Source organism: Candidatus Methylobacter oryzae (assembly GCF_003994235.2).
Classification (GTDB): Bacteria; Pseudomonadota; Gammaproteobacteria; order Methylococcales; family Methylomonadaceae; genus Methylobacter_A; species Methylobacter_A oryzae.
In genome coordinates this window covers 23,657-81,327 of the sequence record NZ_RYFG02000025.1, presented here as the reverse complement: position 1 = coordinate 81,327, position 57,671 = coordinate 23,657, and the positions used below count along the sequence as shown (strand labels likewise).

Below are 57,671 nucleotides of genomic sequence, written 5' to 3'. Positions count from 1 at the left end.
GCCTAATACTCCGCAGCAAATGCTGTTTCGCGGCCAAAACATTTTAGGCTATCGTCATTATGCGGACGATGTGGTGGATAAGTTTGTCGAACGTTGCGCAGTCAACGGCATCGACGTATTCCGTATTTTTGACGCAATGAACGACATGCGCAACATCGACCATGCCGTCAAAGCCGTACTGCGCACCGACGCTCATGCGCAAGGCACGATCTCCTACACTACCAGCCCAGTGCATACGATGGATTCATGGGTCAATCTCGGCAAGCAGATCGAAGACATGGGCGCTCATTCCATTTGTATCAAAGACATGGCCGGGCTGCTGAAGCCTTACGAAGCCTTTGAACTGGTTAAACGCCTGAAAAAAAACACCAAAATTCCGATCCATCTTCATTGCCATGCAACCACCGGCTTGAGTGTCGGCACGCTGCTTAAAGCCGCCGAAGCCGGCGTGGACAATGTCGACACGGCCATTTCATCGATGAGCATGACTTACGGCCACAGTCCCACCGAAACCATCGTCGCCAGCCTGGAAGGCACCGGCCGCGATACCGGTTTGGATCTGGTCAAAATGGAGCCCGTCGCCACTTATTTCAGGGACATACGCAAAAAATACGCGCAATACGAAGGCAGCTTGAAAGGCGTCGACAGCCGTATCCTGATTTCCCAAGTACCGGGCGGCATGCTGACCAACATGGAAAGCCAACTGAAAGAACAAGGCGCCTCGGACAAATTCGACGAAGTCTTGCACGAAATTCCCCGTGTTCGCGAAGACTTGGGCTTTATTCCGCTGGTTACGCCGACTTCGCAAATCGTCGGCACCCAAGCGGTGATCAACGTGATGAACGGCGAACGCTACAAAAACATCACTAAAGAAACTGCCGGCGTATTGAAAGGCGAATACGGCGCAACGCCCGCGCCTGTTAATAAAGCACTGCAAGACAAAGTACTGAACGGTGCGCAACCCATTACTTGCCGCCCGGCCGACCTGATCGCGCCCGAAATGGACAAGCTGGTTGCCGAAGTACAGGAAAAAGCTAAGACCGAAGGCGTAACCCTTGCCGCCAACATCGAAGAGGATGCTTTGATCAACGGCTTGTTTGCACAAGTCGGCTGGAAATTCCTGGCTAACCGCGGCAACCCAGCCGCTTTTGAAGCGGCGCCAAACCCGCAAGCTGTTGCGGCCAACGCCTCTCAAGCAACCGAGCCGGTTGCTTCCCCTGCTCAGCCGCAAACGGAAACTTATACCGTTAATGTTGATGGCAGAAACTTCAACGTTATCGTCGGCGCCAGCAATGCCGCCTTGACGATTCAACCCGCCGCCAATGCGAGCCATGCCGCGCTGATCGCCAGCAGCGGTGCTGCGGTTGAATCGCCTATGGCCGGCAATATTTTGAAGATTCTTGTCGACGTCGGTAGCATTGTTGCTGAAGGCGACGTTGTCGTCGTCATGGAAGCGATGAAAATGGAAACTGAAGTACGCTCGAAAACAGCCGGCATTGTCAGTAGCGTCAATATCAAAGAAGGCAGTGCCGTTGCCGGCGGCGATGTGTTGATTTTTTTATAATCGAAATAGAAAGCGATAATCCTTGAAGAGCGCGAAAAACCGCCTTGAACAAATTATGCTTGTTCATTGCCTTTTTCGCGCTTTTTGTGCGCTAAATGATTTGAAAAATTTAAAATAGAAGGGGCATCCCATGGAAAATCTCATTTCACTCTGGCAAAGCACCGGAATATATAATTTCAGTGCCGGCCAAGCCTTCATGATACTGGTCGGTTTTTTATTGTTGTTCCTGGCTATTAAGAAAGGCTTTGAACCCTTGCTGCTGTTGCCGATAGGCTTTGGCGCGATACTCAGCAATATTCCGGTTGCCGGCATCGCCGAAGAAGGCGGCATTCTGTATTATTTATACTACGGCATTAAACTCGGCATATTTCCGCTACTGATTTTTATGGGTGTCGGAGCTATGACCGATTTCGGCCCGATGCTGGCTAATCCAAAAACTTTGTTACTGGGTGCAGCGGCGCAGTTCGGTATCTTTGCCTCACTGTTGGGAGCGCTGGCGCTTAATGCGATACCGGGGCTGGAGTTTACTTTAAAAGATGCCGCCGCGATCGGCATTATCGGCGGCGCCGACGGCCCTACTGCAATTTATGTCGCGTCTAAACTGTCGCCTGACTTGCTGGGTGCTATTGCAGTCGCGGCTTACTCTTACATGGCTCTCGTGCCGTTGATACAGCCGCCGATCATGCGCGCGTTAACTACTGAAGATGAACGCAAAATCGAAATGCAGCAGCTACGCGTCGTAGGCAAAACCGAAAAAATCGTCTTCCCGTTAATGCTGCTCGTGATCTGCACCTTGCTGTTGCCGTCAGCGGCACCCTTGATCGGCATGTTCGCACTGGGTAACCTGATGAACGCTTGCGGTGTGGTTGAACGCTTAAGTCAAACCGCGCAAAACGAACTGATCAATATCGTGACCATTTTTCTCGGATTAGCGGTAGGCTCAAAACTCAGCGCCGAAGCTTTTTTACAATTCAAGACGCTGGGCATCCTGGGTTTGGGAGCGATTGCGTTCAGTATCGGCACGGCAGCCGGCGTGATCATGGCGAAAATCATGAATAAATTCAGCAGCACGCTGATTAATCCGTTAATCGGCGCTGCCGGTGTTTCAGCCGTACCGATGGCTGCGCGGGTAGCCAATAAACTGGGACTGGAGAGCAACCCGCATAACTTCCTGCTGATGCATGCGATGGGACCGAATGTCGCCGGAGTAATTGGTTCTGCGGTGGCGGCCGGGGTTTTATTAAGCTTGGTTAAATAAACCTGCTTTAAGAAAAGACAGGCGACCCTCCGGTCGCCTTTGTCATTTTTAGATTATTCCTGAATAAACTGTTTAAGCGGCTTCCATTTTGCGCTTTCCATCCCAAAACGATGAATTTTTTATCGCATCGGCTGTCTTTTCAAATCCCTGTTCAACAGCGGATTTTAGCTGCTCAATCAATCGCATCAATAGTGCTTCCGCATTAGCGCCAAGCTCCTTTCGAATAGCGGGCAGCGTTTCTATTTTCTGTATAGCGGGATCCGCTACCCATGCGTAAAAGTTGGCCTGCGCCTGCGCTGGTAACGCCAACACAGTATCAACAATTCTCTCGTAATAAAATTTGCCGGGATAAATGATTTTTTGCTCGACTAAATCCTGACCATTTTTCACATTGTCGTCGACTAGCCTAACAACATCATTAACGACTAACCTGGCTGGCTCAACAATCCATTTTTCGAAATATCTTATCGCTTGATCGGGACATTGATGGACTAGATCTGACGTCGTATTGATATTTTCGTGAATCAGCATTTTTTTACTGCTGATAAGGCTCCTGGCTTCGAAAACAATACCCCGAATGACCTCAATCTGCTGCTGGATTTGTGTCAGAGCAGGACTGACTACTTTCTCATCGATTCCGTTTTTAATTAGATCCCTGCACTGATGAATGGTCGATACCGTTTTTTTCAACAACGATTGCTGGGCGTATGCCAATTTCGATTCTAATTCATGAATCCGTGAATCTCGCTCAGCTAAAGATTCCTTTAACAAAACGATCGTTTTCTTATTTTCTCTCAGTTGCTCCGAAAGCGTGGCTACCTCTGCTTCCAGCTGAGTTAACTTGGCTAATTTGACCGTCTTGGAGCTATTCTTAGATGCCATACCCATTCCCCCTCTCTGATGTAATTATTTATATTTATTATTATTTTTGCTGGACAGCACGCTCATTGATAACAAACAAGCGCCCTAAAGTCAACAAAATCAGACTAAACGGCTTACATCAATTCCGCAGTCGTTTTTTACATTCGCCGAAGGGGAATGGCGATTTATAGTTTTCCGGTAGCTAGAAAAACATCAAAGCGGAGCTTTACAATTTTTAGATTATTGCGATTGCTCTTCAATTTTTTGACGTTGCTGGTCCGCCCCATCCTGAAGAATTTGCCCAACTTGCTTGGCCTGATCCAGTGCTTCCATTTGTTCTTTAAAAACACCTGTCTCGGCCGCTTTTGCCGGCGGTGGCGCGGGCGTGTCGTCTTTTTTCCCGCACCCAATTACAGATGCCAATAGCAAAACTGCAAGTACTATGTTAACTATTAATTTCATCTATGATTCTCCGCCGCTACTTTAATTAAATTGGATTAAGGCAATGTGCTCATTTCCGAAACTTTGCCGTAATCAACACCGACACTGATAATAAAACTACTTGCCTCTTCGATATTCATCGTTGATTTAATAACCTTGGATTTATCGACGATGACTGTAAATCCGGAAGTCGGATTTGGCGAGGTGGGAATAAACAATACATACTTATCTTCGTGGCGGTTCGTTACATAAGCAGTCATCCACATATCGTCTTTAGGATATTCGACATAAACCACTTCCTTGGAGATGGTACGGTCATGCGACGAGAACATATTGATGACCTTTTTAAGCACCCGGTAAAGCGTATTGATTACCGGAATTCTATCGATAACATGATCAAATGCGGCAATAACCCAAGAGCGGCCTTCATGAGCCAACTTGCGACCTATATAAACCAACAGTAAAAAACTGATCGCGAAAACCAGGATCGTATAAAGGTAGTTATCCGCATACACGTAAACCAATTGAAATAAATCGGAAACGCGGTCTTTGACGAAAATCATGATTTGCAGGATAACCACAATCGGGATAACCGCTAGGGTGCCGATCAGGAAATAGTTCAACAGTTTTTTAATCGTTTCGTTCATCTTCTTCTCCAGTGTTATAAGGATTTTGTTATTAACAAGATACCGGATGCAAATAAGAACATCGCAAATATCTTGCTGTATTTTTCGTTATTAATCCCGTTATAAAGCATTTCTTCAGTCAGCAAAAACATCACCACCGCCATCTGAACAAAGGTTACTTTATCGGCAAATGACACGGTAAAATCACTGCCGAGTAACAATAATGTGGCTAACTGGCATGAGGCTACCGTCGCATAACTGGCAGCGGCCGTCACCCGCGTTTTATCCTTGGGATAGTGCTTGCTGTAAATGATCACAGTCAGCATCGAACCGCCCAGGTTACTAACCCCATGAACCAAGCCCATTGCCATCAGGTAAAGTTTTTCAAACCTGACGACGGATTGTAGCGCCCTATCGATAGCCGGTAAAAAATTCTTTAATGCGACAAAAATCAGCAACGGGCCGACCACCAGGCTGATATTGACCTTGACCGCAGTCACCACCGTTAAAAACAGCACCACCAACGGAATGCTGTAAACGACCACATTCTTATAAAATTTGATATCGACATCTTCATAGTGCCTGACAAACTGTAAAGCGCTGATCGCGATAGAAACCGGCAGCAACACTCCCAAGGCATTGACATAGTCATAACCGAGTAACAGCAAGATAGGCGTGCCGAACAATAAAACGCCCACCCCAAAAATAGACTGAATGACAGATGTTGCAAGGACTGTGAGTAAAATATCGACCGGCATGCGTTCCTCTTTGTATTGATGTTATGTCAGCCCGTTATTATAACCGAGGCTGAAAGTAAGGGGATTATCATTCCCGGCACTGATCGAAAGATCATCTCTGTTTGCTAGCGGGGCAATTGATAAAAGACAGCTTCAATCTGCGATCAACGCTTACCCAATCTACCGTGCTCGCGCTTTTCAAGGAAGCGCAGAATCGCATAAGTCAGCCAGCCGACCACGACCAGTCCGGCTGTAAAAATACTGTAAGAGATAGGCCAAGCAATGCCTTGCGTCATCATCGAGAATTCCGACATACCGCCAATACCGGCCAATACATTGAGCGGCATAAACACCACGCTGACAACAGTCAGCCGCTTGACGACCGTGTTCTGGTTGATATTGATAAAACCCACCGAAGCATCCATCAAGAAGTTGATTTTGTCGAACAGGAACGCAGTATGCCCGTCCAGCGATTCAATATCGCGTAAAATCTGTTGGGAATACTCCAATTGGTTTTTTGCTAGAAACTTGCTGCGCATCAGAAATGACACCGCACGCCGCGTATCCATCACGTTCCGGCGAATCCGCCCGTTTAAATCCTCTTCATTGGCAATATTGATCAATATCTTAGCCGCGTCCTCATCGCTAATCTGCTTGCTAAGCACCTGATTGCCAACGCTCTCCAACGCAAGATAAATATCCTCCAATGCGTCAGCCGAATATTCGGCATTGGCGGCGTAAAGATCCAGCAGCATATCCCGTGAATCGGAAACATAATTGGGCTGACTCAGCGCGCGTAAACGCTGAAGCCGGAAAATAGGCAGCTCTTCCTTGCGAATCGAAAACAAAATATCCCGATACAGCATGAAAGCTACTGCGACATTGCGCGATACATCCTCTTTGTCCAGCAGGAAATCCGAATGCAGATGAATCTCGCCGTTTTCTTCGACGTAGAATCTAGCGCTCGACTCCAAATCGTTCAACTTATCCGGATCGGGAATCTCTATGCCGAAAATATCGCCGACCCATATCCGGTCCTCAAACGTCGGCGCAACCAGATCAATCCAGATAGGCTTAGCCTCAAGCAAGTCTTGAGGCGTATTGATCGAAATTTCATGCAGCCGGCCTTCGTGTAAATTAAACGCCTTAACCCTGGACTTTTCTGTCTTGTAGGCTTGTTTACCGAGTATTTGCAGAACGGAAGTAGGAATTTCCAGCAAAATCGATTGCTTATGATCATCCTCCAAATGCTCCCAGATCAGCAATTGATCTTCAGCCGGCAATTCTTCCAAAATACGGGCAATTTCCGAAGGAGGCAATTGATTCAGTGTATGCTGCAATTGCGCTGTATTCTCTTTGCGAACCAATACTTCGACCAAACCATGATGCGGCATGTCCTGTTTATGTACCAAATCAGAGATCAGCTTACGCTTTTGCAAGAGATCGAGTACGGCTTGATGGCTATTATGGTATTTGGCGGCAGGTTCTTTTTTCATGTCAGAATAGTGACTTAGCGCATCAGTTGGCTGAAATTAATATAATTTTATCAAAGCATGTAATTTGCCGCGATTTTTATAGCCAAAGGCCATAAGTTTCGTTTGAGCGGACAAGCCGCTCAACTCAGCTTTATACCGCCGCTTTTGGCTGCGTTACTCCGGCCGTATTGAATGATCTTCAGAAATCCGGACCAGCACTGCCGTTTGTTCGCGGATTTGAGCGGCGACCTGTTGATCCAGCCTAGTTAACCAACGCTCCGGAATCTGCCCGGCACCATATTTGGCGCCTGCCAGCATCCCGGCCAGCGCACCGGTCGTATCGGCATCGGCGCCCTGATTAACCGTCCCAATCAGGCAAGACTCAAAACTATCGGTGCTGAAAAAATAATGCAAAACCGTCTGCACGGTATCGACAATATAAGCCGAGGCTTTGCCCGGATAAGGATCATAGGCAAATTCGCCATGCTGGCTAATCAACTGCTCGGCTTCCTGTTTGCAATCCAAGCCGTTAACCAAACGCTCAACCATCCGCCCCAAGGTTAACGTCGCCGCATTCGATAACGGATGATTATGCGTAATATGGCACTGTTGCAGGCTCCATTCACCAAAAAAGTCCGGCCGGTTTAAAGTCGACAGCACGACCGGCAAATTACGCATGCAAGCACCGTTTCCTGCATTGTCTTCGCGAGGCGCCCCGAACAACTCGCCGCTATCCCGGTAGCGCAGGATGCCGCGCCGGCAGGTGTTGCCTATATCCGGCGGATTGCTTTCCAGCCACGCGACGAAATTATCGGCAACCGCCCGGATATTCCAGCCCTGGTGGTCGATAATAACCTGACCTATCGCCAGCGACATTTGCGTGTCGTCAGTCACTTGCCCCGCCTCCAGTCCGAGCCAGCCGCCGCCGATAATATCCCGATGCACGCCGTAGCGTTTTTGGATTTGTTTCGGCGTCATAAACTCGACCGTAGCGCCGAGCGCATCGCCGCAGGCAAGGCCTAAATAAGCGCCCAATGCCCTGTCCAACAGCTGTTCTTTAGACATATTGTTACCGTTCCACTTTGACTCGATAATCGCCGCCGATTACCAGATACTCGGCTTCGCCGCGCAACGCGTGATGCGGCAGCAGTTCACTAAAAAAAACCAACTTAACCATCGGCACTTCGACTTCCAGAATATACGAACCGAATTCGCTGGCAATACTGCGCCGATCGGTAAAAGAAACAATACTGTTGAAGCGGACGATTTTATGCTGCTTATCTTCGTCCCGGACAAGCCAATGATCTTCCAGCGAATTGACGCCGCGATAGAGCGTTTTATGCGTTGCGGCCGGAAACTGGAAATGCTCGATAACCCATTGGCAGTATTCGTAAAGAAGATCCAGCTGCATATAAATGCAGTTGTTGTGATAACGGCTGTTCATCTTTTCTTCGATATACATGATCCAGTCTTTACTGACAAAACTGGATATGCGTTGTTTGTGATAAGTAGGAAACAGCCCGAAACGGCTTTCGACCCAGCCTTTAAAAACAGCGCCTTGCGCGTTGTTTGAATCCAGCCCCCAGTCCTGGATTAATCGCAAATAACTGTTACGGTAACGCCGCCGTCCCGAATGATCGTCTCGAAGCCGTTGCTCGGTTTCAAAACCGAAAACGACGCACATATAATCTTGAAATATCCGCCCGCAATCGTCGAGCGTCGCTTGCCTCAGCAATTGCTCAAACAAACCCGAAGCCGATTCGCGGGTGCCGGCAATATGCAACGGCCTGGGATTTTCGTTAAAAGCGTGACTGGCCATGCAAGCAGTCGCCAAACCGATTAGATTGGTGCTGTGGCCGTGTTGGGAAATGTCGGGCATGGGTTAATAGACGTGTTCAAGCAATAAATGAAGCGATCATTACATTAAATTATCCGTTTAGCCAGATAGTGTTCGTCTATCTTTATTTAAACCAACTCAATACCCCCCAACAATCAAAACCCGGCTCCTTCCCCCGCCCTGCTTCTCAACCACCACCTTCGCGCCAATCCGCTCCACCAAAATAGGCACATGCGAAATTACGCCGACTTTCCTGCCCAGCGCTTGCAAGGTATCCAAGCTGGCGATGGCTATATCCAAGGTTTCCGGGTCCAAACTGCCGAAGCCTTCGTCGATGAACAGCGATTCGACCTGGGTTTTGTTCGACGACAACGACGCCAAACCCAAGGCCAGCGCCAACGACACCAGGAAGCTTTCGCCGCCGGACAGGCTGTGGACGCTACGCACGTCGTCGGCCATGTCGCGGTCGATGATTTGTAGCTCCAGATCGCTGCCCGGCACGCGCTGCAACGCATAGCGTTTGGCGAAGTCTTCAAGATGCCGGTTGCTGTGCGCCAGCAATGCTTCCAAAGTCAGGCTTTGCGCAAAGGTCCGAAACTTCGCGCCGTTTTTTGAACCGATCAATTCATTCAGGCTTTCCCATTGCTTCCAGCGCTCTTGCTGGCTGTCCAGCTCGGCTTTTAACAATTGCCCGGCTGCGGTTTTTTTATCGTCTTCCCGCAACAGTATGACGCACTCTTCTTTCCGGCTATGCGCAAGCTGTCTTTGCTGCTGTAATTCGGCCGACTGTTTATTCGCGTCTTCCTCGGATTTATCGACAGGATTATTTTGGTGCTTAACGCAATCGTCGGACTTAACTTTTAATAAGGCTTCAGACTCTTGCAGTGCGCGCTCCAGTTCCGCGATTCCGGCCTTCTGTTCAGCCAGCCAGTGCTCGTCTTTTTCCAGCAAGCGGTTTAATTGCTCAACATCGATCTGAAGCTTTTCCAGTGACCGGTTCAACGCAGCCGCCGCTTTATCCAGGTTGTCTAAACGTCTGCCAACCTCGGATTGCCAATGCTGGCGAGCCTGCTTATGCGTTGCCAGGTCGGTTTCAGCCTGGCTGACATGGCTGCCGGCCTGCTGGTGGGCGACTCTTGCGGAATGCAGGCCTTGATTGACGCTTTGTTCGTAACTGTCGGCGCTCACGTTCGGCAACGCCACCTCGCGCTCGGCCAACAATTTTTGCTGCTGTTCAGTCCGGCTGTTTAACTCTTCTTGTTTTAGCCGGTGCTGTTGCAGGCATTGATTTAAGGCCTGCTCGGCGAGCTTTTGGTCATGATTGATTTTTTCCAAATCTTTGCCGACAGCTTCAACCTGCTGTTCGATCAGTAAGAACTGCTGCGCTTGCTCCGAACAAACCTGCCTGAATTTTGCGCCATCGCCCTGCAAATCGGCTTGCCAATTGTCCAACTGCCGAAACGGTGCCGCCAATAAGGTAACAATCGCTTGCAGTTGCCCGCCCAAGTCCTCAACGGCTGCGGCGGCATGTTCGAGGTCGGCTTTATTCTTGGCATGTTGCTTATCCCGCGCGGCGTACTCGGCGGACAAGCTTTCCTTATTTTGTTGCTCGGCCGCGAATGAATCCTGCCCGGCTTTAAGCTGTCTTTGTAATTCCAGCGCCGCTTTTTGCTGTTGCTTGATTAACTCCAGCGCGGAATCGATCTGCTCGCCCTGGCTTTTCAGCGCCGGTAAAAGACGACTATCTGTGACCGGAAAATCCGCTTTATCGGTCATCGCTACAGCGCTCCAATCATGACCGTATTGAACCAGTTTTGTCCGCGCTTCAGACAGCTTATCGGCCAACTCTGTTTTTTGAGTCTCGCCCTGGCTGATACTGTTGGTCAGTTCGGCGATAGTTTTAATCAGCGTTTCATGCCGGCTTTCCAGCTCGGCGACCCGCGCCGACTGAGCCTCGGCCTGCTCATTGCCCAGGCTGGCATGCGTTTTCCAGGGATGCTCGAGCGCTCCGCAAACCGGACACGGCTGATCGTCCTGCAACAACGAGCGGAATTGTTCGGCGTTTTTATGTGTTATCGCCTGCATCAACTCCAAAGCCTTTCTCGCTTCGGCTAGGGCCGCGCCATTCGCGGCCTGCTCCCGGTTTAAACTTTGCAGTTGCAGCATGCCGTCTTTTGTCGCCTGCTCGACCGCTGCCAGTTTGTCCTGATCCTGCTTGATTGCCTGTTGAAGGCCCTGCGCATTGCTAGCCAGGCTCAATGCTTGCGTAATTTGCTCACGCTTGGCGTCAAGCTCGTCTTTATCACGATGCAAGTCTTCCAGGGACTGCCGGCCGTCCTGTATTTTCAATTGCGCCAGCGTTTGCTGATGCTGTTCGAGCTTTTTATCACTGTCGTCGATCGCCGATTTTAATTCCGCCAAACTGCGTTCATCGTTGGCAATCGCCAACCTTAGCCGCTCAGCATTCAGCGCCGCCTCTATTTTCCTGGCGTTCAGTGCTTGGTAGCGTTCCAACTCTCCATCCCATCGCTTCCATTCGGCAGCAATCGGTTTAATTGCCTGATTTTGCTCCAGCCAGATAGTAAGCTGTTGCAGTTTCGCGGTCTGCTCAGCCTGTCGAGTGAGTAGTGATTGCTGCTCTTTTTCGGCACTGCCCAACGCGGTAAATAGCTGGCTTTCTTCAATAGTCAGGCTTTCGACCGCTTGGCGGATCACATCAATGCGGGTATCCAACGCCCTGGCTTGAATTAACAATGGTTGCGCCTGCTGTTGCTGTTGTTCGGCTTCGGCTAATGCTTTGGCCTGCGTAGCTAACAGTTCCGTTGCGCTTTGCAGCTTTATTTCGGCGGCTGTTTGCTGGGCGCTGCTGTCTTTGGATTTTTGCTCGGCATCCCGGTGTTCGGCATTTGCCGTTTGATATTGCGCCAACAGCGGCCTTAACGGTTGCGCGGCTTCGACTTTGCGTAGCCATTGCCGGTCGGCTTCAGCCACATCCGATGCCTGCCGGCTGACGGCAAGATTGTCGCGAGCGGCTTGTTCGGCTTGTTGCAGCTTTTTCAGCTCGGCGTACCAATCGATGATTTTTTGGTTGCCGGCAATTTGTTGATCCAGCTCGGCCAACTGGCCGACAAGTTGATCCCGTTGCTGTTCGAGCTGTTGGCGGGCATCGGCATCCAGCGGGATTTGGTCCTGTATCCGACTTGCAATCCGGCTTAGCGCATCCTTTTCCTGTCTGGCCCGCTCGAATGCAGCGATGGACAGCTCGGAATACAGTTCGGTGCCGGTGATGCGTTCCAGCAAACTGGAACGTTCGTCTTTTTTGGCTTTTAAAAATGCGGCAAAATCACCTTGGGCCAGCAGCACCGAACGGCGAAACTGGTCGAAGTTAAGGTCGATCAGCTCGCTGATCGTTTCCAACGTGTTTTTCTTGCCCTGACCGATGCGCTGGTCATCGTCGATTTTAGTCAACATGACTTCTTGCGGTTGCAAGCGACCGTCCGCTTTGCCTCGAGCCTTGCTGACTTCCCAGCGCGCCCGGTAATGCTGCTTGTCCTTGCCGATAAAATCCACTTCTGCATAGGCGTTGGCAGTGCCGCGGCGCAGTATCGAACGCACGTCGTTGCTGGTCACGCGCAGGTTTTCGTCCTCGTCTTTATGGCCGACCGCAAAACCGTGGCCGTCCGGCAAGCGCGGGACTTTATCGTACAGCGCCAGACACAACGCATCCAGAATCGTGCTTTTGCCGGCGCCGGTTTGGCCGGTAATCGCAAATAACCCGGCCTGCTCCAACGGCCCGGAATTCAATAAAATCTCGAACGGCTCGGCCAGGCTTGCCAGGTTTTTTCCGCGTATCGCTAAAATTCGCATTATTCGGTTCCTTGCAGGCTTTCAAACAATTCATTAAACAACGCACTTATCGCTTCGGGTGCGTCCTGGTCGTATTTATTTTGATAACAGCGCTGGAACACATCCAGCGGTTGCAGTTCTTCCAGGCGTTCTTCGATTTTCAGGTCGGCCAGGCTTTTTTCGCTGCCGCTGTAGGCGGTGGAGATTTTTAACAGGCGCACCGGCAGCTTGGCGATCACTTCTTCAATCTGCTGACGCAAGCCGGGCTCCGGTTTTTCCAACCTGATCCTCAATTCAAGCAGCGGCCGTTGTTCAACCGGCAGGTCGTCGAGGGCCAGGCTTTGCAAGTGCCCGATCACATCCGGCAATACCGCAAAATCCTTGCTGTTGGGAATTCTTAATAATTGCACGCTACGCGGAATTTTAATGGCAACAGTTTCAAGCGCTTGGCCCGCTTTGACATCGACCTGGACGACCTGATGCGGATAATCGCTTTCATCGAACGACAATGGAATCGGCGAGCCGCTGTAACGGATATGTTCGTTTGCGCCGACTCGTTGCGCCAAATGCAAATGGCCCAATGCCACATAAGCGATGTCATCGGGAAATAACTCGACCGGCAGCGCGTGTTGGTTGCCACCCAGGATTTTGCGCTCGCTCAGCTCGGATACCGCGCCGTTGACCATATAACAATGACCAGTCAATATCAGGCTTTCACCGTTGCCGGCTTTTTGTTGCAGTTGCTCGAACAATTCCGCATACAGCGTTTTCATGCCGGAGATTAACGGATCGTCTTTCTGTTGATTGGCCGGCAAATCGGCATTGCGCAGAAACGGCATCGCCCCGCACCAGGCTTTGATCTCGCCCGCCGCGTTGGTCAGCGGCACCAGCAGCCGTTGCCAATCGATATTGCCGTCACCGTCGCGCGACAAGCCGCCGACCACGATAACGCCGAGCGCATTGAGGATAGGCGACGGCGCATCGAGCCGGGACGCGGAATCGTGATTGCCACCGACTAAAACAATATCCAGATTCGGCAGCCGGGTTCTGGCTTTAACCAAAAACTCGTAAAGTTGAGATTGCGCGGCCGAGGACGGGTTGGCCGAATCGAAAATATCGCCGGCAATAATCAGTGCGTCGGCTTGTTTGGCGTGCATTTCGTCCAGCAGCCAGTCCAGAAAGTGCTGGTGTTCCAGTTGCCTGGATACGCCATGGAGTTGGTGGCCTAGATGCCAGTCTGCGGTGTGGAATATTCTTAGCATGGCCAGCTCCCTACAAGCATTTTATTCACCAAGTCTTCTATTTTTTCCAGCGATTGAATGAAGACGCGGAAACTGGGATCTTTTGTTGCGACAAGGTCTATATTTTTGCGCTTTAGAAAAGCTCGACTGAGTTCATCATAACAACGGTAGGTTTTTGCAGTACCCGGCAATAAATGAGACAAAGCCCCGAAACACCCTGTAATTTTAGGTTTACTGAGTATTTTTTTATTGTGGTAAGCATAAAGCCAGCATTCCAGGGAATGAACGCTGATACAGAAAATGATCTTTTCCGAATGACGTTGATAAAAACCCGCTTCGCCGCTATTGACAATGGCCGCCAATTTAGCAATAACATTGGCAATTAGAACTTCCGACGTTAATGGCTGGTTATCATCACCAACCTGAGCAACGTCAAAACCTATTTCGCTAGATACATCGGTATCAATTTGAACAACAATAAATTTGTTATTCAAAACATCGTCTCGAAACCGTGTCGCACTTAAATACGCAAGCAGCATTTGCCAACCGCCAAAATCCTTTTGCTTCCGGTCGGTTTCATCGAAAGGCGGCTGTAAATGCGTTATTTCTTCGTCATCTAAATTCTTAAAATAACCGCACAGAATATTTTCAATGGTGATCTGGTCGGTCACACCCTCACAAGCCAATCCAAACAACATAAAATTTAAAATCCTTTCGGCAAGCCGCCCAAATAACCTCTTAAAAAGGCTTCCGATAGTTTTAAGTCTTCATTCGTCGAGGAACGCGGTTTGTCTTCCAAAGTGATGCGTTTATAGCGGGTATGGCCTTGTTTATTGCGGGATAACACCAATAACCGCTGCTCATCGTCGCCTAAGTCAATGCCGTCTAAAATGGCAGGGTTATGGGTGGTTACGAAAACTTGTTTATCGTATTTTTTTGCTAAACGGGTTAATTCTTTAATCAGCTTGGTGCAGAGCTTGGGATTCAGCGAGGTATCGATATTGTCGATGGCGAATATTTTCGGGGTATCGTCGGATACCATCAATGCGATATAAAACAGCACAAACAGGAAGCCTTCGTTGGCGCTACGCTGGTCGAAAACTTGGGTTAAATAACGGTCGGTTATGGTTACTTTATCTTCAATCGAAGACAAATCCTTGGGAATATCGAGTTCAGCATACCAATCGAAAAGTTGCAGGCTGGCATGTATGTCTTGCCGTTGTTCCGGCGATTTACTTTGAATAACTTTTAATAGCTTTAGCAAGCCTTCGCCGTTAATACCTAAAGGTTCAATTTGGCCTTCTTTGTAAAAGTTTCTGAGCGCGGTGTTTTCGGGAGAGTAAATAATAAAACTTTCAAATTTACTTTCGCTATTTAAAACTTCCTTATAGTGTTCAAGGTAGTTTTTGGCTTCGTCTTCGTTACCTTCAAAAAATTTAGCAGCAGAATGCACAATGCTCATCTTTATAAACCCCCAAGTAGTTGGGGTTATAGCTAGCATTTGATGTGGCAAAGATTTTTTACTATTTTTTGATGGATCTTCCTCCATTTCCTTTAATATTTTCCATCTCATAATTAAGTCAGATAATTCGGCTTCCAATCTAGTCCATTTTGCATAAGCTTCATCTTCATGATTTAGCGTATATTTTAGTAACCTGCCAATATTTTCAAAACCCACACCGATCTTTATAGGTTCTTGCAGATTATCTTCACTAAACGCCGACCGCATCAGTTGCGGCTCAGTCACCCTAATCCCTCTCGATACCAAGAATTCATTATCTAATTTATCGGCTGCCGCAGCAGCAACCAGACCAATCGCCTCCAACAAATTACTTTTCCCGCAACCATTTTCACCAATAAGCACATTAAAACGCCCGACATCTAAAGTCAGATCGTGTAGGGATTTATAATTATTTATGTGCAGTTTACGAATCATGTTGCGCCGATTTTACTGATTGATTTAATAACTGAATCATAACATAGCTCGAAAACCATTAACGTAAATGGCTGCGAGACAAGTCAAACTGACCTGAACATATGCGCAGTAGCAGGGCATTCGCTATCTCAATGTGTTGAGAGCTCGTTTTCTCAACAAGTTTATTTATTATCCATCAACCACACCCCATCCCAGCCACTCTGTTCTTGCGCCTTTCGGCACTGCTTGGCATAAGCTTGGCATAGCGAATCATCAGGCCAATTATTGAATGCTGCTTCGGCATCTATCCATATGCCTGCGCGGCACAAATCCAACGCTTGCCGGTAAGCAGTCATATCCGGGGATGCGCTTGTACCGGCTTGGCCTTGCAACTCAAATACCTTTACCGGCGCACTGCGCCCGGCCACTTTGACCATGCCGATTTCCCGGCCAATAAAGTTATTGCTGCCGCCGGCTTGCAGCCAGGTTGCTTCCGAAACCATAATCGCCGTACCGAACAGCTTGTTCGCGCTTTCCAGTCGCGAGGCCAAATTGGCCGCATCGCCCAGAATCGAATAGTCGAAACGTATTTTGCTGCCCATATTGCCGACCACGACCTCGCCGGTATGCAGACCGATACGCGCTTTCAACACTCCGCCCGCCTGGGCTGCGAAGTCGTCGGCGCGCTCAGCCAGGCGCTGTTGGCAACGCAAAGCGGCTCGACAGGCACAGACGGCATGATCGGCTTGATCCAATGGCGCATTCCAGAAAGCGACGATGCCGTCGCCTTGATATTTATCCAGCGTGCCGCCTTCGTCGAGGATGATGTTGGTCATCTCCGTCAGGTAATCGTTAAGCAGGGCGGTCAATGGCTCCGGTTCCATGCGCTCGGCCAAATCGGTGAATCCTTCCAGGTCGGAGAACAAGATGCTCAGCGTTTTGCGCTCACCGCCCAGTTGCAGCCGCGAAGGATCAACCATGATTTGTTCGACAACTTTACTGCTGACATATTGTGTCAATGCGTTGGTGACCAGTTGTTTTTGCTTTGAAAGCTCCTGGCTTTCCAATGCGCGCACGACGGTCAAGCGCAGCATTTCCGGTTCCCAGGGTTTGGAGATGTATTTGTAGATTTGTGCGTCATTAATGCAACGCATCAGCGAGTCGGTGTCCGCATAGCCGGTCAGCAAAATACGGATGGCTTCGGGTTGTTGCTCCAGCGCATATTTAAGCACTTGGTCGCCGCTGATTTCCGGCATGCGCTGATCGCAAACGATCAAATCGACCGTTTGCTCAGCGAGAATTTTTATCGCTTCGGCCCCTGATGTAGCTTTTAAGGTGCGATACCCTTTACGAAACGACCGGTGCAAGCTGTCAACGATGTCAACTTCGTCGTCAACAAAAAGCAGGGTATATGTACTCATAGTGATGGGGATTTATGTGACTGTTCGGGGCGTGCTGCAATCTGCCTGATAGGCACGCCCCAAGCGTTCAGGAAAGCCCCAGAACGTCCTGCATGTCGTACAAACCGCTCTCTTTGTCGGCCAGCCAAACCGCGGCCCGAACCGCGCCATTGGCGAACGTCATACGGCTGGTGGCTTTGTGGGTGATTTCGACGCGTTCGCCTTCATCGGCAAACATGACGGTATGCTCGCCGACGATGTCTCCGGCACGTATCGTCGAGAAACCGATGGTTTTGCGGTCGCGCTCGCCGGTGTTGCCTTCGCGGCCGTAGATCGCGCAGTCCTTCAGTTCACGGCCTAAGGCGTTGGCGACGACTTCGCCCATACGCAACGCGGTGCCGGACGGAGCATCGATCTTATGACGGTGATGGGCTTCGATCACTTCAATATCGGTGTAATCTCCCATGACTTTGGCAGTCATCTCCAGCAATTTCAACGACAGGTTAACGCCGATGCTCATGTTCGGTGCCATTACAATGGCTACGTCTTTTGCCGCGTCGCTGATCCGGGCTTTTTGCTCGTCGCTGTAACCGGTGGTGCCGATAACGATTTTTTTTCCGGCCTCGCGGCAAATCTCGATGAAATCCATCGATGCGCCGGGACGTGTAAAATCGATCAGCACGTCGAATTGGTCGACAACAGCTGCCAAACTATCAACAACTTTGACGCCCGTCACGCTAATGCCGGCCAATTCACCTGCGTCCCGCCCGATTGAAAGGCTATCCGGACGAGACACCGCGACGGTCAATTCGGCCTGTTTAGCCAGTACCGCGGCTTTTATCAAACAAAGGCCCATGCGGCCGGACGCCCCTACTACAGCAATACGCATCATGATTTATCCTGTTAATTTATCGAAAAAGCTTTTTACGCCGTCAGTCCATGAAGTTTCTTGAGGACTATGATGCTTGCCGCTGCCGGATAACGATTCACTGAGCTGCTCAACCAGGGCTTTTTGTTCTTTGGTCAGGTGTACCGGTGTCTCAACCTGTACTTTGCACATCAAGTCGCCGACCGGCCCGCCTCTGACCGGCTTAACACCTTTGCCGCGCAATCTGAATAATTTTCCGGTTTGTGTCTCAGCCGGGATTTTTAACAATACTTTACCGTTCAAAGTCGGCACTTCCAGTTCGCCGCCTAAACAAGCGGTAGGGAAGCTGATCGGCACTTCGCAATATAAGTTTGCGCCGTCGCGGGTAAAAATTTGGTGGTCCTTGACTTGAACCTGGACGTAAAGATCGCCTGACGGTCCGCCGTTCTCCCCGGCTTCGCCTTCTCCGGCCAAACGTATGCGGTCGCCGGTATCGACGCCTGCCGGAATTTTTGCGGACAAGGTTTTGTTCTCTTGAACCCGGCCCTGACCGTAGCACACGCCGCAAGGATCCTTGATCTGCTTGCCGGTTCCGCGGCAAGTAGGACAAGTTTGCTGAACGGAAAAGAAACCTTGCTGCATCCTGACTTGTCCGTGACCGTGACAAGTGGAACAGATAATAGGACTGGAGCCTTTTTTAGCGCCGGAACCACTACATTCGCCGCAAGTAACCAATACCGGCACTCGGATCTTGGCGTCGGTGCCGAATACAGCTTCTTCAAGCGTTAATTCCAAATTGTAGCGCAAGTCCGATCCGCGTTGAACGCTGCTGCGCTGCTGTCTTCCGCCTCCGAAAATATCGCCGAAAATGTCGCTGAAGCTTTCACCCGCTCCAAAACCTCCGAAACCGCCGGCACCACGGCCACCGCCCATTGAACCATCAACACCGGCATGGCCGAATTGGTCGTAAGCGGCGCGCTTTTTAGGGTCCGACAAAACTTCGTAAGCTTCTTTAACCTTTTTAAACTTGGCTTCCGCTTCCGTCGGATTATCTTTATTCCTGTCCGGATGAAACTTCATTGCTTTACTGCGATAGCTTTTCTTAATCTCTGCATCACTGGCGTTTCTGTCTACACCGAGAAGCTTGTAATAATCTTCTTTTGCCATGGTTTAATATTCTACTGTTTGGATTTTGGTGATTATCTTCGTCTGACTTTGTCCGACATACTCCGGGAAGAGGATAAGAGCCTGGTTACTAAACCGCAAAAAGAACACGAAGGGGACACGAAGTTTTTTTCTTCGCGAGCTTCGTGTTCTTTGTGGTTTTATGCTTGAGTTAATGTAGCAGGAATGGTTCCCTGCTACATTCGACTTACATTTTATTTCTTATCGTCATCCTTAACTTCTTCGAACTCGGCGTCAACAACGCCGTCGTCCGCTGAAGCATGATGCTCTGAAGAAGCGTGAGCTTCGGATGCGCCACCTTCAGCCCCGCCTTTTTGTGCATAAACACGTTCGGCCAGTTTACCTGATAACTCGGTTAAGTCATGCGTTTTAGCTTCGATAGCTTCTTTATCGTCACCTTTAACCACGGCTTTCAATGCTTCAATCGCTTGCTCAATGCTGGATTTTTCATCGGCGCTGACTTGGTCGCCCAGTTCTTTCAGTGATTTTTCAGTCGCATGAATCATACCGTCAGCGTGGTTACGCGCCGCTACCAGCTGAGTCAGTTTACGGTCTTCGTCCGCGTGCGCTTCAGCGTCTTTAATCATCCGTTCAACTTCGTCATCCGATAAACCGCTGGATGCTTTAATAACGATAGATTGTTTTTTACCGGTCGCCTTGTCTTTGGCCGATACGTTCAAGATGCCGTTCGCGTCGATGTCGAACGCAACTTCAATTTGCGGCACGCCGCGCGGTGCAGGTGGAATATCGGCCAAATCGAAACGTCCCAGCGATTTGTTCGCCGACGCGACTTCACGCTCGCCTTGCAATACGTGCACGGTTACCGCAGTTTGGTTGTCATCCGCGGTAGAGAACACTTGCGATGCATTGGTTGGGATCGTGGTGTTTTTCTCGATCAGCTTGGTCATCACGCCGCCCATGGTTTCGATACCCAATGATAATGGGATAACGTCCAACAACAGTACGTCTTTAACTTCGCCGCCCAAAACGCCCGCTTGGATCGCCGCCCCCAAAGCTACCGCTTCATCCGGGTTAACGTCTTTGCGTGGTTCTTTACCGAAAATGGATTTCACCATTTCCTGTACTTTCGGCATACGGGTTTGACCGCCGACCAAAATTACGTCGTTAATGTCCGATGCTTTCAACTTCGCATCTTTCAATGCCATTTCGCATGGGCCTTTGGTACGGTTGATCAGCTCTTCAACCAGCGATTCCAGTTTGGCGCGAGTCAATTTAACGTTTAAGTGCTTAGGACCTGATGCATCCGCGGTAATGTAAGGCAGGTTCACATCGGTTTGCTGGCTTGAAGACAATTCGATCTTGGCTTTTTCCGCCGCTTCTTTTAAACGTTGCAACGCTAACGGATCGTTATGCAGGTCAACGCCGCTTTCTTTTTTAAATTCCGACGCCAGATATTCGATAACTCTTGAGTCGAAATCTTCACCACCCAGGAAAGTATCGCCGTTAGTCGATAACACTTCAAATTGATGCTCGCCTTCGATTTCAGCAATTTCAATAATTGAAATATCGAACGTACCGCCACCTAAGTCGTATACAGCAATTTTGGTGTCGCCTTTCGGTTTGTCCATACCGAAAGCCAATGCCGATGCAGTCGGTTCGTTGATAATACGTTTAACTTCAAGACCGGCAATACGGCCGGCATCTTTAGTCGCTTGACGTTGCGAATCGTTAAAATAAGCCGGCACGGTAATAACCGCTTCGGTGACTTCTTCTCCTAAATACGCTTCAGCGTCCTTTTTCAGTTTCATCAAAACGCGGGCCGAAACTTCAGGTGCAGCCATTTTTTTGCCATGCACTTCTACCCAGGCATCGCCGTTTTCGGCTTCGACGATTTTATACGGCACCATTTTGATGTCTTTTTGCACGACATCGTCTTTAAAGCGGCGGCCGATCAAACGCTTGATCGCAAATAAGGTGTTTTTGGGATTGGTAACGGCTTGACGTTTTGCCGACTGCCCAACCAATACTTCGTCGTCACTGGTAAAAGCAATAATAGACGGCGTAGTACGCGCGCCTTCACTGTTTTCAATAACTCTTGCGACGCCGTTTTCCAAAACCGCGACGCACGAGTTTGTTGTTCCTAAATCTATGCCGATTATTTTAGCCATTGAATTCTCCGGGCTTGTATTTATTTAAAAGTAAAAGTTGTTACAGATATAAGGCTGCTTTATTTGATTTCAAGCCTGTTCATCAATGTTAGGAGTATCTGTCGGCTTCTTTTCCGGCGCCTTGGCAACCAGAACCATTGCGGGACGAAGTAAACGCCCGTTCAACATATAACCTTTTTGGAAAACATTAACGACCGTATTCGGCACAGCGCCTTCTACGGCTTGCATAGCCATCGCCTGATGCTGTTCAGCATTAAACGGTTGGCCTATCGGGTCAATTGTTTCAATTTTGAATTTTGCAAATACTGATTCGAACTGCTTGATCGTCAGTTCGCTACCTTCACGGAACTTTTTCACTTCCTCACTATCGCCTGTTGCAGCCTGTAAGCCCAGCAGCAAACTGTCTAATACCGGCAGCAATTCTTTCGCGAAATTAGTCAATGCAAACTTGTGAGCATCTTCCAGGTCTTTTTGCGTTCTTCTTTTCAGGTTTTCCATTTCCGCCTGTGCGCGAACCGCTTTATCCCAGTTCTCCTGGGCTTTTTGCTCAGTCTGGGCCAGTGCTTGCTGCAGTTCCTCAACGGTAGGCTCGTGCTCAACTAATTCTGTGTGCGGTTGCTCTGTAACCGTTTCGTTTTCAGTTTTAACCTGAGATTCAGGCGCTTCCTGATCAGTACTCATTATTTATAGCTCCATAACGTTTAAAATTAATATCCATGCCCGACGGCACTAGAAAGACATCATTTATAGTGGGGTCGTTGATTTCGGATTCAAGGCGGCGCCCAACAATTTTGCCGTCACATCGACAAAAGGGATGATTTTTTCATAAGCCATACGGGTCGGTCCGATAACGCCCAATACGCCGACCACTTCATCGCTGACCGAATACGATGAGGTCACCAGGCTGCAATGATCGAAAGCTCGATAACCGGATTCTTCGCCGATAAATATCTGTACGCCGTCGGCTTTCATGCATTGATCCAGCAAATGGATAACGCCCTGCTTCTGGCTGAATGCTTCAAACAGGTTTTTTAGCCGTTCCATGTCCGACAATTCCGAAAAACCCATTAAGTTGGTTTCGCCGGTCAGCACATAATCATCTTTTTTATTGTCTTGGTCGAATGCCAGTTGCGCCATTTTTACCGCATCCAGCATGCCCTGATTCATGCGCTCCTGATCGTCCTGCAACTCTTTTAGCAGCGCTTTACGCACCTCATCGAGGCTGCGGCCGGAATAAATCGAATTGAGGTAATTAGCGGCCTGTTGTAATTCGGCTGGGCTGAATATTTTAGAGGTATGGATGATTCTGTTATGAACTTCCTGCTCATTGGTAACAAAAATAACCAAAACACGGGTATGTGATAACGATAGAAACTCAATATGCCGTAAACAAACCACCTCTCTTTTCGGAAGGGTTACAACCCCGGCCATCTGCGTTAACTCCGATAGCAGGCGGGAGGCGGTGCCGATCACATTATTAGGATCTTCGTTGACCGACAAGCTTTGATGCAGCAAAGTTAAATCTTTCGACTCCAACGGTTTAACCGTCAACAAGGAATCAACGAATAAACGATAACCGCTGACTGTAGGCACTCGTCCGGCCGACGTATGCGGCGAATGCACCAAGCCCAGGTCTTCCAGGTCGGCCATGACGTTGCGAATGGTTGCCGGACTTAAATTTAAATCCGAATCTTTTGATAAAGCCCGGGAACCTACCGGTTGACCATCACTGATATAACGTTCGACCAGCGTTTTTAACAGCTGTAGCGACCGCTCATTTAAAACCTGCGTATTACTACTCACACCAACCTCTGCGACTAAAATTAGCACTCCATCAAGACGAGTGCCAGCGCGGCAAATTATCAGCTCGTTACGCTGTTGTCAATAAGCCCAAGAGGTTGATTATTTTCTTGTATATCGAATGACTATTTCCAGAAAACCATGCATCTTACGCAACAGCCCTCTATAATTAACTCGCCGAAACATCACGGCTGAATACTGATTGCGTAAAACCACAATTAAGTTGTTGAATGCGATTTTAAGCGCTTCGCTTCATTCAGATCAGGCTTTGATCCAGTGATATGCCAAAGCAAATATAAGCAACTGCAGAAATGCCAAGCCCCAGAAATAAAGCCCGAAAAGAACAATTTTAACGTGTATGGGCTGCTGGGAGGCTTTGCGCCTGATCATAACGATACCGCCCAAAGTCGCCATCAATGCGATGGCGGCTCCGATCAACGCAATATTCACCGTTAATCCCTTACAGGAGGAGGCGCCAACACGACTCTTGAGCCGTTGCTTTCCGGAGGACTGACAACACCGGCCGCTTCCATGTCTTCGATCATCGTTGCGGCGCGGTTGTAACCGACTTTAAAGCGTCTTTGCACGCTGGATATAGAAGCTTTACGGGTCTCAGTGACAAATTGCACGGCCTCGTCGTACAAGGCATCGGTTTCTGAGCCGTTACCGCCACCGCCGCCACTCATGCTATAGCCGTCGCTGGAATCGGAAGAATCCCGGGTGATATCTTCCAAATAATTGGGCGGCGCGGTTTGTTTTAAAAACTCAACCACGCGATGCACTTCATGATCATCGACAAATGCGCCGTGGGCGCGCATCGGAATACTGGTGCCCGAGGGTAAGAACAGCATATCGCCATTACCTAGCAAAGCCTCCGCTCCGCCTTGGTCGAGAATCGTGCGCGAGTCGATACGCGAAGATACTTGGAACGAAATCCGGGTTGGCACGTTAGCTTTAATCAAACCGGTCAATACGTCGACCGATGGGCGTTGCGTGGCTAATATTAAATGGATACCGGCCGCCCTCGCCTTTTGCGCCAAGCGCGCAATCAACTCTTCAACTTTTTTGCCGACAATCATCATCATATCGGCTAGTTCGTCGATTACAATGACGATGCTGGGCAGAGTGGTTAAAGAGGGATACTCTTCCCCTTCCTCCAGCGGATTGATCATTTGGAACATCGGATCGCGAATGGTCTCGCCTCTTGCCGTTGCGTCTTCTATTAACTGATTAAAACCGGCTAAGTTCCTGACGCCCATTTTGGACATTAATTTATAGCGCCTTTCCATTTCCGCAACCGCCCAGCGTAGCGCATTGCTGGCTTCTTTCATATCGGTTACGACAGGGGTTAGCAAATGCGGAATACCTTCATAAACCGACAATTCCAGCATCTTCGGGTCAATCATGATCAAGCGCACCTGCTCCGGCGTGGCTTTATAAAGCAGGCTGAGAATCATCGTATTGATCGCGACCGATTTACCGGAACCCGTGGTACCGGCAACCAACGCATGGGGCATTTTGCCAAGATCGGCAACCATCGGCGTACCGGCAATGTCCTTGCCCATCGCCAACGTCAGCAACGATTTTGATTTTTCAAACGGCGACGACACCAATAACTCGCGTAAAGTCACCATCTCCCGCTCGCGGTTAGGAATTTCAAGACCAACCACCGACTTGCCGGGGATAATTTCAACGATACGAACGCTGGTAACCGACAAAGCCCTGGCCAGGTCTTTAGACAAGGTACTGATACGGCTGACTTTAACTCCAGCCGCAGGCTGTAATTCAAAACGGGTAATAACCGGACCGGGATGAAAACCGACTACAGAGACGACGACATTAAAATCAGCCAGAATATCTTCCACTAAGCGCGACATTTCTTCGAGGTCGGATTGAGAATATCCTATAACGCGAGTGTCTCTATGATCCAATAGCTCCAGGGAAGGCAAAACGCCTTTACTGGCGTCATATTTAACGGCCGGCTGTTTTTTGGCGGGAATCGTGTTTTTTGCTATTTTTTCAACTGGCTTTTCGATATTCGTCGGTATGACTTTAGCGAGGATTTTCTTCTTAGGCTCGGGTCTTGCGGGTTTATTAACTAATGCTTGGGCGCGCTTGGCTGAATGATCCTGTAATAGCCCTAAAATGGTGGTGCAAAAAAAACGACAAATAAATACGGTATATTTACCGATAACATCGATCAGCGCGACCCATGACAAACCGGTAACTAGAGTGACTCCAGCCAGTAAAACCACTAACAAAAGCAGTGTTGCCCCTGAATTGCCTAACATAACCAGCAAGGCATTGCCGGTTTCCTGGCCTAAAATGCCCCCGGTGTTGCTGGGTAGCTCGATCCCTATTCTCAACAGATATAAATTTAATAATGCAGAGCCTGAAACAATGGTTGCGATAGACCCTACCCATTGCAGCGCAATGACCGTTTTTTCACGATCTTGCCTGCCTTGAGTGTAAATCAGGTAACCTTGCCAAAAAATAATAACCGGAAACAGGTAAGCGACCAGGCCGAAGCAACTGAGCATGAAATCCGCAATCCATGCGCCAAGAACACCGCAAGCATTGGAGACCGTCTGCACTGATCCGCTGTGCGTCCAACCTGCATCTTCATTACTAAAAGTGACCAACGAAATTAAAAAAAATAATCCGCTTGCGATAAAGCCCAATAAGGCGACTTCACGCAAACCGCGAAAGGGTCTTTCTTCCATCACAGCAGCCATGTTCAACAACTCGTCATATAAATTACCAAGAAAACATGATTATAGATCAAGAATGCAATGTTTTACATTAGTAATCCCCCGAATAACCCCCAGTGTTCACAGTTCTTCCAATGTTCTCCAACCATACGGATAAAAACAGTTTACGAAACACGCTTTCATCTTCATAATTAATTTTTTGCCTCCCCCTCTTGCAAAGGTTCTTTAATGAGTAATCCAAAACATTGCCGTCTTTTAATTCTAGGCTCCGGACCCGCTGGTTATACGGCCGCGATTTATGCCGCACGCGCCAATATGAATCCGGTTATTATTACCGGTATGCAACAAGGCGGTCAGTTGACTACAACGACCGAAGTGGATAATTGGCCCGGTGATATTGAAGGCCTGCAAGGGCCGGCGCTAATGGAAAGGATGCTCAAACATGCCGAACGCTTCAACACCGAGATCATTTTCGACCATATCCATACCGCCGATCTGTCCGCCCGCCCTTTCACGTTAACCGGCGATTCCGGCACCTATACTTGCGATGCGCTTATTATTGCGACCGGCGCTTCAGCTCGGTATCTAGGCATGGAGTCCGAAGAAGCGTTCAAAGGCAAAGGCGTCTCCGCTTGCGCCACTTGCGACGGTTTTTTCTACAGAAATAAACCGGTTGCAGTCATTGGCGGCGGCAATACGGCTGTTGAAGAAGCGCTCTATTTAGCCAATATCGCCTCAAAGGTTATTGTTGTGCATCGCAGGGACAAGTTCCGTTCCGAGAAAATCTTGTCCGACAAGCTGATTGAGAAATCGCAAAACGGCAATGTCAGTATCGAATGGAATTCCCAGTTGGACGAAGTGCTGGGCGACGATATGGGCGTTACCGGCCTTAGAATTAAAAATGTCCAGGATGGTTCGACCAAAGAACTGGATGTGCATGGCGTATTTATAGCGATTGGCCACACGCCCAATACCGGTATTTTCGAAGGCCAACTGGAGATGGAGCACGGCTATATTAAAGTTAAAAGCGGCATTCACGGAAACGCCACCGCAACCAGCGTTGAAGGTGTATTTGCCGCCGGCGACGTAATGGACTCTGTTTATAAGCAAGCCATTACATCTGCCGGCGCGGGCTGCATGGCAGCGTTGGACGCGGAAAAATTCCTTGATGAATTAGTCGGCTAAGCTGCATCCGGATCTCCTTTCAGCTCGGCATCTTGAAATTTAAGCCATGCGACTGACGGTTCTTGACCCCGGAAACCCAGAGCAAGATTTCCCGTTAGTGAGTCAAGCGCTCCGCGAACCGGACGGTTTGCTCGCTATCGGGGGGTGCCTATCCCCAAAACGTTTGCTGAATGCTTATCGGCATGGCATCTTTCCCTGGTATAACCACGACGAGCCTATTTTATGGTGGTCGCCTGACCCGCGCCTGGTTTTATTTCCCGATAAGCTGATCATTTCCAGTAGTTTACGAAAAACCTTACGCAAAAATATTTTTTCAGTAACTTTTGACCGCGCCTTTAATCAAGTCATTACCGCCTGCGCAGCTCCTCGTAAAGATAGTGCAGGCACATGGATTACTGAAGAAATTAAGACTGCATATAATCAATTGCATCAAGCCGGATTTGCTCACTCTATTGAAGCTTGGGATGGCGATGAACTGGTTGGGGGATTATACGGGGTGACATTGGGCCAGGTTTTTTTAGGCGAATCGATGTTTCATACCAGAACCGACGCCTCCAAAGTGGCTTTTGCCGTTTTGGTTCAACAACTTAAATATTGGGACTATCAATTAATAGACTGTCAGGTGCACACCAAGCATCTGGCAAGCTTTGGCGCTGAAGAAATTGATCGGGATTATTTTGTAAAGCTACTCGACCAATATTGCGACAGCCCTGCCAAGCCATCCGCTTGGCAGTCTCAATAAACATTATCTTGATCGGCACCGCCGCCTTTTTTTCCGCTAGCGGCACGCTGCATACGATAAACGGTAACGCCTATATTGGCTTGCTGGGCAAAATATTTGAACGTATTAAACTCTTCTGCCGTTAACGGTTGATTATTAATTGCCCGATCGGCATAAATCAATCCGATAGGCGTTTTATTGGAAAAAATCGGCATAAGAAAACACTCATTTTTTCCAACCACATGAATATCCCGAAGAGTGTACAACTTAGCATTAACCGAAGGTTTAGCCCAGAATGGCTGTCCGCTGGAAAACGCATGAAAAAATAGATTAGCCGGCGTATCTAAAATATCGAAGAGAATCTTATGCTCATACGATTCTTTACGCCATCCCAAAGACATCCTTTCTTTAAGGGTTTGTTTATCCGCACCTAACAGGGAAAAAATCGTTCGATCCATGCCTATGCCTCGATGAATCCCTTCAAGCACAGTTTCCAGCAATAAATTAATGTCAATCCGGTCACTTATTATTGACATAATATCCTGCGAAATTTGCAGTTGCAGCTGTTTTTTATCAACAACCGGCGTCACTTCTTCCATCTTGAACGCTTGAGTTAAACGGCTTTGAATGATCATCGCCGCATCGGTGGCTCCAAATTGACAAGCGATATCGGATGCGGTGGCGGTATTATTTTGAAGCTTCTCTTTTATAACTCTTCTACTCTGTTTGGTAAGGGTCTCAATTTTGCTGACACAAACTTCATATTTTCTTGAACCGACCCCGTCCTTCAATGCATCGGTTATTTCATAACCTAAATGGACCAATTCCACCCTGGGATTTTTGGAAAGCGGGCCCGATTTAATCGATTCCTCCACTAGACTGCCTAATTTCCAGGCCTTACTCAAGGAAGCGCCCAGCTCTGTCAATTTAAAACCCAACACTTTTTTCTCGGCGTCTTCTCGACTGAAATTTTCTTTATTTATCAGTGTCTGAATGCGATCTCCCTGCTCACCGCAAAAACACCAAAAAGAAATACTGCCAATATGATTAAGCAGCGTAGCAATAAAAACCTCTTCCGGCGATTTATCGTTCAGCGCAATCGCTATCGACTTCGCATGTACTGCCGCATGAATGGCTTGGGCTATTTCTTCATTGGCCTGCTCCTTATTAGTCGACGAGAGAATGGCCTCAAAAAAAGAGCATACCAACGTTAATTCCCGAATAACCTCGGAACCAATCATAATAATGGCACGGGATACGGTAACCATTTTCTGACGAGATGGATTGTAATGAGGCGTGTTACTGATTTTTAATAATTTAACCGTAAGATTCGGGTCCTGCAAAATAACGGAAGCCAACTCCATAGCACCTTTTCTGTCATCGTTTAAGATATCGTGAATACAGAGGGCGGTATTCGAAAATATAGGCATTTCCTCATTGCAGAGCACATGCGTCCATCCATTAAGCGTCAGCGGTTCCGCTATAATTTTGGGAGGGATTATTTGCATGTCCATTGCAATCATATTGAGTTCCAGAGGATCGTTCTTCGATGTCATTTGTTTTTATATTAATATCTTAATGCCCGCCCAGGCGGGCAACATCTACTCAGTCATACCGGCAAAGACGCAATTGGCTATTTTCTACCGATTAAAGATCATGAGTTCAATTCCATTTAATAGTCATATAGTTATGGGTTCACGGATTGTTGTTTTAGATAAGTTTTTAGAAAATCCTTCCAAGTAACGATACCTAAGATAGCCCCGTCATTGCCGATAACGGGCATGCAGGATATATCCGCATCCAACATTCTTTGCACGGCAACATTGCAATCAGTTTCAGGCGTTACAGTATCAAGCTGACGGGTCATGACCTGATGAGCGCGTTTTCTTAATGTTTCTTGATCGCGTAAAGTTTCGGCAGCTGTATGAATATAAGGACTCAGCGCCCGCAACAAGTCCCGGTCGGAGATAATCCCCGCAAAAGTGTTATCCGATTCATCTTCAACCAACAAATGGTGAAAATAGACATGATCAAAGATCTCTTTGATCTCCAATAGCTCAGTATCCATATTAACTGTAACCGGATTGGTAGTCATAATATCGGCGATAATCATAATCGGAACCCCTGCTTACAATCGGTCATTTTACAATAACGAAGTCAGTAACTATAGCTGCAAAATAGATATTACCTAGGCTTTACAAAGTAAAAAATGCTTGGAATGATGCCTGCATAATTTCTAAACCCATCACCAATATCTGACTAAATTTGGCCGTTTTAACTTTACTACAACACAACACATGGGTTTTCTATGTTTTTACTAAAGTTTTTAGGTTAAAATAGAAAGCTTTCGAAGCTGGACGAGTGAGCAGCGATGGTGACCATAAATAAGCACCTCACTCGGCTTTGAGCTACTTGCATGTATCCGACGCATTTCATCCACTCCGTTGGCTACCGCCACCGCGGTCTTAGGTTGTGTGACTGCGGTTACGGTATGTAGCCTACGCCCCGGTACGATTCCTCAACAAGCTTTACTTTATGAGTTTATTGAGAGTGGTCACCACAAAAGTTTTTTATGCCCAACTTTAGAGTGAAAACATGACAGATTTATCGCATTACAGAAACATTGGTATCTTCGCCCACGTTGATGCCGGTAAAACAACGACTACCGAACGGATTTTGAAACTCACCGGTAAAATCCACAAAATCGGCGAAGTTCATGAAGGCGAGTCAACCATGGACTTTATGGAACAGGAAGCGGAACGAGGCATCACCATCCAATCGGCCGCTACCACTTGTTTCTGGAAAGACCACCGCTTCAACATCATCGATACTCCAGGCCACGTTGACTTTACTATTGAAGTTTACCGTTCACTGAAAGTTCTGGACGGCGGTGTCGGCGTGTTCTGCGGTTCAGGCGGCGTGGAGCCCCAATCCGAAACCAACTGGCGCTATGCCAACGATTCCAAAGTCGCCCGTCTTATTTACGTCAACAAGTTGGATAGATTAGGCGCCGATTTTTACCGCGTCGTCAAACAAGTCGAAGACGTGTTGGGTGCGGTACCGGTCGTGATGACCCTGCCTATCGGCCGCGAAGACCAATTCTCCGGCGTGGTTGACCTGTTAACCCGCAAAGCTTGGATTTGGGATAACTCCGGCGACCCGATGAAATACGAAATTCAAGACGTGCCTGCCGATATGGAAGCGGATGTCGAAGAATGGCGCGCGAAGCTGATTGACCAGGTCGTCGATCAGGACGACGACATCATGGAAAAATATCTGGAAGGCGAAGAGCCCACCATTGACCAGCTCAAGAGCTGCCTCCGCAAGGGCACCATTAAAATGGATTTCTTCCCGACCTATTGCGGTTCTTCGTTCAAAAACAAAGGCGTGCAATTGGTACTGGATGGCGTTATCGATTATCTGCCCAGCCCGACTGAAGTCAATCCACAACCGGAAGTCGACCTGGAAGGCAACCCGACCGGCGAACACGCGATTGTCGATGCCGACCGTCCAGTGCGTGCATTGGTCTTTAAAATTATGGACGACCGCTTTGGCGCTTTGAATTTCATCCGGATCTATTCAGGTCGCCTGAAAAAAGGCGATACCTTGTTGAATACCTATACCGGCAAAACCGAACGTGTCGGCCGTATGGTGGAAATGCACGCCGATACCCGTTCCGAAATCGAGACTGCACAAGCCGGCGATATCGTTGCGCTGATCGGCTTGAAAAACGTTCAGACCGGTCATACTTTGTGCGATCCTGACAAACCGGCCACTCTGGAGCCGATGGTATTCCCTGATCCCGTTATCTCTATCGCCATTTCGCCTAAGGATAAAAGCAGCAACGAGAAAATGGGCATTGCCTTGGGCAAGATGATACAGGAAGACCCTTCATTCCGCGTTGAAACCGACGAGGAAAGCGGCGAAACCATCATCAAAGGCATGGGCGAGTTGCACCTGGATATCAAAGTGGACATCCTGAAACGTACTCATGGCGTTGAAGTGAACGTCGGCAAGCCACAGGTGGCTTACCGCGAAACCATCACCAAACGCGTTGAAGACGAATACACGCACAAAAAACAATCCGGCGGTTCAGGCCAATACGGCAAGATCAACTACATCATCGAGCCGGGCGAGCCAGGCAGCGGTTTTGTGTTCGAATCGACTGTAACCGGTGGTAACGTACCGCGCGAATACTGGCCGGCAGTTGAAAAAGGCTTCAAAGCCAGTATCGACAAAGGCGTGTTGGCAGGTTTCCCATGCCTGGATTTCAAAGTAAACCTGACCGACGGCGCTTTCCATGCGGTTGACTCGTCAGCTATCGCTTTTGAAATCGCTGCTCGCGCAGCGTATCGTCAGTCCATTCCCAAGGCGGCTCCGCAATTATTGGAACCGATTATGAAAGTAGACGTGTTCTCGCCTGAAGCGAACGTTGGTGACGTGATCGGTGACTTAAACCGCCGTCGCGGCATGATTAAGTCTCAAGATGCCGGTATTACCGGGGTGCGTATCAAAGCTGACGTACCGCTGAGCGATATGTTCGGTTATATCGGCGACTTGCGCACCATGACTTCCGGCCGCGGCCAGTTCTCCATGGAATTCTCGCACTACATGCCGTGCCCGAAAAACGTAGCGGACGAAGTTATCAAAGAAGTAAACGAGCGCGAAAAAAAGAAATAAGCTGTAAATCCGGCCGGGCAGCTCATCTGCCCGGCCACACTTCTTCCCTACTCCGACGGCACTCCTAAAACTTAGAGCTTTTGAAGCTCATAGTCCTTCTTTAGCCTTTAAATGATACGTACCCTTAGGCTAATGAATTGAATCTACAATACCATCTAACTCTTTTTGGATATTACCGATTTGATCGTGAGTAACACCTATTTGAATAGCCTTATTAATATAAGACTGAGCTTGCTTTAATTTTTTAACATCGGGTTTAGATCTTTTAAGGTCGTGAATAATAATTTTCAATAAATTTAAAGTGATCGTTTGGTTATTCGGCATTTTTTCGATAGCATCTTCAAAAACCGCTAACGCCTCTTTGATCCGGCCTTCTTTAAATAAGCTAACCCCTTCGTTATTAATATCAATTAACTCCTGCTTTATCCGATTGGTCAAATTCTTGGCATAATTTTCGTCAATAAACGTGCTGCACATTTTATCTATTTCAGCGATAAAACTTTTATCATCGATATTGGTTTTAATTAAATCCTCAAGGATTTCGTCGACAGTATTATTAGCCCCGCTTAAATAACTGAGCTTTGCCATTTCCAGGCGCAGCTCCCTGGATATTTGCTTGCCAAATTGGTCATTTAATTTGAAAGCTTTTTCATAACACCTCTCCGCCATTGCGCCGTTATGTTTTGCGTTCTGAATCTCGATTTCCAAAATAGCAGCTCTAAGCCTTGAATCGGGATCATTAAAAAAAGACTTATTCATCTCATTTAATATCTTCATTGCGTCATTGGCGGAATTAGACTTTAAGTGAGCCCTGGCTAGTCCTGAAAAATCATTGGACGATCCATGTACAGAATACTTGCCTAAATTAACGGCAGCTTTATAAGCTTTTTTTGCGATCTCAATATTTTCAACTTTATCGGCCAACGAAGCTAAGCGTTGCTGTCTTAAAATAGTTTGAGGAGAAATATCTATTGCTTGGTTAAGCACAGCTAATGCTTCTTCATCATCGCCTAAAGCTTCATACGACTTTGCCAACCAATCATAAGCTTCCAGCATCATAGGGTATTGATCAATAAATTGCTTAAGCGATTCAACGGACTGCTCATAATCGCTCTCTAAAAAGGCAATAATGATTAAGCCCAACTTAGCCCAAGGTAGATCTCTTTCTGCCAAAATTTCTTCATAAATTCTTTTGGCTGTTTTAAAGTCCCTGATGATAAGGGCTAATTCGGCATGTATCTTTAATACCTGCAAGTGTGTTTTTTTATTGCCCTGCTGGAGTAGTTTTTCGCAGTTTTGTATTGCCTGATAAACATTGCCGCTATCTATTTCCCGCTCAATACTGGCAAGATATTCTTTACGCGCAATACAGCGTTCGATTCGGGTTGAAAGTTGTAAGCGGTTAAAGGGCTTTATCAGATAATCATCAGGCTTGCAATCGAGAGCACTGAGCACCATGTTCTTGCTTTGCTCAACGGTAATCATGATAAAAATAGCGCCGGAAGGCAGTAACTTATAATACTTTGCTTCTTCCAGAACCTGCTGGCCGTTTTTACCATCGCCAAGCTGATAATCGCAAAGAACGATATCGAATTGACGGCGTCTCATCTCAACTATTCCGTTAATGCCGGTTCCGGCTTCAACAATATGCCGTGCATCTAACGAATATAATATGTGTTTAATAGTCTCTCGTATGATCGATTGATCCTCGATCACCAGAATCCTTTTTGAATCAAAGCTCATTTTCATAATGACCCGATATTATCCTTAAATTGGCGTATAAAAAATTTTATAATTGTGAGCTTTATTGCAAAAAAATAGATTAATTATACGTTTAGCCTCTTCGAAAAGAAGAAGCCTAATCAGGACAAAGGCCCGCATGGCTATTTATGCGGACTGTTAATACGAAGTGAATTCAACCCATTAAAAACGACCGATTTTTCTAACATATCAAGAATCAGAAGCAATGGAAAGGCCGGAAAGAATTGCAGTTGGGCCACTTTCTTGCGGAAAAGTTTTTAGCAGTCGATGATTAAAAACATGAAAACCGTACTACAGGATTATCCAGTTAACAGTGCAAGATGAGCTTGATAGTTATGGAGCGATCGTCGCACCATATTCTACGGTATCGGTAAAATAACGCTGATCGTACAATGACTTAAAAAACTGTTATTTTCTCCCCGATAGAAAAGGTACAAAAACAACCGGCTCTAACTTTTCAACTTCATAGCCGTTTTCTGTACGCGTGACTCTCTGTAGCCGTTGGCTGCTGCCTTTACCGATTGGAATAACCATCACACCACCCACAGCCATTTGCTCCAACAACATTTCCGGTATTTCCGGCGGCGCGGCCGCAACCAGAACACCATCATAGGGCGCATGCTCCTGCCATCCCCAACCGCCATCACTGTGCAGGTAACTGACATTCTTGAGTTTTAAACTCCACAGACGATCCTTGGCTTTTTTCTGTAACGGCGCGATTCTTTCAACGGAATAGACGTGATCGACTAACTGCGCCAGAACTGCCGTCTGATAACCGCAGCCGGTACCTATTTCCAGCACATTTGTTAACCGTCCCGACGATGACAGCAACAACTCCGTCATTTTTGCAACAATATAGGGTTGAGAAATCGTTTGGTTATAGCCAATCGGTAACGCCGTATCTTCATAAGCCCTACTGGCCAAAGCCTCATCCATAAAGATATGTCTGGGCGTATTACGCATGACATCCAAAACCTTATTATTGCTGATGCCCTGCTCCATTAACCGCTTGATCATGCGCTCACGAGTGCGCAAAGAGGTCATGCCTATACCTTGCAGGCTTTGAATCATAAAATATTCTCCCTGGGCAACCATGCCTTTAAATCGTTGATTCGTTCATATCTAGTCAAATCCAGTTGCAATGGCGTAACCGACACAAAACCTGTATTAATCGCATGAAAGTCAGTTCCGGGGCCTGCATCCTGTTCAGCCCCCGGCGGTCCGACCCAATAGATAATACGTCCGCGGGGATCTTCTCCCTTAATAACCGGCTCCGATTTATGCCGCTGCCCTAGCCGGGTTGACTGGTAGCCTTTTAAATCTTTAATAGGCACATCCGGCACATTGACATTAAGAATAGAATCTTGCGATAAAGGGTTATTAATTAATTGCCGCAACAATGTCACCGCAACATGGGCAGCGGTTTCAAAATGAACGGGATTACTGCCGACCAGCGAAATAGCGACAGCAGGCAAGCCCAAAAAACGCCCTTCGGACGCCGCCGCAACAGTTCCTGAATAAAGCACATCATCGCCTAAATTGGAGCCGTGATTAATCCCCGCAAAAACCATATCCGGCTCATTCTTCAACAAACCGGTTATTGCCAAATGCACGCAGTCGGTCGGCGTACCGTCAACTTTAATAAAACCATTGTCTGCTTTATAAGCGCGTAACGGCATCTCCAGCGTTAAAGAATTACTTGCAGCACTACGGTTTCTATCCGGAGCCACTACCGATATATCGGCATGCAGACTCAATGCATTGGCTAATGCGTTAAGTCCTTCAGCCAAGTACCCATCGTCATTACTTAACAAAATATGCATTATCAATCGCCCTGAAGCGGATTAAGCTATAAAATCAGCCATATTAGCAACAATACACAACAAAATCAGCTTTCGTGGCAAAAAAAAACCTTACTCCTGAAGACAGCAATTTATTCCGTATCAGTATCGGCAAAGTGCGCCCTGTAAAAAGCGATAAGGTACTGTTAACAGAAGAAAAAAAGCCCAAACCATTCCCTAAGTCGCAAGCCGTTAACGTAGATGAACACTTAAGCACTCTAGTTGAGCTTGATGTCGAAAAAGTAAGTCTTGAAGACTCATTGAGCTTTACGGCTCCGGGCCTACAACATAATGTATTAAGAAAGCTGCGCAAAGGGCATTTTGGTCTGGATGCGGAAATCGACCTGCATGGACTTAACAGCAATGAGGCAAAACAGCAACTGCTGCATTTCCTGCACGACTGCGTACGAGACGGTTGCCGCTGCGTGCATATCGTCCACGGCAAAGGTTACCGTTCGGCCGATAACCATCCCGTACTAAAAAATAATCTCAACGTATGGTTGAGACAGCACAAAGACGTCCAGGCCTTTTGCTCCGCACCTCCTAAAGATGGCGGGACCGGAGCGGTTTTTGTATTGCTCCAGCTTACTGAAAAATATGATACGTAGGAGTCCCGCCTTATTTATACCAAAGGGCATAAGTTTCGTTGAGCAGGCAAGCTGCTCAACTCAGCTTTATACCCGACGCTTCATATCGGCAGGACGGAGAAGGCGTCTAATTCTTCAACAGCGGCAGCCGTTCGGCGGATCAGCTCCAGGTTACAGTCCAAACGCATCATGCCGCCTACGGCGAGCGTAACCACCATCGCTTCGAAAGCGTAAGTAAGATGGGCGCGATAACGTTGTACTAAAAGGCTGTTATCAACGTCTGTTATGCCGTTATCGGCCAACGTTCGGGCATATTTGACCAGCAATTCCGCTTCATGAAGCTTTCGCATTTCAGGGTTAAGCGCAGTGGCCAGAAAATACGCCACATCGCTAACGCCTTCGCCGATACGAACCAGTTGCCAGTCCAGGAAACCGACCATCGACCTGTTTTTGTTCCAGAATAAATTACCAGGATGACAATCGTGATGAACCAGCGTTTTCGGTGCATCGGAAAGAAAGCGCATCGCAGCCCGACGATGCCGAGCATAGTGAATTGCAGGATTATGAAGAACCGAAGATATATGGGTTCCGGCCAACCGTAAGCCGCGCTTCATCAACGGTACCGCCAAAGCCGTTCCCAGCGCATCTTCCAAAAGCCGGATTGGCCCTGCCAACCAGCGATAATTGGGGTCGCGGTGCGCATTATTCCAAAAGCGTGCATGGCTACAGGCAAGTTGCTCTATCACCAACCCCGCTTGCTCAAGCGTCAACGTATCGTTAGCGGAACTGGGAACGCCGGCAAATTCCGCAACATCGGCAAGCACCAATGTCGAACCGCGCCCGAACCGGCTCTGCGCGGCCAAGCAGACCGGCTTGCTCAGGGGCACAGCTTCCGCCAATTCGTTATAAAAACGCACCTCGGTCTGTAGCAGTCGGGGTAAAGTCGTAATCATCCTGGCCCGCCATGACAACGACGGCAATTTTACGAACCAGCGGCTCGGCAGAGTACTCGGGCCATTATGTTCGACAGCAACACAAACCCGCGTGGTCGTGCCAATATCGACATCAACAACATCGACTCTGGCAACTTTGGTGTTGGCATCGTGCTTATCAACAATTTGCTGAGCCCAGGCAACCGTTAAGTCGCTGGGTCGACGTACGAGAATAGTCTGCTTCATTATTGTTATATCTGAATTTTTGTCGCTATCCGGAACTGATCCGGGATGTAACGGCTAGTAGTGCGGAGGCACTTCCTCAACCTTTTCCCCGCCGCTGCCTTCAATGGACAAACCTTTAATGCGCTCGTTGAGCATTTTGCAGGTAGCTTCGAGACGCTCTATTTGTTGCTGTTGCCCGGCGACTATTTTGTTCAATTCTTGCAGCAAATCTTCCTGATAAGCGGCTTTTATTTCCAACTCGATGATGCGTTCGTCATTCATAGACGGCTTAGATAACTCTTGAAAATTGTTGTTGCTTTTGCGCCAGGTATTTGTCGAATACCATGCAGATGTTGCGGATCAGCAAGCGGCCTGCGGATAACACCTTGATACCTTCCGACGACAGCATCAGCAAACCGTCGGCCTGCATTGGCGCTAATGCCTCAAGTTCGTTGGCGAAGTAATTACTAAAGTTAATGCCGAATTGCTGTTCGACAGCGGCAAAGCTCAAATCGAAATGGCAAATCAGCTGGGTGATCACCGCGCGGCGCAGTTTGTCGTCATCGTCCAGCTCGACGCCTTTAAATACCGGCAATTGTCCTTGACCGATCAGTTGCTCGTATTCGTCCAACTCTTTGACATTCTGGATATAAGCATCGCCTACCCGGCCGATTGAAGTGATTCCCAAGCCGACCAGATCGCAATCCGAATGCGTCGAATAGCCTTGGAAATTGCGGTACAAATGCCCCTCGCGCTGGGCGACGGCGAGTTCGTCGTCGGGTTTGGCAAAATGATCCATACCGATATAGACATAACCGGCTTCGGTCAGCCGTTGACCGACCATCTGCAAAATAGCCAGCTTGACGTCGGGCGTCGGCATATCGGCATCGTTAATCTGGCGTTGGGTTTTAAACCGCGCCGGCATGTGCGCGTAGTTAAAAATCGAAAAGCGATCCGGTTCTACCGCCAGGATTTTATCCAAGGTCTTCGCGAAAGTATCTACTGTTTGCAACGGCAAGCCGTAGATCAAATCGATATTGGTCGAGCGGAAACCTTCGACTCTGGCCGCTTCTAAAACACTGAAAGTCTGCTCTTCGCTTTGCAGGCGGTTGACGGCTTTTTGTACGGCCGGATCGAAATCCTGCAAACCCAAACTGATCCGGTTAAAGCCCAGTTCGCGTAGTTGCTCGATGGTTTGGTCGTTGGTTTCGCGGGGATCGACCTCGATTGAATATTCGCCCTTGTCGTCGTCCCGTAAATGAAAATGCTGACGGGTTACGGCCATCAACATTTTCATTTGCTCGTAATTTAAAAACGTCGGCGTGCCGCCGCCCCAATGCAATTGGTTGACAATCCGGTTGGAATCGAACAAATCGCCTTGCATCGCGATTTCCTTGCACAAATTCGCCAGATACGGTTCGGCATGCTTGCGATTTTTGGTAACGATTTTATTGCAGGCGCAATAAAAACAAACGGTATCGCAAAACGGGATATGGAAATACAGCGACAGCGGTCCACCTGCGGCATTGGATTTTGCTATATGTTGTCGGTATTCCTGATCGCCAAAGCCTTCGTGCAGCTCCAGAGCTGTTGGATAAGAGGTGTAACGCGGCCCGGCCTTATCGTAGCGATTGATCAGGTCCAAATCGAATTTTATAGATTGATCCATCATTTTATTTGGCTATTGATGACTATTTTATGAGGGCCTTTATCCGCCAACGATACCGGTTCAATAGTACCGATCAAGTCGCCGGGCTGCTGCATTGCATCGCCGGATTTGGAAACGCGGGCCAGCAATTTAACTTGCTCGAAATTCGATAATTTCATGTTCGGCATCATCGCCATCGCGTCGGTCAAACCGACGGTTAACGGCAATTCGGAAACTTGTTTACGCACGATAGCCAACGGCATTTTCGGACCGGATAAGGCTTGGGCGTAGATAAAAACCGTATCGTTAGGGGCGGCGGATGTTTGCAACTCGGGCGCAAGGCTCACTTGGACATCGATACTTACGAGTGCCTCAGTAGGTTGGATTCCGGCACGTCCCGTTTCAACCGATTGAGCAGCACCTTCCGGTATCTGGGCCGCAAGTTTCGCCAACAAACCTTGTATTTCTTTCTGAGCATCCGAACCAGCAGGCAATTGCGCTTCAAGCTTTTTCCACAAATCCATCGCTGCGGCAAAATCGCCTGTTTGCGCCTTTGCCATACCTCCCAGCCATAGGCCGCTCACGTTATTGGGCTCCATCGCCAACGCTTTAAACACCAACTCTGTAGGTAAGCCGGCCATTTGCTCATTGTTGGCATAAGCTAAAGCATCGGCATAAAGCAGCATAATTTCCGGCTTATCGCCGATTAACTTGTACGCATGTTCAAAAGCATCGACCGCTTTAGGATACTGCTGCAAGTATTTATAAGATCGGCCTAACATAGTCCAGCCCAGCGCATCGTCCGGCTGTTCTTGCAGGCGCTCGGCCAGCCCGCCAACCATATTTCTGATTTGTTCCATTTCAGGCATTGCCTGATTAGCCGCAACAGGTTGATCGGCCTGGCTTAATAGCTGATAGTTGCCCAACGCCCAATAGAACGATCCTGCCATCAACGGGATCGCAAAAATCAGCACGGACGCCATCCAGCGGCCTGATGATTGCGAAGCTTCCGCTCCTGCTAACGCCCCTCGCCTACGTCCTGTAGGCGATGTTTTTACTTGGCTCCGTGTATCGAGATCATCGCTTAAAGCCAGTTCAAGCTCGGCTAGTTGTTCATTATAAAGTTCCTGGCTTAACGCACCGGCTTGCAGTTGTTCTTTCAGCTCGGCCAACCGCTGCCGGGCAATGGCGATGTTGCGCTGATCCTGGTCGGCTGGCGCAATAGAATGCTTGCGCCACAACGGCGGCAGCACGATCAGGAACGCGATCATAATCATTACGCTGGCAATCAGCAAAAATAGCATATTCAAGACTAATCACCTTTTTCCAGTAAGCTGCGGATTTTTTGCTGCTTTTCAGCAGTCATTTCAACCGTTGCGGCAGTCTTTTTTCGGCGCGCAAACAAAAACACTGCGATCAAGCCGATTAGCAGAAACACCACCGGGCCAATCCACAGCAGGCCGGTTTTGAGCTTAAACGGCGGGTTGTATAAAACGAAATCGCCGTATCGATCGGTCATGAATTGGGCTATGTCTTGCTTCGATTTGCCTTGTTGCAGCATTTCGTAAACTTGCCTGCGTAAATCTGCGGCCAGTTCCGCATTGGAATCGGCGATAGTCTGGTTTTGACAGACCAGGCAGCGCAATTCCGAAGTCAGGTTTTCGTAAGCTTCTTGTTGCTCAGGATTGGCAAACTCGCGGTATTCGACACCGGCGCAAGCGATGCCGGACAGCACCAATAATAAAATAATCGATAAACGCTTCATTAATTTTCAGCCTGTAACTTGGCGATCAAAGGCAGGAAAGTTTGCTGCACATCTTCTGGCGTGACGGGACCGGTATGCTTGTAGCGGATCACGCCTCGTTTATCGACAACAAAAGTTTCCGGCACGCCGTAAACGCCCCAATCGATGCCGATGCGGCCATCCTGGTCCATGATGCTGACGTCGTAAGGATTGCCCAATTGCGCGAGCCAACCTTTGGCGGCTTCCGGGTCGTCCTTGTAATTCAGGCCGACGATAATCGCGGCTTTTTGCAGGGCCAGTTGATTCAGTACCGGATGTTCGGAACGGCACGAAGTACACCACGACGCCCAAACGTTGAACAGCCAGACTTTGCCTTTTAAGTCGGTTGGGGATAATTTTTCTGTCGGAGCTTGAAGCTTCGGCGCGGAGAATGCCGGAGCCGGTTTGTCGATCAACGGCGACGGGATTTCATTCGGATGAAGATTTAAACCCAGCGCCAGAAATACCGCGAGGACGATAAATAATAGTAACGGGAGGATGTACTTAAGCATTAACCGGCACCTTTGCAGATGTTATTTTATATCGTCTATCGCAAGCAGCAATTAAACCACCCGCCGCCATGAACAGCGCGCCGAGCCAAATCCAGCGGATGAACGACTTGTAATAAATCCTGAGGCTCCATGCGCCTTTGTCACCCAGCGGCTCGCCTATCGCAACGAACAAATCCCGGAACAATCCGGCATCGATAGCCGCTTCGGTCATCGGCATTTTTTGCACCCGGTAAACACGTTTTTGCGGCTCCAGCTTGGCGACCTGCTTGCCGCCGTAACTGACGGTCACAAACGCCTGCTCCGCAACATAGTTAGGGCCTTTAGTTTGTTTTACGCCGTGAAATTCAAAAATATAGCCGGACATGTCCAGCTTGTCGTCGGGCGCCATGCGCACGTCTTTTTCGATGCTGTAAACCGAAGTCAGGGTGATGCCGACCACGAATACCGCTATGCCTAAATGCGCCACGGTCATGCCGTAAAAACCGGCCGGCACGGTTTGCAGTCGTTGCCATGAAAATCCTTGCACACCCATACGGTCGATAAAAGACAGCGCAGTTATTGCAACCGTCCACAATGCCAGAGTTAAGCCTAATACCGCGCCCCAGGAATAAAACGGCATCAGTAGAGGAATCAATAAACCGCCACCGATGCAGGCCAAGATAATCCAGCGCACCCGCAACACAATCGCGTTGATATTGTCTCTTTTCCAGCGCAGCAATACGCCCAAGCCCACGGCAATTGCCAACGGCGCGGTCAGCGGAATGAATACCGCGTTGAAATACGGCGGGCCGACTGAGATCTTGCCCAAGCCCAATGCATCGATAACCAACGGATACAAAGTGCCGAGCAAAATGCTGGAAGCGGTTACCACTAAAAGCACATTGTTCAGCAGGATGACCGACTCTTTGGACACCAGTTCAAAGGTCGCGCTGCTTTTCACGTAAGGCGCTCTTATCGCATACAGCAGTAACGAGCCGCCGACCACGACGCCCAGAAACACCAGGATGAACAAGCCGCGTGCCGGGTCGCTGGCAAATGCATGCACCGAAGTCAACACGCCGGAACGCACCAGGAAGGTGCCCAGCAAGCTTAACGAAAACGCAAAAATCGCCAGCAATACCGTCCAGGTTTTGAATACGCCGCGTTTTTCGGTCGCGGCTAATGAGTGAATCAGTGCAGTGCCTACCAGCCACGGCATGAATGAAGCGTTTTCAACCGGATCCCAAAACCACCAGCCGCCCCAGCCCAATTCGTAATATGCCCACCAGCTGCCCAGCGCAATACCCAGCGTCAGAAACATCCAGGCGATGTTAGTCCAAGGTCTCGACCAGCGCGCCCAAGCTGCATCCAGCCGGCCTTCAAGCAGAGCGGCAATCGCAAAAGCAAACGCTACCGAAAAACCGACGTAACCCATATACAGCATCGGCGGATGGATCGCCAAGCCCGGATCTTGCAGCAAAGGATTTAAGTCACGTCCTTCCAACGGAGCAGGAAACAGACGATCAAACGGATTGGAAGTCAGCAATAAAAACAGGATGAAGCCGATAGCGACCAGTCCCATCACACCTAAAACACGAGCAACGGTAGCATCGGGAATATTGCGGCTGAACAATGCGACCAAGCCGGTCCAGCAGGATAAGATCAGCGCCCAAAGCAGTAACGAGCCTTCGTGCGCGCCCCAGACCCCGGAAATCAAATATAAAACCGGCAATGCGGTGTTGGAGTTACTGGCGACATAAGCCACGGAAAAATCGTGGGTTAAAAACGCATAAGTCAAACAACCGTATGCAATCGCCATGAACAACAGTTGCCCAAACGCCGCGCGCCTTGCCAGCGCAATCCAACCGGATATGGCTCGGGATGCGCCGATAGTCGGCACTATCCCTAAAATAACGGCCATACACAAGGCCAGAATCAGCGCAAAGTGTCCGAGTTCTGCAATCATGAGCATTGGCCTATGCAATTATTTTGATGCGTTATTAGTCTATTTAAATTCATCAGTAAGTTCACAAAAAAGCATGATAATTTTCAAAAAGATACTTTGCTTTAGGTCATATTTTTCGTTTCTTTCGAGCTTTTCTTCAAGATGAAGCGTCAAATAGCCGTACAGTCGTGGAGCATAACGTTAATCAAGATCCCCCCATTGCTTAAACTGCTCTTGTAAATCAGGGTCATCTTTAAAAGCAAGATAGAATAGATATTCGGAAGCCAAATCTAACTCATTAGACCAAACAACGGTGCTATGTTCCACCTTGAAATCCTTGAAATTAGATTCGTCTTTTAACGCAGAAAAAATCGGCCTTGGGTCGTGAAACACCGTTTCTTTTAAGTTTGCTATGCCTTTTCTACCATTATTAAACGTGACGTTAAGACAGTAATTACCGGAATACCGCGCTTCATTTACAGCTAACATGGTTCAAACCTCTTTATACTAATGGCTCAATTTTATGGTAATTTCCTGTTTCCTTAATACTCTTCCAGTTGTCCAGTAAATCTGCTTGATGCTCTTGAGCCCATTCAACGACCAGACTCATTGCTCTCGGCGGCAGTTTTCCTTCAATCAACCCTAAGTTTTCGATAGAGATTGAAGCTTTAAATTCATTGTATTCAGCATGAAAGTAAGGCGGATTATGCTCATTGAAATACATGTAAATTACAATCCCAAGAAACCTGCTTATTTCCGGCATGAAGTTTTCTCTGTTTATTACTGTCCTGCAACTGGCGGCTGTTTCTTCAAACTGCCCTTTACTTCCGGCGGCATGTAATTTTCATCATGCTTGGCCAGCACTTCTTCGGCAATAAAAACGCCCTGTTCATTCAACTTGCCGTGCGCAACGATGCCTTGGCCTTCCCTGAACAGGTCGGGCAGGATACCTGTATACTCAACCGTTACGTCCTTGCTGAAATCGGTTAGCTTGAAGCGCACCATCATGCCGTCATTCGGCCTTTCCACGGAACCTTTAATGACCATGCCGCCCAAGCGGAACAATGCGTCTTTCGGCGCCTTACCTTCCACGACATCGGTCGTGGAAAAAAAGTACATCAAATTTTCATTGAACGACTTAAGCGCGAACCCGGTGGCTAGAGCAGCGCCGAGCACCATTAAGCCGATCAATATCAATCTCTGTTTTCTGGCTGGTTTCATGATTTACTGCCGTTTTTGCTTGAGTGTCAAAGAACGTAGAAGCTGCCTGCGTTGCAAGACGGGAATAATAATATTGGCAAGCAGCACAATTAAGGTCAGGCCGTAAGAGGTCCAGACATAAAAGGCGTAGCCGCCCATCGCGAAGAATTCTTGCATTGTCATTATTTGGATTCCGAAATCATATTTTTAACCCATTGCGCATTGCGTTCGCGCAGCAACAATTCGGTGCGCGCCCGCTGCAACATTGCGATCAGGTAATAAAATTTAAACGCTATCGCCATCAGTAACAGCGGTATCAGCATGCTGACATGGATCGACGGTTTATCCATTTTTGTGACTGTCGGCCCTTGATGCAAGGTGTTCCACCATTCGACCGAATAATGGATGATAGGAATATTGACCACGCCGACCAACGCTAAAATAGCTACGGCCCTGGACGCGGTGCGCTTGTCGTCTATCGCACCGTAAAGCCCGATTACGCCGAGATATAAAAACAGCAATATCAATTCGGACGTTAATCGCGCATCCCAAACCCACCAAGTACCCCACATCGGTTTGCCCCACAACGAGCCTGTCACCAACGCGATAAACGTAAAACTGGCGCCGACCGGCGCGCTGCTGATCGCAACGATTTCCGCCAGTTTGATGCGCCAAACCAAGCCGATTCCGCCTGCAACCGCCATGACCATATAAATGAATAGCGACATCCAAGCGCTCGGCACATGAATATAAATAATGCGATAACTATCACCCTGTTGATAATCGGCTGGCGCCAAATAGAGGCCGCCGTATAAACCGGCAGCAGTTAACAGCAGGAAAATAACCACCAGCCACGGCATTAGACGTTGTGTAAACGCATAAAAATGCGGCGGGGACGCCATGCGGTGAAAGAACCGAACTACAGGATCAGGAATTAAAAACATAGTAAGTAAGGTACAAGGAAAGTCTATTTTAGGCTTTGCAGTAGGAAGGAATCCAACTGCGTTCAATCATATATTCAGGCAATTCATTAAAATCAAAAGCAATGCCGTCTTTAATCATCTGCTCAACGTCAAACAATTGTCCGACTTCAGGAATGTCGCTAAAAAACATCGTATAAAAAGGCTTAACCAGCCATTTTGAAACTTTGATGCCTATAGGGCCGACAAAGTTCCTGCGCTGTCCGACATGCGCCACTTCATCAATGGTGATCTCATCCAGCAACTCTTTTAAACGGTCGCGCACTTCCGGCTCGTCGGCCAACACATCATCGAACAGGCTGTGTAAATGACAATAAAAAGTCACTCCCATCAGCTCGGTGACGAAAGCAGGCGTATCCATTAAAACGCCGGGGAGTTTAGGGAACTGTTCGTAAATTTTTTCCTTAACCGGTCCTAACGGAACCCATTCGACTTTATTTAAACCGCAAGTGCGTAGCATTTCATCGAACAGCCGCACATGGCAAAATTCTTCGGCCAAATGCACGCGGCTGATTTTATCTTCGACGGTATGCGAATGAGCCATATCGGGTACCGCATCCCAAGCGCCTTTAATGCCTACCCATTCATGCCGTGCAAATTTGTAGATGCCGGTCAGCATCAGAGTCATTCGGTCCAATGACTCTGGGTCATCTTGCATCTCGATGTAATTACGGTAAAAAGCTTCGGGATCGATTAAGGGCTTACGCAATGTAACCGGGTTATCCTGAAAATATCTCAGCCGCTCGCGCTTTTTAGATAAATCCTTGTCGTCTTCGAACAATTCTCCACCATGCTGTTGGGAGAACTCCCAGTAATCATCGAAATTTTCTTTTCTTTGTTGAGGAGTAGCGGGGGCAAAAACAGACAAATATCTAGCTGAGGCCATAATCATTTACTCCATGTCGACAATAGGGCCGATTATTCTACGAGATATTATCAATTTATACTCATTTTTAATGCCGCGGCTACCGGCAAAGGCGCTAACACCAAAGCCATCAATAAAATGGAAATCAAAATATTGATTTGCGCATCGACGGGCAATCCGCCGCTCGCCATTTGCACCGCATTGCCGGCAAAAATCAGCACCGGCACATACAACGGTAAAACCAGCAGCGATAGGATCATGCCGCCCCGGCGCAATCCTACAGTGAGTGCGACCCCAATCGCACCGATTAAACTCAATACCGGCGTTCCCAATAATAGAGTCAGCAGCAAGATCCCCAACGCATGATTGGGCATGCCTAAAAAAACCGCCAGCAACGGAGCGACAATCAACAACGGCAAGCCGGTCACCAACCAATGGGCGATAATTTTAGCCAACACCAAAACCGTGGTTGGATGAGGACTTAACAGGATCTGTTCTATCGAACCGTCGTCAAAATCGGAACGAAACAAGCTGTCCAGCGACAACATCGCGGCCAGCAACGCGGAAACCCAGATAATACCGGGCGCAATGGCCTGCAATAAATGCGGTTGCGCACCGATGCCTAACGGAAACAGCGTTATCACCAGGATAAAAAACAACAGCGGATTGGCTATCTCCGAACGGCGCCGCAGAGCCAAAACCAAATCGCGCCGAATAACGGCGAAAAATGCGCGAGATAAAGACATCAGGATAGATTAATGGTCAAGACATCGACATTATGCAAGGCGATGTCATGATGGGAAGTCAGCACGATCATTCCGCCGTTGGCGCAATGTTCGATCATTAAAGTTTCGATTAACGCAATGCCCTGCCTATCTAATGAGGTAAAAGGCTCATCCAGAATCCACAACACATTTTCGGTAATCAACAATCTGGCTAAAGACAGCCGTCTTTTCTGGCCGGCCGATAAGGCCTGAACGAGAACGTCATCATAGCCGGACAGATGAACCTTGGATAAAGCCTGATCGATCGAATAGCGACCGGGGCTGTTTAAAGCCAGCGACATTTTTAAATTTTCCAGCACGGTCAATTCTTTTTTAATGCCGTCCAAGTGGCCGACATAAGCCATTTGCGCATAAAACGAACTGTCTTTTATCGCGTCGCCACACCAGCGAATCGCACCGGCATCGGGCTCCCGAAATCCGCACAGAATGCGCAATAACGACGTTTTGCCGCTGCCGTTTTTGCCTTCCAACAATAGAACCTGCCCGGAAAGCAGCTCGAAAGCCAGCTGTTCAAACAGCACCCGGTCGTCGCGTATACAGCTTAAACCAGCCCCTTCAAAGGAATGTGTCGATTTTGTTTGCATTGCCTTCAAAGTACCAATCAAGCAGTCAGCAAGCGCTGCCGCACGGTTTCATAAAGCAGCACGCCGGTAGCAACCGACAAATTAAGACTTTCCACCCGTCCCTGCATCGGTAACTTAACCAATATATCGCATTGCTCTCTAGTCAGCCGTCTTAAACCTTTACCCTCCGCGCCGACCACTAAAGCCAGCGGCATCGTAAAATCGGTTTGATAGGCCGTCTGCGTTGCTTCGCCCGCCGCACCCATGACCCAGATACCTTGGTCCTTAAGCCAGCGCAAAGTCCGGGACAAATTGGTTACCTGATAAACCGGCACTGTTTCGGCAGCGCCGCTAGCCACTTTGCAGACGGTCGGGGTAATTCCTGTGGCATTGTCTTTGGTGACAATCACGCCATCCACGCCGGTAGCATCGGCGGTTCTAAGGCAGGCACCAAAATTATGCGGATCTTGGACATTATCCAATACCAGGAATAACGGCATACCCGGCAGCGTTGCTATAGCGTCTTTTAAGTCGCTTTCCGATAATTCCTCAGGCATCTCCACTTCGATAACAATACCTTGGTGATTATTCCCTTCCGCAAACCGGTCCAATTTTTTCCTGTCGGTTTTTTCGGGTTCGATGCCCAAATCCAATAAATCTTCGACCAGCTGAGTTAAACGCTTGTCTTGTCTTTGGCTGTCAGTCCAGGCTTTATGGATTTTTTTAGGGGAATAATCTAAAGCCGACTGTACCGAATGTATCCCATATATCTTACTTAACTTCATTTTTTACGGCGTCTCTTTTTAGATTTTTTCATAGCGGCCTGTTTTTTCGCCAGTTCAAAGTCGATCTTCTTTTCGTCCAGGTCGACACGGACGACCCTGACGTTGACGCTATCGCCCAGACGGTAATTAATGCCGGTACGCTCGCCTCTCAATTGATGACTGGTCGCATCAAAATGAAAATAGTCTTGCGCAAGGTTGGTGACATGAACCAAGCCTTCGACATAAATATCCGCCAATTCAACAAAAAAACCGAATGACGTAACCGCTGAAATAATGCCAGGGAATTCCTCTCCGACCTTATCCGTCATATATTCGCATTTGAGCCAGCTGACTACGTCTCTGGTGGCATCGTCGGCGCGCCGCTCATTGGCGGAACATTGTTCACCCAAAACCACCATCTCAGGGAGTCCATAGAAAAAGCTTTCCGCCGTCTTACCCTGTAAGCAATGCCTGATCGCACGGTGAACCAGTAAATCGGGATAACGCCGGATAGGGGAAGTAAAGTGCGCGTAAGCTTCCAACGCCAGACCGAAATGGCCTTTTAACTCAGGACTGTAGACAGCTTGCGACATAGAACGCAACAACACGGTCTGGATCAAATGAGCGTCGGGCCTGTCTTTAATCGAATCGATCAAATGCATGTAATCAAGCGGCGTCGGTTTAGCGCCTCCGCCTAAGCTCAAACCCAGCTCACCAAGAAAGGTTTTCAGGCTAAGCAGCTTGTCGGCGCTGGGACCGTCGTGTATTCGCAGTAGCTTGGGCATTTTTTTGTTGTTTAAAAAACGTGCCGCCGCCATGTTCGCGGTAATCATGAACTCTTCAATCAACTTGTGCGCGTCGTTACGCACCACCGGAACAATCTTTTCAATTTTACGCTCCGGTCCGAAAATGATTCGGGTTTCCTGGGTATCGAAATCCATCGCGCCGCGCTGTTCACGACTCACTCGCATAACCTTGTAAAGCGCGTACAGCTCCTGTAAATGCGGCATCAATGCTTTATATTTTTTGGCTAATCCCTTATCTCCATCAACCAGCATTTTAGCAACTTCGGTGTACGTCAGCCTGGCATGGGAGCTCATCACCGCATCGAAAAAACGCGACCGTATCACGCGTCCCTGCTCGTTAATAAGCAGCTCGCACACCATGCATAAACGGTCTACATTAGGATTAAGCGAACACAGGCCATTAGACAAGATTTCCGGCAACATCGGTATGACCCGCTCCGGAAAATAGACGGACGTACTGCGCTTTTGCGCTTCTTTGTCCAATTCCGAATTAATCTGCACGTAATGCGAAACATCGGCAATCGCAACCAGCAACTTCCAGCCTTTTGGCGTCTTCTGGCAATAAACGGCATCGTCAAAATCGCGAGCATCTTCGCTGTCAATAGTGACTAGCGGAATGCCCCGTAAATCGGTCCGATTTTCTTTTGCCGACTCGGGCACCTCGTTTTTAAGCGGTTTTATTTCGTCCAGAAGCGCATCGGACCATTGATTAGGCAGCTCATAGGAACGAATCGCCATTTCGATTTCCATTCCCGGCGCCATGTGCTCACCCATGACTTCAATGATGCGGCCAATAGGCTGATGAAGCTTAGTCGGTTGTTCAACAATTTCCGCAACAACAATCTGTCCTTTTTTTGCCTTGCCTGCGCCGCCTTTTTCAATCAGTATGGTTTGCGCTATATTTTTGTTATCCGGAACAACGTAAGTAAAGCCGTCTTCCTTATAGAGCCGCCCAACAACCTGATGAGTATTTCTCTGTAGAATTTCAACAACCGCCCCTTCTCTTCGGCCTTTTCTATCGATTCCGGCAATACGGACCAGGGCACGGTCATTATGCAGCAGCGGATTCATTTCCCGCGGCGATAAGAACAAATCGTCCGAACCATTGTCCGGCTTAAGGAAACCGAAACCATCGGCATGACCGATAATGCGGCCGGCAATTAAGTCCTCATTGTTAACTAGGCAATATCTCTTGCCCCGATTGAACAGTAATTGGCCGTCTCTTTCCATAGCTCGCAGACGGCGGCGTAAGGCTTCCAGTTGGTCTTCGGTTTCAAGGGAAAATGCTTCTGCGATTTCTTCGCGGCGCAAAGGTTTGCCAGTATGTTCGATTAATTGCAGAATTAATTCGCGACTGGGAATAGGGTTCTCATATTTCTCAGCTTCGCGCTGAGCATATGGGTCTTTTGCTGAATTAAAATCAACGTCTTTTCTAGACTTCAATGTCATTTAAGTAATCCAATAAAGGGAGATGGATGTAGCAAGCCTATCTTATATAGACTTAGTATATCGATTAGAGTTCAAAGAGAAAAGTTTTTGACTCTTATGCAAAAACATTTCCGTTAGCTCAAGTTAACACTATCACGTAACTCGAAATTATTTTAAATTTAAGAAAAATTTCGCGCGTAATTGACAAACCAAGAGAGGATGGGTATAGTGCGCGCTCACTCAAGCTTTTACAGCTAACCTCTGCCGAGGTGGTGAAATTGGTAGACACGCCAGCTTCAGGTGCTGGTGGGGGCAACCCCGTGGAGGTTCAAGTCCTCTCCTCGGCACCATTTAATTATATCCCTTTCTTGTTGATTTTTCCCGTTTTTTAGTAAAGCCAAACGCATCAGGATTTTTCGCGACAGCTAAAATGTATCCGTCAGATTTTAGCAGCAGAAAATGACCTGCCCATTATTGCCTGCAGCAGCCCCGCCCACCCGGCACGCCAGCGTTCTCGCGATGACTCGCAGCTTCCTGCTCACGCTAAGTACCTACGCCCTTGCAGGCAACGCGACGCCGGAAACCCACCATCTTCGCTCCGCTACGCTTCGTTTCCACGATTTTCAGCGTGCGCGGCAATCACCAAACCGGCTGAATATATTCTTGGTAGCGATAAAGATACTATTTCTTGCGAAGAAATTATTTCAACGCTTAATCAGTCGGCAGATCATTTTCAAAACCGGAGAGCCTCTGCGGGGCCTCATTCTAAAAGCCTTTATTAACTTGCCCGCATTCATGCCGCAGCACTCAGTCCGCTCAGCACCTGATCCGGCATTGCCAAACCACAAGGATACGGCAACTGAGGTTGCCCGATGCAGTCTTACAGCATTTTATCCATCCATCGAGCAATATAGCTTACACAAGGAGCAGTTTTCCATCTTCCCATCCAGGGCCGCTACGGCTAGGTTAAGAAAAAATGCAGCCATCGGCAACCGGAGTCGGATAGGCGGCAACAATATCCATCCAAGCGGCAATCCCTTGCAGCTTTTCAGCGCCAACTTTATGACGCCAGCCAAATCAAATACCACAAAATAACTATAACATATTAATAATAAGTGCTTTTATTAAAAATGGCATGCGCTTCGCTTGAATTGTGGAAAATAGCCCCTAATCCAAGAGGAAGCAATCATGGTCAATAAATCAGCAAATTTAGCGATTATCACCAATAACACCTTTGAAGCAACGAAGGCGATTAACCTCGATAATTACGATATCAGCAGCGCTTTACAAACGACTCTGGAATTCAATGAATTGATCGCAATTTTCAGCAGCAAGATTTCCCATAAAATCCCTCACAGCGCTTACGTTTATATCAACAAAGAATTCGACCTCGAAGTCAGAAGCGGCGTTTTTACCCGTCACTCCTGCAACTATGCCTTGAAGGTTGAACAACAACAATTAGGCGAGTTACGGCTAATGCGTAACCACAGATTCAGCGATACAGATCTCCAACTTTTGGAAACGCTACTTTGCTGTTTAATTTATCCGTTGAAAAATGCAACCTTATTTCATCAAGCATTAAAAATGGCGTATACGGATCCACTTACCCAAACCCACAACAGAACTTCGTTTAACGATGCCATTAAACGGGAAATGAGTCTGGCCGTACGCAACAATAAGAGTTTATCAATGATTTTCTTTGACATTGACCATTTTAAATCCATCAATGACGGACACGGCCATGAGTGCGGAGATGTCGCGTTAAAGCTGAGTGCAAAATGGATTAAAGAAAATCTAAGAGAAAGCGATATTATTTTTCGTTATGGCGGCGAGGAATTTGTGATCCTGTTAAGCGATACCGACGCCAATGGCGCAGAATTGCTGGCCGAACGAATTCGTTCTTCAATCGAAAGCCATACGATAGCCTATGGCATGGAAACCATCAAAATCACAGCTAGCCTGGGCACCAGCACCTTACGCGACAATGACACTGCGGAGTCTTTTATCCAGCGTGCGGATAAAGCCATGTATACAGCCAAGAACAAAGGCAGAAACCAAGTTGTCGCGGGCAGATAAAGCTGAGTTAAACCGCGTGTCTGTTCAAACGAAATTTATGCCCTTTGGACATAAGCCAATGATAATTGCCGGATCGCACCAAGCTCCAGTCATTCAGCGCAATCCGACCCGGACTCTATTTTTTTCTGGACTTATGCGTCTTAAACTCGGGCTTGGCGACAATGGCCGGTTTTTCGCCTTCCATGCCTGCAAATTCGAATAATAATTCCAATTCTTTATCGGTTAGCTCATAGAACGAATGAGCTTTCAATCGCTCCGGCAAAACGACAGGTCCGTAACGCACTCGCATTAAGCGGCTAACGACAAGTTCCTGCGATTCCCACAAACGCCTCACCAACCTATTACGGCCTTCGACTACTGTAACGTTGTACCATTTGTTGGCACCTTCACCGCCAGAAAACCAAATATCGTCGAATTTGGCTTTGCCGTCTTCAAGCTCCACACCTTGCTTAAGCTTTTCGATAGTGGCTTCCGAAACCTCGCCCAAAATACGTACCGCATATTCGCGTTCGACTTGCGTTGACGGATGCATCAAGCGATTAGCCAACTCGCCATTATTCGTCACCAGCAACAAACCCGACGTGTTAATATCCAAGCGGCCAACAGCTATCCAGCGGCTGACAGCCAACTTAGGTAATTGGGTGAATACCACCGGACGCCCCTCCGGATCACGGCGCGTAACCACTTCACCGACCGGCTTGTGGTAAAGCAGCACCCGGGTAGGTTGCTCGACAAATTTCTCCCAATGAACAACCCGATCATTGATCTGTAAATAATCGCCTTCTTTTAACCGCTCACCCAAGCCGACAGGCTTACCGTTGATCTTTAAACGGCCTTCATCGATCCAGCGCTCAATTTCCCTTCGGGAGCCAATGCCGCCACGCGCCAATACCTTCTGGATACGCTCGCCCTCGACTGACTGGTTAGCGTTAATTTTTTTCGGCGTTTTAACCGCCTTGCTCTCAGTCTGCTGCTTCGGGGATTTGTTCGGCTGCTTCGCCGGATTGCTCAATAACTTTGGCGACCGGTTCGGTTGTTTCTTTCTCTTCACTCTTTGCCTGCGTGGGTTGTTGCGTAGTATCTAACGACAAATCAAGCTGTTGGATCTCTTGTAATGTCGGTAGCTCATTTAACGATGTAATGTTGAAATAATCCAGAAATTGTTTGGTTGTACCGTATAAAGCCGGCCTGCCCGGCACTTCTTTGTGCGCCACCACGCGAATCCACTCACGCTCAAGCAGCGTATGAATAATACCGGAGCTGACGCCGACACCGCGAATATCTTCAATATCTCCGCGCGTTGCCGGCTGCCGGTAAGCAATAATAGCCAAAGTCTCCAATAAGGCGCGGGAGTATTTTGGCGGCTTTTCTTCGAATAGCCGCGACACCCAGCGCGACAATTCCCGCCTCACCTGGAAACGATAACCGCTGGCAACCTGCTTTAGTTCCACCGACCTAAACCGATAATCTTCGATAATCGCCTCAATTGCCACCTGTATGTCTTGTATCTCCGGCTGCTCAATTTCAGGAAAAACCTGCTGCACTTGCTTGCAGGTCATGGGCCGGTTTGCGGCAAACAGGATTGCTTCAACTACACGTTTAATTTCCACGTTAATTTCAGGCTGTTCAGTTACAGGAGGCGGTGGCGAAGACTTGACCTTGGATACCCGTTTAGGCGTCGGCGCCGGCACCGGCGACTCTGACCCGTAATTCGGCAAAGGGTTCTGATTGGATAATATCGATGAGTCGTTCTTTGCTGAGTTCGAGGATGGCCAGAAACGAGACAACAACTCCGTGTCGACCTTCTTTTCGGATAAATAACTGCGAGAAAAGGAGACTATCCGCTCCTTTAAGGTTTTCCAGAATGGTTGACATGCGCTCACGGACAGATAAGGGCTCTTTGGTAATTTGATGGTGACTGATCTGCTCAGCTCTTTTAAGTACATCCTGGAATGCCAACAGTATTTCTTTTAGCTGGACATTCGGTAATTGTTTTTCAAAATCTTTTAAGGCCGAGACATCGACACCGATCCGAAATACATCACGTTCAACTCGAGGCAGCAGGTCAATCTCTTCGGCTGCATTTTTAATCAACTCATATTCCTGCAGCCTGCGAATCAATGTCGCGCGCGGATCTTCCTCGTCCTCTTCAACATCGGGCTGCCTTGGTAACAGCATTCTTGATTTAATTTCCGCTAATAACGCGGCCATGACCAGATATTCCGCCGCCAGCTCCAGATTTAACTGCTCCATTATTTGGATGTAAGCAATATATTGATGGGTAATCTGCGCTATCGGTATATTAACAATATCCAGATTCTGCTTTCGTATCAAATACAGCAATAAATCCAGCGGTCCTTCAAAAGTTTCGAGCAACACTTCCAGCGCGTCAGGCGGAATATAAAGATCATCGGGCAGCTTATCGAACGGCGCGCCATTCACTATTGCGAATGAATGCATGGGTGAGCGAGGCAGATAGTCGCCGGGAACCATTTCCAAGGCATGAACAGCAGATCCCGATAATTGACCTAAATCGTCAGCCGCGTCTTGACTCATGTTCTCGATCATTCTCAAGCTCCGCGAATAGATAAAGTAAGCTGAAATTCGACAATCAACGAAAAAATCAATCTATAACCCGGCAATTAAAAAAAACACTTTCTGAACAACGAACATCGGATAAGCCAAAATCATCCCTAAAACATTAGTGTATAAAAGCGCCAATAAAATAATAAACCCGAACCGCTCCAAACGGTTGTATTGCCACGCCCAATAACTTGGCAAAATACCGGTTAAAATACGGCTGCCGTCCAGCGGCGGAATAGGTAACAGGTTGACCAACGCCAACACCAGATTAATCGAAATCCCGGCAATTCCGGTATAAATCAGCGGCAATGAGATAGCCTCGGCCTGCATACCGATCGTTACGCCTATCCGAGCCACTAACGCCCAACCGACAGCCATCAATAAATTTGAGACGGGACCGGCCAATGCGACTATCGCCATATCATGCCGTGGATTTTTAAAATTTCGCGCATCGACAGGAACGGGCTTTGCCCAACCGAAAATAAACCCCGTACCGGTAATCAGCAATAGCCCCGGCAGAATAATCGTTCCAAGCAAATCAATATGCTTAACCGGGTTTAAAGTCAACCTACCCAGTGACGAGGCCGTGCTATCGCCATATTTTTTTGCAACCCAACCATGCGCCACTTCATGCACGGTAATCGCAAAAATGACCGGCAATATCCAGACCGCTATACGTTGCAACAGTGTCAATTCATTCATCATGACTGCATCCTCATCAACCCAACATTGGAGCAAGCCCCTTACCCTGCCTGACGATCTCTGCACCGCTATTGGAAAACTCGATAATAGTCGTTTGCTCGAATTCGATAATGCCTGCGTCAATCACCAAATCCAATTCATGCTCAAGTTTATTGCGAATCTCGTAAGGGTCGGTCAATGCCTCATCCTCTCCCGGTAACATCAAGGTAGAGCTGAACAGGGGCTCACCCAATTCCCGAACCAGCAATTGAGCGACAGGGTGATCGGGAATTCGTATACCCACCGTTTTTTTCTTGGGATGCTGCAAACGGCGAGGCACTTCACGGGTAGCGTCCAAAATGAACGTAAAAGGCCCCGGCGTTAAGGCCTTAATCAGACGAAAAGCATCGTTACCGATTTTGGTAAACATAGAGACTTGGGCCAGGTCTTTACACACTAAAGTAAAATTGTGCTTATCATCCAACTGCCTGACACGGCGGATTTTATCAAGCGCCTGCTTATCGCCGATATGACAGGCAATCGCATAAGAAGAGTCGGTTGGATAAACAATAACCCCTCCTTTACGAAGCACCTCCACCGCACGGTGTATCAAACGCAGCTGCGGACTTTCCGGATGTATTTCAAAAAATTGAGCCATTTATCAACGCTACGAAAAAATTGGGATATAAGGAATTATACCGTACATCCACATAAGCTTGCAGTCGAAAACCGAACAGGCATTGAACAGCACAAAGGAACCCGGCAAGACAAATGTTTTACATGCGCTATATGGATGTGCAATTGCTTGAGGCGATTGGAATCAATAATCAGACCTTGCTCAAAAACTATAAAATATGTTTTCTAATACACATGTGCGGATAAAATGAATAGAAACAAAAATGCCAATGCACTTAATGAAGATGAATTAGAGCAGGAATAAAGTATTTTGCTAAACAAGAAAACAGACTTAAATGGCCCCGGATAATCGGAACGTTGATTATAGCTATCTGCATAATATATGGAGATGCGGCCCAATGGTTATTAGTCGTGTTTATAGCCGCTTATATTTACATCGCCACAACGAATTATTTGAAATTAATTTCCTCAAAGAATTCTTGAGTCACTGATCCCGGCATTTTCAGCAACCCACTCTCCAACACTTGTAGTTGCATTAAACATGCACTGACAACGCATAAGCCTACGACTAAAAATCTTCAGACATAAAAAAACCGACTCAAGGCCGGCCT

Annotated in this window: 54 protein-coding genes and 1 tRNA gene (1 of these 55 cut by a window edge); 9 read left to right on the top strand and 46 right to left on the bottom strand. The window is 48.1% G+C overall.

Features of this window, described 5'->3' with window-relative positions:
* Both oadA and EKO24_RS05195 read left to right on the top strand, forming a co-directional pair.
* Nucleotides 1-1,564: the 3' portion of a sodium-extruding oxaloacetate decarboxylase subunit alpha gene (oadA, locus tag EKO24_RS05200; protein WP_127026813.1), read on the top strand. It extends 233 nt beyond the left edge of the window; the window shows 1,564 of its 1,797 coding nt (coding positions 234-1,797); its start codon lies off the left edge, out of view; it ends in the stop codon at nucleotides 1,562-1,564.
* Nucleotides 1,565-1,694: 130 nt separating this feature from the next.
* Nucleotides 1,695-2,822, top strand: coding sequence for a sodium ion-translocating decarboxylase subunit beta (locus EKO24_RS05195; protein WP_127026812.1), 1,128 nt, complete (start codon nucleotides 1,695-1,697; stop codon nucleotides 2,820-2,822).
* Between the two features lie 72 nt (nucleotides 2,823-2,894).
* Here the strand turns inward: EKO24_RS05195 and EKO24_RS05190 are convergent, their stop codons facing one another.
* The 19 genes from EKO24_RS05190 to EKO24_RS05100 all read right to left on the bottom strand — a co-directional run bounded on the left by EKO24_RS05190 (nucleotide 2,895) and on the right by EKO24_RS05100 (nucleotide 25,918).
* Entirely contained in the window at nucleotides 2,895-3,704 is an 810-nt protein-coding gene (locus EKO24_RS05190; protein WP_127026887.1) for a hypothetical protein, read from the bottom strand.
* Between the two features lie 219 nt (nucleotides 3,705-3,923).
* On the bottom strand, nucleotides 3,924-4,145 hold the full coding sequence (locus EKO24_RS05185; RefSeq protein WP_127026811.1) for a hypothetical protein: 222 nt from the start codon (nucleotides 4,143-4,145) through the stop codon (nucleotides 3,924-3,926).
* Nucleotides 4,146-4,180: 35 nt separating this feature from the next.
* The gene (locus EKO24_RS05180) at nucleotides 4,181-4,771 is read right to left on the bottom strand and encodes a DUF502 domain-containing protein (protein WP_127026810.1); all 591 of its coding nucleotides are present in this window, start codon (nucleotides 4,769-4,771) and stop codon (nucleotides 4,181-4,183) included.
* Nucleotides 4,772-4,785: 14 nt separating this feature from the next.
* Nucleotides 4,786-5,508: a TSUP family transporter gene (locus tag EKO24_RS05175; RefSeq protein WP_127026809.1), complete on the bottom strand. Its 723-nt coding sequence runs from the start codon at nucleotides 5,506-5,508 to the stop codon at nucleotides 4,786-4,788.
* 143 nt (nucleotides 5,509-5,651) lie between these two features.
* Nucleotides 5,652-6,983: a magnesium and cobalt transport protein CorA gene (locus tag EKO24_RS05170; RefSeq protein ID WP_143733179.1), complete on the bottom strand. Its 1,332-nt coding sequence runs from the start codon at nucleotides 6,981-6,983 to the stop codon at nucleotides 5,652-5,654.
* A gap of 153 nt (nucleotides 6,984-7,136) precedes the next feature.
* On the bottom strand, nucleotides 7,137-8,027 hold the full coding sequence (gene draG / locus EKO24_RS05165) for an ADP-ribosyl-[dinitrogen reductase] hydrolase (RefSeq protein WP_127026807.1): 891 nt from the start codon (nucleotides 8,025-8,027) through the stop codon (nucleotides 7,137-7,139).
* 4 nt (nucleotides 8,028-8,031) lie between these two features.
* Nucleotides 8,032-8,841 carry an NAD(+)--dinitrogen-reductase ADP-D-ribosyltransferase gene (locus EKO24_RS05160; RefSeq protein ID WP_127026806.1) on the bottom strand — a complete coding sequence of 270 codons (810 nt, stop codon included), beginning with the start codon at nucleotides 8,839-8,841 and terminating at the stop codon, nucleotides 8,032-8,034.
* Nucleotides 8,842-8,937: 96 nt separating this feature from the next.
* On the bottom strand, nucleotides 8,938-12,666 hold the full coding sequence (locus EKO24_RS05155; RefSeq protein WP_127026805.1) for an AAA family ATPase: 3,729 nt from the start codon (nucleotides 12,664-12,666) through the stop codon (nucleotides 8,938-8,940).
* Complete coding sequence (locus EKO24_RS05150) at nucleotides 12,666-13,907, bottom strand: exonuclease SbcCD subunit D C-terminal domain-containing protein (RefSeq protein ID WP_127026804.1); 1,242 nt, start codon at nucleotides 13,905-13,907, stop codon at nucleotides 12,666-12,668. Before EKO24_RS05150 ends, EKO24_RS05155 begins: the two co-directional genes overlap by 1 nt.
* On the bottom strand, nucleotides 13,901-14,584 hold the full coding sequence (locus tag EKO24_RS05145; protein WP_127026803.1) for a hypothetical protein: 684 nt from the start codon (nucleotides 14,582-14,584) through the stop codon (nucleotides 13,901-13,903). The genes EKO24_RS05150 and EKO24_RS05145 overlap by 7 nt, the downstream gene beginning before the upstream one ends.
* A gap of 5 nt (nucleotides 14,585-14,589) precedes the next feature.
* A complete protein-coding gene (locus EKO24_RS05140) occupies nucleotides 14,590-15,822 on the bottom strand; it encodes an AAA family ATPase (protein ID WP_127026802.1) in 1,233 nt (410 codons plus the stop codon).
* 161 nt (nucleotides 15,823-15,983) lie between these two features.
* On the bottom strand, nucleotides 15,984-17,222 hold the full coding sequence (locus EKO24_RS05135) for an adenylate/guanylate cyclase domain-containing protein (protein ID WP_127026801.1): 1,239 nt from the start codon (nucleotides 17,220-17,222) through the stop codon (nucleotides 15,984-15,986).
* Between the two features lie 67 nt (nucleotides 17,223-17,289).
* The gene (gene dapB / locus EKO24_RS05130) at nucleotides 17,290-18,093 is read right to left on the bottom strand and encodes a 4-hydroxy-tetrahydrodipicolinate reductase (RefSeq protein WP_127026800.1); all 804 of its coding nucleotides are present in this window, start codon (nucleotides 18,091-18,093) and stop codon (nucleotides 17,290-17,292) included.
* Between the two features lie 3 nt (nucleotides 18,094-18,096).
* Nucleotides 18,097-19,236 carry a molecular chaperone DnaJ gene (dnaJ, locus tag EKO24_RS05125; RefSeq protein WP_127026799.1) on the bottom strand — a complete coding sequence of 380 codons (1,140 nt, stop codon included), beginning with the start codon at nucleotides 19,234-19,236 and terminating at the stop codon, nucleotides 18,097-18,099.
* Between the two features lie 212 nt (nucleotides 19,237-19,448).
* On the bottom strand, nucleotides 19,449-21,383 hold the full coding sequence (dnaK, locus tag EKO24_RS05120; protein ID WP_127026798.1) for a molecular chaperone DnaK: 1,935 nt from the start codon (nucleotides 21,381-21,383) through the stop codon (nucleotides 19,449-19,451).
* 69 nt (nucleotides 21,384-21,452) lie between these two features.
* Nucleotides 21,453-22,064 (bottom strand): nucleotide exchange factor GrpE, encoded by a 612-nt coding sequence (grpE, locus tag EKO24_RS05115; protein ID WP_127026797.1) that lies wholly within the window; start codon nucleotides 22,062-22,064, stop codon nucleotides 21,453-21,455.
* Between the two features lie 63 nt (nucleotides 22,065-22,127).
* Complete coding sequence (gene hrcA, locus EKO24_RS05110) at nucleotides 22,128-23,186, bottom strand: heat-inducible transcriptional repressor HrcA (RefSeq protein WP_127026796.1); 1,059 nt, start codon at nucleotides 23,184-23,186, stop codon at nucleotides 22,128-22,130.
* 258 nt (nucleotides 23,187-23,444) lie between these two features.
* Complete coding sequence (locus tag EKO24_RS05105) at nucleotides 23,445-23,633, bottom strand: hypothetical protein (protein WP_127026795.1); 189 nt, start codon at nucleotides 23,631-23,633, stop codon at nucleotides 23,445-23,447.
* Between the two features lie 2 nt (nucleotides 23,634-23,635).
* Entirely contained in the window at nucleotides 23,636-25,918 is a 2,283-nt protein-coding gene (locus EKO24_RS05100) for a DNA translocase FtsK (protein ID WP_127026794.1), read from the bottom strand.
* A gap of 204 nt (nucleotides 25,919-26,122) precedes the next feature.
* Here EKO24_RS05100 and trxB point away from each other — a divergent pair, with 204 nt between their 5' ends.
* Both trxB and aat read left to right on the top strand, forming a co-directional pair.
* Nucleotides 26,123-27,079: a thioredoxin-disulfide reductase gene (trxB, locus tag EKO24_RS05095; RefSeq protein ID WP_127026793.1), complete on the top strand. Its 957-nt coding sequence runs from the start codon at nucleotides 26,123-26,125 to the stop codon at nucleotides 27,077-27,079.
* A gap of 46 nt (nucleotides 27,080-27,125) precedes the next feature.
* Nucleotides 27,126-27,821 (top strand): leucyl/phenylalanyl-tRNA--protein transferase, encoded by a 696-nt coding sequence (aat, locus tag EKO24_RS05090; RefSeq protein WP_127026792.1) that lies wholly within the window; start codon nucleotides 27,126-27,128, stop codon nucleotides 27,819-27,821.
* Here the strand turns inward: aat and EKO24_RS05085 are convergent.
* Both EKO24_RS05085 and EKO24_RS05080 read right to left on the bottom strand, forming a co-directional pair.
* Nucleotides 27,815-29,356, bottom strand: a complete 1,542-nt coding sequence (locus EKO24_RS05085) for an HDOD domain-containing protein (RefSeq protein WP_127026791.1) — start codon at nucleotides 29,354-29,356, stop codon at nucleotides 27,815-27,817. The genes aat and EKO24_RS05085 overlap by 7 nt on opposite strands.
* A gap of 131 nt (nucleotides 29,357-29,487) precedes the next feature.
* Nucleotides 29,488-29,913, bottom strand: coding sequence for a CBS domain-containing protein (locus EKO24_RS05080; RefSeq protein WP_127026790.1), 426 nt, complete (start codon nucleotides 29,911-29,913; stop codon nucleotides 29,488-29,490).
* Nucleotides 29,914-30,395: 482 nt separating this feature from the next.
* Between EKO24_RS05080 and fusA the strand changes: the two genes are divergently transcribed.
* The gene (fusA, locus tag EKO24_RS05075; RefSeq protein WP_127026789.1) at nucleotides 30,396-32,480 is read left to right on the top strand and encodes an elongation factor G; all 2,085 of its coding nucleotides are present in this window, start codon (nucleotides 30,396-30,398) and stop codon (nucleotides 32,478-32,480) included.
* A 129-nt stretch (nucleotides 32,481-32,609) separates the two neighbouring features.
* On the opposite strand, the gene EKO24_RS05070 is transcribed toward fusA, so the two are convergent.
* The 3 genes from EKO24_RS05070 to surE form a co-directional block, all read right to left on the bottom strand.
* Nucleotides 32,610-34,229: a tetratricopeptide repeat-containing response regulator gene (locus tag EKO24_RS05070; RefSeq protein ID WP_127026788.1), complete on the bottom strand. Its 1,620-nt coding sequence runs from the start codon at nucleotides 34,227-34,229 to the stop codon at nucleotides 32,610-32,612.
* A gap of 420 nt (nucleotides 34,230-34,649) precedes the next feature.
* A complete protein-coding gene (locus tag EKO24_RS05065) occupies nucleotides 34,650-35,312 on the bottom strand; it encodes a protein-L-isoaspartate(D-aspartate) O-methyltransferase (protein ID WP_127026787.1) in 663 nt (220 codons plus the stop codon).
* Nucleotides 35,309-36,064 (bottom strand): 5'/3'-nucleotidase SurE, encoded by a 756-nt coding sequence (gene surE / locus EKO24_RS05060; protein WP_127026786.1) that lies wholly within the window; start codon nucleotides 36,062-36,064, stop codon nucleotides 35,309-35,311. The genes EKO24_RS05065 and surE overlap by 4 nt, the downstream gene beginning before the upstream one ends.
* A 74-nt stretch (nucleotides 36,065-36,138) precedes the next feature.
* Between surE and EKO24_RS05055 the strand changes: the two genes are divergently transcribed.
* Nucleotides 36,139-36,690 carry a Smr/MutS family protein gene (locus tag EKO24_RS05055; protein WP_127026785.1) on the top strand — a complete coding sequence of 184 codons (552 nt, stop codon included), beginning with the start codon at nucleotides 36,139-36,141 and terminating at the stop codon, nucleotides 36,688-36,690.
* A gap of 80 nt (nucleotides 36,691-36,770) precedes the next feature.
* Here EKO24_RS05055 and EKO24_RS05050 read toward each other — a convergent pair whose 3' ends face one another.
* From EKO24_RS05050 to rnr, 17 genes are all read right to left on the bottom strand, one after another.
* Entirely contained in the window at nucleotides 36,771-37,847 is a 1,077-nt protein-coding gene (locus EKO24_RS05050) for an aminoglycoside phosphotransferase family protein (protein WP_127026784.1), read from the bottom strand.
* A 54-nt stretch (nucleotides 37,848-37,901) separates the two neighbouring features.
* Nucleotides 37,902-38,108, bottom strand: a complete 207-nt coding sequence (locus EKO24_RS05045) for a SlyX family protein (RefSeq protein WP_127026783.1) — start codon at nucleotides 38,106-38,108, stop codon at nucleotides 37,902-37,904.
* A gap of 7 nt (nucleotides 38,109-38,115) precedes the next feature.
* Nucleotides 38,116-39,495 (bottom strand): oxygen-independent coproporphyrinogen III oxidase, encoded by a 1,380-nt coding sequence (gene hemN / locus EKO24_RS05040; RefSeq protein WP_196239995.1) that lies wholly within the window; start codon nucleotides 39,493-39,495, stop codon nucleotides 38,116-38,118.
* Entirely contained in the window at nucleotides 39,495-40,784 is a 1,290-nt protein-coding gene (gene ccmI / locus EKO24_RS05035) for a c-type cytochrome biogenesis protein CcmI (RefSeq protein WP_421743900.1), read from the bottom strand. Before ccmI ends, hemN begins: the two co-directional genes overlap by 1 nt.
* Nucleotides 40,785-40,786: 2 nt before the next feature.
* A complete protein-coding gene (locus tag EKO24_RS05030; RefSeq protein ID WP_127026781.1) occupies nucleotides 40,787-41,239 on the bottom strand; it encodes a cytochrome c-type biogenesis protein in 453 nt (150 codons plus the stop codon).
* Complete coding sequence (locus EKO24_RS05025; protein ID WP_127026780.1) at nucleotides 41,239-41,769, bottom strand: DsbE family thiol:disulfide interchange protein; 531 nt, start codon at nucleotides 41,767-41,769, stop codon at nucleotides 41,239-41,241. Before EKO24_RS05025 ends, EKO24_RS05030 begins: the two co-directional genes overlap by 1 nt.
* Nucleotides 41,762-43,714, bottom strand: a complete 1,953-nt coding sequence (locus tag EKO24_RS05020; RefSeq protein ID WP_127026779.1) for a heme lyase CcmF/NrfE family subunit — start codon at nucleotides 43,712-43,714, stop codon at nucleotides 41,762-41,764. The genes EKO24_RS05025 and EKO24_RS05020 overlap by 8 nt, the downstream gene beginning before the upstream one ends.
* Before the next feature lie 180 nt (nucleotides 43,715-43,894).
* Nucleotides 43,895-44,182: a DUF2442 domain-containing protein gene (locus EKO24_RS05015; protein WP_127026778.1), complete on the bottom strand. Its 288-nt coding sequence runs from the start codon at nucleotides 44,180-44,182 to the stop codon at nucleotides 43,895-43,897.
* Nucleotides 44,183-44,195: 13 nt separating this feature from the next.
* Nucleotides 44,196-44,456: a DUF4160 domain-containing protein gene (locus EKO24_RS05010; protein ID WP_127026777.1), complete on the bottom strand. Its 261-nt coding sequence runs from the start codon at nucleotides 44,454-44,456 to the stop codon at nucleotides 44,196-44,198.
* A 17-nt stretch (nucleotides 44,457-44,473) separates the two neighbouring features.
* A complete protein-coding gene (ccmE, locus tag EKO24_RS05005; protein WP_127026776.1) occupies nucleotides 44,474-44,914 on the bottom strand; it encodes a cytochrome c maturation protein CcmE in 441 nt (146 codons plus the stop codon).
* Nucleotides 44,915-44,917: 3 nt separating this feature from the next.
* The gene (gene ccmD / locus EKO24_RS05000) at nucleotides 44,918-45,076 is read right to left on the bottom strand and encodes a heme exporter protein CcmD (protein WP_127026775.1); all 159 of its coding nucleotides are present in this window, start codon (nucleotides 45,074-45,076) and stop codon (nucleotides 44,918-44,920) included.
* On the bottom strand, nucleotides 45,076-45,837 hold the full coding sequence (locus EKO24_RS04995; RefSeq protein ID WP_127026774.1) for a heme ABC transporter permease: 762 nt from the start codon (nucleotides 45,835-45,837) through the stop codon (nucleotides 45,076-45,078). Before EKO24_RS04995 ends, ccmD begins: the two co-directional genes overlap by 1 nt.
* Before the next feature lie 28 nt (nucleotides 45,838-45,865).
* The gene (locus EKO24_RS04990) at nucleotides 45,866-46,759 is read right to left on the bottom strand and encodes a hypothetical protein (protein WP_127026773.1); all 894 of its coding nucleotides are present in this window, start codon (nucleotides 46,757-46,759) and stop codon (nucleotides 45,866-45,868) included.
* A 50-nt stretch (nucleotides 46,760-46,809) separates the two neighbouring features.
* Nucleotides 46,810-47,484, bottom strand: coding sequence for a heme exporter protein CcmB (gene ccmB / locus EKO24_RS04985; protein ID WP_143733178.1), 675 nt, complete (start codon nucleotides 47,482-47,484; stop codon nucleotides 46,810-46,812).
* Nucleotides 47,484-48,107 (bottom strand): cytochrome c biogenesis heme-transporting ATPase CcmA, encoded by a 624-nt coding sequence (ccmA, locus tag EKO24_RS04980; protein ID WP_127026771.1) that lies wholly within the window; start codon nucleotides 48,105-48,107, stop codon nucleotides 47,484-47,486. The genes ccmB and ccmA overlap by 1 nt, the downstream gene beginning before the upstream one ends.
* Before the next feature lie 17 nt (nucleotides 48,108-48,124).
* On the bottom strand, nucleotides 48,125-48,871 hold the full coding sequence (gene rlmB / locus EKO24_RS04975) for a 23S rRNA (guanosine(2251)-2'-O)-methyltransferase RlmB (RefSeq protein WP_127026770.1): 747 nt from the start codon (nucleotides 48,869-48,871) through the stop codon (nucleotides 48,125-48,127).
* Nucleotides 48,868-51,105: a ribonuclease R gene (rnr, locus tag EKO24_RS04970; protein WP_127026769.1), complete on the bottom strand. Its 2,238-nt coding sequence runs from the start codon at nucleotides 51,103-51,105 to the stop codon at nucleotides 48,868-48,870. The genes rlmB and rnr overlap by 4 nt, the downstream gene beginning before the upstream one ends.
* A gap of 242 nt (nucleotides 51,106-51,347) precedes the next feature.
* Here rnr and EKO24_RS04965 point away from each other — a divergent pair.
* The 3 genes from EKO24_RS04965 (at nucleotide 51,348) to EKO24_RS04955 (ending at nucleotide 53,160) form a co-directional block, all read left to right on the top strand.
* Nucleotides 51,348-51,434: transfer RNA gene (locus tag EKO24_RS04965), tRNA-Leu, on the top strand.
* Nucleotides 51,435-51,543: 109 nt separating this feature from the next.
* Complete coding sequence (locus EKO24_RS04960) at nucleotides 51,544-52,179, top strand: hypothetical protein (protein WP_127026768.1); 636 nt, start codon at nucleotides 51,544-51,546, stop codon at nucleotides 52,177-52,179.
* A gap of 93 nt (nucleotides 52,180-52,272) precedes the next feature.
* Nucleotides 52,273-53,160, top strand: coding sequence for a GGDEF domain-containing protein (locus tag EKO24_RS04955; RefSeq protein ID WP_127026767.1), 888 nt, complete (start codon nucleotides 52,273-52,275; stop codon nucleotides 53,158-53,160).
* 115 nt (nucleotides 53,161-53,275) lie between these two features.
* On the opposite strand, the gene rluB is transcribed toward EKO24_RS04955, so the two are convergent.
* From rluB to EKO24_RS04930, 5 genes are all read right to left on the bottom strand, one after another.
* Nucleotides 53,276-54,211: a 23S rRNA pseudouridine(2605) synthase RluB gene (gene rluB, locus EKO24_RS04950; protein WP_421743899.1), complete on the bottom strand. Its 936-nt coding sequence runs from the start codon at nucleotides 54,209-54,211 to the stop codon at nucleotides 53,276-53,278.
* The gene (scpB, locus tag EKO24_RS04945) at nucleotides 54,123-54,770 is read right to left on the bottom strand and encodes an SMC-Scp complex subunit ScpB (protein WP_127026766.1); all 648 of its coding nucleotides are present in this window, start codon (nucleotides 54,768-54,770) and stop codon (nucleotides 54,123-54,125) included. Before scpB ends, rluB begins: the two co-directional genes overlap by 89 nt.
* Nucleotides 54,771-54,831: 61 nt before the next feature.
* A complete protein-coding gene (locus EKO24_RS04940) occupies nucleotides 54,832-55,653 on the bottom strand; it encodes a segregation and condensation protein A (protein ID WP_196239994.1) in 822 nt (273 codons plus the stop codon).
* A 135-nt stretch (nucleotides 55,654-55,788) separates the two neighbouring features.
* Nucleotides 55,789-56,448, bottom strand: coding sequence for a site-2 protease family protein (locus EKO24_RS04935; protein ID WP_127026765.1), 660 nt, complete (start codon nucleotides 56,446-56,448; stop codon nucleotides 55,789-55,791).
* Nucleotides 56,449-56,461: 13 nt separating this feature from the next.
* Nucleotides 56,462-57,082: an L-threonylcarbamoyladenylate synthase gene (locus EKO24_RS04930; RefSeq protein WP_127026764.1), complete on the bottom strand. Its 621-nt coding sequence runs from the start codon at nucleotides 57,080-57,082 to the stop codon at nucleotides 56,462-56,464.
* Between the last annotated feature and the right edge of the window lie 589 nt (nucleotides 57,083-57,671).

Coding starts and splice junctions, on each gene's coding strand:
- EKO24_RS05175 (WP_127026809.1), bottom strand. CDS start 5,508: ATGCCGGTCGATATTTTACTCACAGTCCTTGCAACATCTGTCATTCAG.
- EKO24_RS05010 (WP_127026777.1), bottom strand. CDS start 44,456: ATGCCGGAAATAAGCAGGTTTCTTGGGATTGTAATTTACATGTATTTC.
- EKO24_RS05195 (WP_127026812.1), top strand. CDS start 1,695: ATGGAAAATCTCATTTCACTCTGGCAAAGCACCGGAATATATAATTTC.
- EKO24_RS04940 (WP_196239994.1), bottom strand. CDS start 55,653: ATGGTTCCCGGCGACTATCTGCCTCGCTCACCCATGCATTCATTCGCA.
- EKO24_RS05045 (WP_127026783.1), bottom strand. CDS start 38,108: ATGAATGACGAACGCATCATCGAGTTGGAAATAAAAGCCGCTTATCAG.
- trxB (WP_127026793.1), top strand. CDS start 26,123: ATGAGTAATCCAAAACATTGCCGTCTTTTAATTCTAGGCTCCGGACCC.
- dnaJ (WP_127026799.1), bottom strand. CDS start 19,236: ATGGCAAAAGAAGATTATTACAAGCTTCTCGGTGTAGACAGAAACGCC.
- ccmA (WP_127026771.1), bottom strand. CDS start 48,107: ATGCAAACAAAATCGACACATTCCTTTGAAGGGGCTGGTTTAAGCTGT.
- EKO24_RS05140 (WP_127026802.1), bottom strand. CDS start 15,822: ATGATTCGTAAACTGCACATAAATAATTATAAATCCCTACACGATCTG.
- EKO24_RS05020 (WP_127026779.1), bottom strand. CDS start 43,714: ATGATTGCAGAACTCGGACACTTTGCGCTGATTCTGGCCTTGTGTATG.
- EKO24_RS05085 (WP_127026791.1), bottom strand. CDS start 29,356: ATGACATCGAAGAACGATCCTCTGGAACTCAATATGATTGCAATGGAC.
- fusA (WP_127026789.1), top strand. CDS start 30,396: ATGACAGATTTATCGCATTACAGAAACATTGGTATCTTCGCCCACGTT.
- dnaK (WP_127026798.1), bottom strand. CDS start 21,383: ATGGCTAAAATAATCGGCATAGATTTAGGAACAACAAACTCGTGCGTC.
- EKO24_RS05190 (WP_127026887.1), bottom strand. CDS start 3,704: ATGGCATCTAAGAATAGCTCCAAGACGGTCAAATTAGCCAAGTTAACT.
- ccmB (WP_143733178.1), bottom strand. CDS start 47,484: ATGTCTTTATCTCGCGCATTTTTCGCCGTTATTCGGCGCGATTTGGTT.
- EKO24_RS05135 (WP_127026801.1), bottom strand. CDS start 17,222: ATGAGTACATATACCCTGCTTTTTGTTGACGACGAAGTTGACATCGTT.
- ccmE (WP_127026776.1), bottom strand. CDS start 44,914: ATGAAACCAGCCAGAAAACAGAGATTGATATTGATCGGCTTAATGGTG.
- EKO24_RS05145 (WP_127026803.1), bottom strand. CDS start 14,584: ATGTTGTTTGGATTGGCTTGTGAGGGTGTGACCGACCAGATCACCATT.
- EKO24_RS05160 (WP_127026806.1), bottom strand. CDS start 8,841: ATGCCCGACATTTCCCAACACGGCCACAGCACCAATCTAATCGGTTTG.
- EKO24_RS04995 (WP_127026774.1), bottom strand. CDS start 45,837: ATGTTTTTAATTCCTGATCCTGTAGTTCGGTTCTTTCACCGCATGGCG.
- hemN (WP_196239995.1), bottom strand. CDS start 39,495: ATGGATCAATCTATAAAATTCGATTTGGACCTGATCAATCGCTACGAT.
- EKO24_RS04955 (WP_127026767.1), top strand. CDS start 52,273: ATGGTCAATAAATCAGCAAATTTAGCGATTATCACCAATAACACCTTT.
- EKO24_RS05155 (WP_127026805.1), bottom strand. CDS start 12,666: ATGCGAATTTTAGCGATACGCGGAAAAAACCTGGCAAGCCTGGCCGAG.
- rlmB (WP_127026770.1), bottom strand. CDS start 48,871: ATGAAGTTAAGTAAGATATATGGGATACATTCGGTACAGTCGGCTTTA.
- EKO24_RS04960 (WP_127026768.1), top strand. CDS start 51,544: ATGACCTGCCCATTATTGCCTGCAGCAGCCCCGCCCACCCGGCACGCC.
- aat (WP_127026792.1), top strand. CDS start 27,126: ATGCGACTGACGGTTCTTGACCCCGGAAACCCAGAGCAAGATTTCCCG.
- dapB (WP_127026800.1), bottom strand. CDS start 18,093: ATGATGCGTATTGCTGTAGTAGGGGCGTCCGGCCGCATGGGCCTTTGT.
- draG (WP_127026807.1), bottom strand. CDS start 8,027: ATGTCTAAAGAACAGCTGTTGGACAGGGCATTGGGCGCTTATTTAGGC.
- surE (WP_127026786.1), bottom strand. CDS start 36,064: ATGCATATTTTGTTAAGTAATGACGATGGGTACTTGGCTGAAGGACTT.
- EKO24_RS05185 (WP_127026811.1), bottom strand. CDS start 4,145: ATGAAATTAATAGTTAACATAGTACTTGCAGTTTTGCTATTGGCATCT.
- EKO24_RS05030 (WP_127026781.1), bottom strand. CDS start 41,239: ATGAAGCGTTTATCGATTATTTTATTATTGGTGCTGTCCGGCATCGCT.
- EKO24_RS05065 (WP_127026787.1), bottom strand. CDS start 35,312: ATGATTCAAAGCCTGCAAGGTATAGGCATGACCTCTTTGCGCACTCGT.
- EKO24_RS04930 (WP_127026764.1), bottom strand. CDS start 57,082: ATGGCTCAATTTTTTGAAATACATCCGGAAAGTCCGCAGCTGCGTTTG.
- EKO24_RS05100 (WP_127026794.1), bottom strand. CDS start 25,918: ATGGCTGCTGTGATGGAAGAAAGACCCTTTCGCGGTTTGCGTGAAGTC.
- EKO24_RS05180 (WP_127026810.1), bottom strand. CDS start 4,771: ATGAACGAAACGATTAAAAAACTGTTGAACTATTTCCTGATCGGCACC.
- EKO24_RS05025 (WP_127026780.1), bottom strand. CDS start 41,769: ATGCTTAAGTACATCCTCCCGTTACTATTATTTATCGTCCTCGCGGTA.
- grpE (WP_127026797.1), bottom strand. CDS start 22,064: ATGAGTACTGATCAGGAAGCGCCTGAATCTCAGGTTAAAACTGAAAAC.
- EKO24_RS04990 (WP_127026773.1), bottom strand. CDS start 46,759: ATGGCCTCAGCTAGATATTTGTCTGTTTTTGCCCCCGCTACTCCTCAA.
- ccmD (WP_127026775.1), bottom strand. CDS start 45,076: ATGACAATGCAAGAATTCTTCGCGATGGGCGGCTACGCCTTTTATGTC.
- rnr (WP_127026769.1), bottom strand. CDS start 51,105: ATGACATTGAAGTCTAGAAAAGACGTTGATTTTAATTCAGCAAAAGAC.
- EKO24_RS05015 (WP_127026778.1), bottom strand. CDS start 44,182: ATGTTAGCTGTAAATGAAGCGCGGTATTCCGGTAATTACTGTCTTAAC.
- EKO24_RS05050 (WP_127026784.1), bottom strand. CDS start 37,847: ATGAAGCAGACTATTCTCGTACGTCGACCCAGCGACTTAACGGTTGCC.
- EKO24_RS05080 (WP_127026790.1), bottom strand. CDS start 29,913: ATGATTATCGCCGATATTATGACTACCAATCCGGTTACAGTTAATATG.
- EKO24_RS04935 (WP_127026765.1), bottom strand. CDS start 56,448: ATGATGAATGAATTGACACTGTTGCAACGTATAGCGGTCTGGATATTG.
- EKO24_RS05150 (WP_127026804.1), bottom strand. CDS start 13,907: ATGCTAAGAATATTCCACACCGCAGACTGGCATCTAGGCCACCAACTC.
- EKO24_RS05170 (WP_143733179.1), bottom strand. CDS start 6,983: ATGAAAAAAGAACCTGCCGCCAAATACCATAATAGCCATCAAGCCGTA.
- EKO24_RS05070 (WP_127026788.1), bottom strand. CDS start 34,229: ATGAAAATGAGCTTTGATTCAAAAAGGATTCTGGTGATCGAGGATCAA.